54 protein-coding genes and 1 pseudogene (1 of these 55 running past the window's edge) are annotated in these 57671 nt (G+C 35.4%); 43 read left to right on the top strand and 12 right to left on the bottom strand.

Annotation, left to right across the window (positions count from 1 at the left end; genetic code table 11):
- The 5 genes and pseudogenes from ACTJJ9_RS10135 to ACTJJ9_RS10115 all read left to right on the top strand — a co-directional run.
- Positions 1 to 389, top strand: the final stretch of a protein-coding gene (locus ACTJJ9_RS10135) for a glycoside hydrolase family 88 protein (RefSeq protein WP_145581921.1). The gene continues 721 nt to the left of window position 1, outside the view; 389 of the gene's 1110 nt are visible here — the last part of the coding sequence; its start codon lies beyond the left edge, outside the window; it ends in the stop codon at positions 387 to 389.
- Between the two features lie 21 nt (positions 390 to 410).
- Positions 411 to 1781 (top strand): glycoside hydrolase family 28 protein, encoded by a 1371-nt coding sequence (locus tag ACTJJ9_RS10130; RefSeq protein ID WP_145581919.1) that lies wholly within the window; start codon positions 411 to 413, stop codon positions 1779 to 1781.
- A 17-nt stretch (positions 1782 to 1798) separates the two neighbouring features.
- Positions 1799 to 2704, top strand: a complete 906-nt coding sequence (locus tag ACTJJ9_RS10125) for an alpha/beta fold hydrolase (RefSeq protein WP_145581916.1) — start codon at positions 1799 to 1801, stop codon at positions 2702 to 2704.
- A 10-nt stretch (positions 2705 to 2714) separates the two neighbouring features.
- Positions 2715 to 3638 (top strand): annotated as a pseudogene (locus ACTJJ9_RS10120) (pectinesterase family protein); the annotation flags it as partial.
- Positions 3639 to 3659: 21 nt separating this feature from the next.
- Positions 3660 to 4364, top strand: coding sequence for a rhamnogalacturonan acetylesterase (locus tag ACTJJ9_RS10115; protein ID WP_145581935.1), 705 nt, complete (start codon positions 3660 to 3662; stop codon positions 4362 to 4364).
- A 97-nt stretch (positions 4365 to 4461) separates the two neighbouring features.
- On the opposite strand, the gene ACTJJ9_RS10110 is transcribed toward ACTJJ9_RS10115, so the two are convergent.
- The gene (locus ACTJJ9_RS10110; protein WP_095302445.1) at positions 4462 to 4914 is read right to left on the bottom strand and encodes a DUF4064 domain-containing protein; all 453 of its coding nucleotides are present in this window, start codon (positions 4912 to 4914) and stop codon (positions 4462 to 4464) included.
- 173 nt (positions 4915 to 5087) lie between these two features.
- Here ACTJJ9_RS10110 and ACTJJ9_RS10105 point away from each other — a divergent pair, with 173 nt between their 5' ends.
- From ACTJJ9_RS10105 to ACTJJ9_RS10095, 3 genes are read left to right on the top strand one after another with little or no spacing between them, the layout of a single operon-like run.
- Positions 5088 to 5681: a YdcF family protein gene (locus ACTJJ9_RS10105; RefSeq protein WP_095302446.1), complete on the top strand. Its 594-nt coding sequence runs from the start codon at positions 5088 to 5090 to the stop codon at positions 5679 to 5681.
- A gap of 15 nt (positions 5682 to 5696) precedes the next feature.
- Positions 5697 to 6236: a hypothetical protein gene (locus ACTJJ9_RS10100; RefSeq protein ID WP_145581914.1), complete on the top strand. Its 540-nt coding sequence runs from the start codon at positions 5697 to 5699 to the stop codon at positions 6234 to 6236.
- A gap of 2 nt (positions 6237 to 6238) precedes the next feature.
- Positions 6239 to 6805 (top strand): AAA family ATPase, encoded by a 567-nt coding sequence (locus tag ACTJJ9_RS10095; RefSeq protein WP_145581912.1) that lies wholly within the window; start codon positions 6239 to 6241, stop codon positions 6803 to 6805.
- 45 nt (positions 6806 to 6850) lie between these two features.
- Here ACTJJ9_RS10095 and ACTJJ9_RS10090 read toward each other — a convergent pair whose 3' ends face one another.
- Positions 6851 to 7675, bottom strand: a complete 825-nt coding sequence (locus ACTJJ9_RS10090) for a carbon-nitrogen hydrolase family protein (RefSeq protein ID WP_222124776.1) — start codon at positions 7673 to 7675, stop codon at positions 6851 to 6853.
- Positions 7676 to 7835: 160 nt separating this feature from the next.
- Here ACTJJ9_RS10090 and ACTJJ9_RS10085 point away from each other — a divergent pair, with 160 nt between their 5' ends.
- From ACTJJ9_RS10085 to ACTJJ9_RS10065, 5 genes are all read left to right on the top strand, one after another.
- Positions 7836 to 9059 carry an alanyl-tRNA editing protein gene (locus ACTJJ9_RS10085; RefSeq protein ID WP_440768650.1) on the top strand — a complete coding sequence of 408 codons (1224 nt, stop codon included), beginning with the start codon at positions 7836 to 7838 and terminating at the stop codon, positions 9057 to 9059.
- A 399-nt stretch (positions 9060 to 9458) separates the two neighbouring features.
- Complete coding sequence (locus ACTJJ9_RS10080) at positions 9459 to 9923, top strand: NUDIX domain-containing protein (protein ID WP_145581906.1); 465 nt, start codon at positions 9459 to 9461, stop codon at positions 9921 to 9923.
- 892 nt (positions 9924 to 10815) lie between these two features.
- Positions 10816 to 11826, top strand: a complete 1011-nt coding sequence (locus ACTJJ9_RS10075; protein ID WP_145581904.1) for a DUF3231 family protein — start codon at positions 10816 to 10818, stop codon at positions 11824 to 11826.
- 195 nt (positions 11827 to 12021) lie between these two features.
- On the top strand, positions 12022 to 12342 hold the full coding sequence (locus ACTJJ9_RS10070) for a hypothetical protein (RefSeq protein WP_095302453.1): 321 nt from the start codon (positions 12022 to 12024) through the stop codon (positions 12340 to 12342).
- A 351-nt stretch (positions 12343 to 12693) separates the two neighbouring features.
- Entirely contained in the window at positions 12694 to 13764 is a 1071-nt protein-coding gene (locus ACTJJ9_RS10065) for an LLM class flavin-dependent oxidoreductase (RefSeq protein WP_145581902.1), read from the top strand.
- A gap of 36 nt (positions 13765 to 13800) precedes the next feature.
- Here ACTJJ9_RS10065 and ACTJJ9_RS10060 read toward each other — a convergent pair whose 3' ends face one another.
- Entirely contained in the window at positions 13801 to 14238 is a 438-nt protein-coding gene (locus ACTJJ9_RS10060; protein WP_249922060.1) for a hypothetical protein, read from the bottom strand.
- Between the two features lie 240 nt (positions 14239 to 14478).
- Between ACTJJ9_RS10060 and ACTJJ9_RS10055 the strand changes: the two genes are divergently transcribed.
- The gene (locus ACTJJ9_RS10055; RefSeq protein WP_095302455.1) at positions 14479 to 16164 is read left to right on the top strand and encodes a methyl-accepting chemotaxis protein; all 1686 of its coding nucleotides are present in this window, start codon (positions 14479 to 14481) and stop codon (positions 16162 to 16164) included.
- A 310-nt stretch (positions 16165 to 16474) separates the two neighbouring features.
- Positions 16475 to 16867: a hypothetical protein gene (locus ACTJJ9_RS10050; RefSeq protein ID WP_145581900.1), complete on the top strand. Its 393-nt coding sequence runs from the start codon at positions 16475 to 16477 to the stop codon at positions 16865 to 16867.
- Between the two features lie 86 nt (positions 16868 to 16953).
- On the opposite strand, the gene ACTJJ9_RS10045 is transcribed toward ACTJJ9_RS10050, so the two are convergent.
- Both ACTJJ9_RS10045 and ACTJJ9_RS10040 read right to left on the bottom strand, forming a co-directional pair.
- Complete coding sequence (locus ACTJJ9_RS10045; RefSeq protein WP_095302457.1) at positions 16954 to 17781, bottom strand: STAS domain-containing protein; 828 nt, start codon at positions 17779 to 17781, stop codon at positions 16954 to 16956.
- Between the two features lie 503 nt (positions 17782 to 18284).
- On the bottom strand, positions 18285 to 18959 hold the full coding sequence (locus tag ACTJJ9_RS10040) for a class I SAM-dependent methyltransferase (RefSeq protein WP_145581933.1): 675 nt from the start codon (positions 18957 to 18959) through the stop codon (positions 18285 to 18287).
- 427 nt (positions 18960 to 19386) lie between these two features.
- Between ACTJJ9_RS10040 and htpG the strand changes: the two genes are divergently transcribed.
- Positions 19387 to 21267 carry a molecular chaperone HtpG gene (gene htpG / locus ACTJJ9_RS10035; protein WP_145581898.1) on the top strand — a complete coding sequence of 627 codons (1881 nt, stop codon included), beginning with the start codon at positions 19387 to 19389 and terminating at the stop codon, positions 21265 to 21267.
- Positions 21268 to 21323: 56 nt separating this feature from the next.
- Here the strand turns inward: htpG and ACTJJ9_RS10030 are convergent, their stop codons facing one another.
- Positions 21324 to 22730, bottom strand: coding sequence for an aminotransferase-like domain-containing protein (locus ACTJJ9_RS10030; RefSeq protein ID WP_145581896.1), 1407 nt, complete (start codon positions 22728 to 22730; stop codon positions 21324 to 21326).
- A gap of 113 nt (positions 22731 to 22843) precedes the next feature.
- Here ACTJJ9_RS10030 and ACTJJ9_RS10025 point away from each other — a divergent pair, with 113 nt between their 5' ends.
- The 4 genes from ACTJJ9_RS10025 (at position 22844) to ACTJJ9_RS10010 (ending at position 26246) form a co-directional block, all read left to right on the top strand.
- Complete coding sequence (locus ACTJJ9_RS10025; RefSeq protein ID WP_145581894.1) at positions 22844 to 23752, top strand: EamA family transporter; 909 nt, start codon at positions 22844 to 22846, stop codon at positions 23750 to 23752.
- 93 nt (positions 23753 to 23845) lie between these two features.
- Entirely contained in the window at positions 23846 to 24778 is a 933-nt protein-coding gene (locus ACTJJ9_RS10020; protein WP_145581892.1) for an aldo/keto reductase, read from the top strand.
- A 515-nt stretch (positions 24779 to 25293) separates the two neighbouring features.
- Positions 25294 to 25518, top strand: a complete 225-nt coding sequence (locus tag ACTJJ9_RS10015; protein WP_145581890.1) for a PC4/YdbC family ssDNA-binding protein — start codon at positions 25294 to 25296, stop codon at positions 25516 to 25518.
- A 56-nt stretch (positions 25519 to 25574) separates the two neighbouring features.
- Positions 25575 to 26246, top strand: coding sequence for a GNAT family N-acetyltransferase (locus ACTJJ9_RS10010; RefSeq protein WP_145581888.1), 672 nt, complete (start codon positions 25575 to 25577; stop codon positions 26244 to 26246).
- A 109-nt stretch (positions 26247 to 26355) separates the two neighbouring features.
- Here the strand turns inward: ACTJJ9_RS10010 and ACTJJ9_RS10005 are convergent, their stop codons facing one another.
- Entirely contained in the window at positions 26356 to 26628 is a 273-nt protein-coding gene (locus ACTJJ9_RS10005) for a MerR family transcriptional regulator (protein ID WP_095302465.1), read from the bottom strand.
- Positions 26629 to 27003: 375 nt separating this feature from the next.
- On the opposite strand from ACTJJ9_RS10005, the gene ACTJJ9_RS10000 reads away from it, so the two are divergent.
- From ACTJJ9_RS10000 to ACTJJ9_RS09985, 4 genes are all read left to right on the top strand, one after another.
- Positions 27004 to 27396, top strand: a complete 393-nt coding sequence (locus ACTJJ9_RS10000) for a (deoxy)nucleoside triphosphate pyrophosphohydrolase (RefSeq protein ID WP_145581886.1) — start codon at positions 27004 to 27006, stop codon at positions 27394 to 27396.
- Positions 27397 to 27488: 92 nt separating this feature from the next.
- Positions 27489 to 27662: an asparagine synthase gene (locus ACTJJ9_RS09995; RefSeq protein WP_095302463.1), complete on the top strand. Its 174-nt coding sequence runs from the start codon at positions 27489 to 27491 to the stop codon at positions 27660 to 27662.
- Between the two features lie 134 nt (positions 27663 to 27796).
- Positions 27797 to 29278: an aldehyde dehydrogenase family protein gene (locus tag ACTJJ9_RS09990; protein ID WP_440768649.1), complete on the top strand. Its 1482-nt coding sequence runs from the start codon at positions 27797 to 27799 to the stop codon at positions 29276 to 29278.
- A gap of 425 nt (positions 29279 to 29703) precedes the next feature.
- Positions 29704 to 30381 carry an NAD(P)H-dependent oxidoreductase gene (locus tag ACTJJ9_RS09985; protein WP_095302070.1) on the top strand — a complete coding sequence of 226 codons (678 nt, stop codon included), beginning with the start codon at positions 29704 to 29706 and terminating at the stop codon, positions 30379 to 30381.
- 55 nt (positions 30382 to 30436) lie between these two features.
- On the opposite strand, the gene ACTJJ9_RS09980 is transcribed toward ACTJJ9_RS09985, so the two are convergent.
- On the bottom strand, positions 30437 to 31459 hold the full coding sequence (locus tag ACTJJ9_RS09980) for an NADH:flavin oxidoreductase/NADH oxidase (RefSeq protein ID WP_095302071.1): 1023 nt from the start codon (positions 31457 to 31459) through the stop codon (positions 30437 to 30439).
- Positions 31460 to 31906: 447 nt separating this feature from the next.
- Between ACTJJ9_RS09980 and ACTJJ9_RS09975 the strand changes: the two genes are divergently transcribed.
- From ACTJJ9_RS09975 to ACTJJ9_RS09960, 4 genes are all read left to right on the top strand, one after another.
- Positions 31907 to 33736: an assimilatory sulfite reductase (NADPH) flavoprotein subunit gene (locus ACTJJ9_RS09975; protein WP_145581881.1), complete on the top strand. Its 1830-nt coding sequence runs from the start codon at positions 31907 to 31909 to the stop codon at positions 33734 to 33736.
- Positions 33737 to 33764: 28 nt separating this feature from the next.
- On the top strand, positions 33765 to 35480 hold the full coding sequence (gene cysI, locus ACTJJ9_RS09970) for an assimilatory sulfite reductase (NADPH) hemoprotein subunit (RefSeq protein ID WP_145581879.1): 1716 nt from the start codon (positions 33765 to 33767) through the stop codon (positions 35478 to 35480).
- A gap of 384 nt (positions 35481 to 35864) precedes the next feature.
- A complete protein-coding gene (gene licT, locus ACTJJ9_RS09965; protein WP_095302075.1) occupies positions 35865 to 36725 on the top strand; it encodes a BglG family transcription antiterminator LicT in 861 nt (286 codons plus the stop codon).
- A 233-nt stretch (positions 36726 to 36958) separates the two neighbouring features.
- Positions 36959 to 38803, top strand: coding sequence for a beta-glucoside-specific PTS transporter subunit IIABC (locus ACTJJ9_RS09960; protein ID WP_145581877.1), 1845 nt, complete (start codon positions 36959 to 36961; stop codon positions 38801 to 38803).
- 60 nt (positions 38804 to 38863) lie between these two features.
- On the opposite strand, the gene ACTJJ9_RS09955 is transcribed toward ACTJJ9_RS09960, so the two are convergent.
- Positions 38864 to 39733, bottom strand: a complete 870-nt coding sequence (locus tag ACTJJ9_RS09955) for a Cof-type HAD-IIB family hydrolase (protein WP_145581874.1) — start codon at positions 39731 to 39733, stop codon at positions 38864 to 38866.
- A 296-nt stretch (positions 39734 to 40029) separates the two neighbouring features.
- Here ACTJJ9_RS09955 and murB point away from each other — a divergent pair, with 296 nt between their 5' ends.
- Both murB and ACTJJ9_RS09945 read left to right on the top strand, forming a co-directional pair.
- Positions 40030 to 40959: a UDP-N-acetylmuramate dehydrogenase gene (murB, locus tag ACTJJ9_RS09950; protein WP_145581872.1), complete on the top strand. Its 930-nt coding sequence runs from the start codon at positions 40030 to 40032 to the stop codon at positions 40957 to 40959.
- Between the two features lie 73 nt (positions 40960 to 41032).
- The gene (locus tag ACTJJ9_RS09945; protein WP_095302079.1) at positions 41033 to 41281 is read left to right on the top strand and encodes a DUF1450 domain-containing protein; all 249 of its coding nucleotides are present in this window, start codon (positions 41033 to 41035) and stop codon (positions 41279 to 41281) included.
- A gap of 452 nt (positions 41282 to 41733) precedes the next feature.
- Here the strand turns inward: ACTJJ9_RS09945 and ACTJJ9_RS09940 are convergent, their stop codons facing one another.
- Positions 41734 to 42060, bottom strand: coding sequence for an antibiotic biosynthesis monooxygenase family protein (locus tag ACTJJ9_RS09940; protein WP_145581870.1), 327 nt, complete (start codon positions 42058 to 42060; stop codon positions 41734 to 41736).
- Positions 42061 to 42321: 261 nt separating this feature from the next.
- Here ACTJJ9_RS09940 and ACTJJ9_RS09935 point away from each other — a divergent pair, with 261 nt between their 5' ends.
- The 3 genes from ACTJJ9_RS09935 to ACTJJ9_RS09925 all read left to right on the top strand — a co-directional run bounded on the left by ACTJJ9_RS09935 (position 42322) and on the right by ACTJJ9_RS09925 (position 44323).
- Positions 42322 to 42669, top strand: a complete 348-nt coding sequence (locus ACTJJ9_RS09935; protein WP_095302081.1) for a hypothetical protein — start codon at positions 42322 to 42324, stop codon at positions 42667 to 42669.
- A gap of 510 nt (positions 42670 to 43179) precedes the next feature.
- Positions 43180 to 43449: a CD3324 family protein gene (locus tag ACTJJ9_RS09930; RefSeq protein WP_095302123.1), complete on the top strand. Its 270-nt coding sequence runs from the start codon at positions 43180 to 43182 to the stop codon at positions 43447 to 43449.
- A gap of 223 nt (positions 43450 to 43672) precedes the next feature.
- Positions 43673 to 44323, top strand: a complete 651-nt coding sequence (locus tag ACTJJ9_RS09925) for a FusB/FusC family EF-G-binding protein (protein WP_145581868.1) — start codon at positions 43673 to 43675, stop codon at positions 44321 to 44323.
- A gap of 263 nt (positions 44324 to 44586) precedes the next feature.
- Here the strand turns inward: ACTJJ9_RS09925 and ACTJJ9_RS09920 are convergent, their stop codons facing one another.
- A complete protein-coding gene (locus ACTJJ9_RS09920; RefSeq protein ID WP_095302083.1) occupies positions 44587 to 45219 on the bottom strand; it encodes a helix-turn-helix transcriptional regulator in 633 nt (210 codons plus the stop codon).
- A gap of 218 nt (positions 45220 to 45437) precedes the next feature.
- On the opposite strand from ACTJJ9_RS09920, the gene ACTJJ9_RS09915 reads away from it, so the two are divergent.
- The 3 genes from ACTJJ9_RS09915 to ACTJJ9_RS09905 all read left to right on the top strand — a co-directional run bounded on the left by ACTJJ9_RS09915 (position 45438) and on the right by ACTJJ9_RS09905 (position 47298).
- Entirely contained in the window at positions 45438 to 46058 is a 621-nt protein-coding gene (locus tag ACTJJ9_RS09915) for a superoxide dismutase (RefSeq protein ID WP_145581866.1), read from the top strand.
- 80 nt (positions 46059 to 46138) lie between these two features.
- A complete protein-coding gene (locus ACTJJ9_RS09910) occupies positions 46139 to 46678 on the top strand; it encodes an NADPH-dependent FMN reductase (RefSeq protein WP_095302085.1) in 540 nt (179 codons plus the stop codon).
- 167 nt (positions 46679 to 46845) lie between these two features.
- Positions 46846 to 47298 carry a DinB family protein gene (locus tag ACTJJ9_RS09905; protein WP_440768648.1) on the top strand — a complete coding sequence of 151 codons (453 nt, stop codon included), beginning with the start codon at positions 46846 to 46848 and terminating at the stop codon, positions 47296 to 47298.
- A 259-nt stretch (positions 47299 to 47557) separates the two neighbouring features.
- Here ACTJJ9_RS09905 and ACTJJ9_RS09900 read toward each other — a convergent pair whose 3' ends face one another.
- Positions 47558 to 48175 (bottom strand): TetR/AcrR family transcriptional regulator, encoded by a 618-nt coding sequence (locus tag ACTJJ9_RS09900; protein ID WP_095302087.1) that lies wholly within the window; start codon positions 48173 to 48175, stop codon positions 47558 to 47560.
- A gap of 243 nt (positions 48176 to 48418) precedes the next feature.
- Between ACTJJ9_RS09900 and ACTJJ9_RS09895 the strand changes: the two genes are divergently transcribed.
- The 7 genes from ACTJJ9_RS09895 to ACTJJ9_RS09865 all read left to right on the top strand — a co-directional run bounded on the left by ACTJJ9_RS09895 (position 48419) and on the right by ACTJJ9_RS09865 (position 57538).
- Complete coding sequence (locus ACTJJ9_RS09895; protein ID WP_095302088.1) at positions 48419 to 48760, top strand: DUF1801 domain-containing protein; 342 nt, start codon at positions 48419 to 48421, stop codon at positions 48758 to 48760.
- A gap of 383 nt (positions 48761 to 49143) precedes the next feature.
- Positions 49144 to 50892 (top strand): methyl-accepting chemotaxis protein, encoded by a 1749-nt coding sequence (locus ACTJJ9_RS09890; protein ID WP_440768647.1) that lies wholly within the window; start codon positions 49144 to 49146, stop codon positions 50890 to 50892.
- A 459-nt stretch (positions 50893 to 51351) separates the two neighbouring features.
- The gene (locus tag ACTJJ9_RS09885; protein WP_145581862.1) at positions 51352 to 52611 is read left to right on the top strand and encodes an FG-GAP repeat domain-containing protein; all 1260 of its coding nucleotides are present in this window, start codon (positions 51352 to 51354) and stop codon (positions 52609 to 52611) included.
- Positions 52612 to 52624: 13 nt separating this feature from the next.
- Positions 52625 to 53323 (top strand): response regulator transcription factor, encoded by a 699-nt coding sequence (locus ACTJJ9_RS09880; RefSeq protein WP_145581860.1) that lies wholly within the window; start codon positions 52625 to 52627, stop codon positions 53321 to 53323.
- Positions 53320 to 54726, top strand: coding sequence for a sensor histidine kinase (locus ACTJJ9_RS09875; protein ID WP_145581858.1), 1407 nt, complete (start codon positions 53320 to 53322; stop codon positions 54724 to 54726). The genes ACTJJ9_RS09880 and ACTJJ9_RS09875 overlap by 4 nt, the downstream gene beginning before the upstream one ends.
- 5 nt (positions 54727 to 54731) lie before the next feature.
- Positions 54732 to 56627, top strand: coding sequence for an asparagine synthase (glutamine-hydrolyzing) (gene asnB / locus ACTJJ9_RS09870; protein ID WP_145581856.1), 1896 nt, complete (start codon positions 54732 to 54734; stop codon positions 56625 to 56627).
- 41 nt (positions 56628 to 56668) lie between these two features.
- Positions 56669 to 57538 (top strand): lysozyme inhibitor LprI family protein, encoded by an 870-nt coding sequence (locus ACTJJ9_RS09865; protein ID WP_255451871.1) that lies wholly within the window; start codon positions 56669 to 56671, stop codon positions 57536 to 57538.
- The last annotated feature ends 133 nt before the right edge of the window (positions 57539 to 57671 follow it).

The following is a 57671-nucleotide window of genomic DNA, read 5'->3' as shown; positions in this document are numbered from 1 at the left end:
ACATCCTCAAGGCGCTCATGGATGTACAGGATAAGGACACAGGTGTATGGTATCAGGTATTAAATAAAGGGGATCGCAAAGGAAACTATTTAGAGGCGTCTGCTTCCTGTATGATTTTGTATGCGATTGCAAAAGGTGTGCGTTTAGGCTATTTAGCAAGAGAATGGCAGGATGTAGCCAAAACTGTCTATCGTGGAATATTGACTGAATTTATAACCGTAACAAAGGATGGCTATGTCAATCTTAATAAAGTATGCCAGGTCGCAGGACTTGGTGGTCCGGATAATCGTGATGGCACGTTTGAATACTACATTAGCGAGCCGATCATTACAAATGATTTAAAAGGGGTAGGAGCGTTTATTTTAGCTGCTGCAGAAATTGAAAACTAATCGGCGAAAGGGGATTGGAACATGGTTTCAACAGTAACGTCAAGCGTATATGATATTAAACAATTTGGTGCAGTCTGTGATGGTTTGACGGTTAATACAAAAGCTATTGCCCAGGCAATTGAAGCATGCTTTAAAGCTGGTGGAGGTACAGTCTATGTGCCTGCAGGGAGATTTCTAACAGGTGCTGTCATTTTAAAAAGCAATGTGAATTTATATCTTGAAGCAGGAGCAGTTCTTATTTTTTCCGAGGATGTGAATGAGTATCCTGTCGTCCAATCACGCTGGGAAGGAGTTAAAAGAGATGTGTATGCATCTTGTATTTATGCAGAGAATAGTGAAAATATCTCCATTACAGGACATGGAACGTTGGATGGTCAAGGCTCGTTTTGGTGGGAACTGTTCCGGAATAAAGAAAATGAGTATCCAAGACCGAAGCTAGTAAGCTTTGATTCTTGTAAACACGCAACCATTTCTGGAATAAAAATGATTAATTCCCCAAGTTGGACTGTGAATCCGATTTGCTGTGAAGATGTGACGATTCACAATATAACAATTGTCAATCCGAGTGATTCTCCTAATACAGATGGAATTGACCCAGAGTCATGTCGAAATGTTCGCATCTCTGATTGTCATATTGATGTTGGTGATGATTGTATTGCAATTAAAGCGGGAACAGAGGATACGGTTGAACGAGTAGCATGTGAGAATATTACGATTACGAACTGCACGATGATTCATGGACATGGTGGAGTTGTATTAGGGAGTGAGATGAGCGGTGATATCCGCAATGTTACAGTAACAAACTGTGTATTTGAAGGAACAGATCGTGGAATCCGCCTGAAATCAAGAAGGGGACGTGGCGGAATTGTCGAGGATATTCGTGTTAGCAATATTGTGATGAACGGTGTCATTTGTCCTTTTATCGCAAATCTTTATTATTTCTGCGGTCCACGTGGAAAAGAAAAATATGTTTGGGATAAAAATCCGTACCCAATTACAGAGGAAACACCACGTTTCCGGAGAATTCATTTTTCAAACATTACAGCAAGAGAAGTGAGTGCTGCTGCAGGGTTTCTCTATGGCCTAGCTGAAATGTATGTGGAAGATGTCACTTTTGAGCATGTCTCTGTAGCAATGGCAGAGGATGCTGAGCCTGGATTGCCTGCGATGATGTCTGAGCTTGAGCCAATGAAGCAGCGTGGCTTTTACTGTGGAAATGTATCAGATATCGGATTTTACAATGTGACTGTTAGCAATCATGAAGGTCCTGCCTTTTACGTGGAGAATGGCCGTGATATTGAATTTAGTAAGTGTAAATCAAAGCAGCCGAAAACAAAAGACAAAATGATTGTCTTAAAGAACGTTACCGTGTCTGAGCATGAGCTTTCATAAAAAGGGGAGTTGAAAACATGGATAAACAGCTCCGTAGAAAGAAAATAATTGAATTGCTTGGTGATTTACCAGATTCATCGAGAGAGATTTCTGTTGAAAAAGTTCATGAAGAAATAAGAGATTCATTTGTTGTTGAAGAATTAGTCCTTGATTTAAACGGTCTTGAATTGGTGCCGGCTTATTTTGCTCGTCCACTTGAGAGGAAAGGGAAGCTACCGGTCATTTTATTCAATCACTCACACGGTGGTCAATATCATGTAGGCAAAACGGAACTAATAACGAGCAGCCATTATTTACAAAAACCGTCTTATGCGAAGCAACTAACTGAATTAGGTTATGGTGTTTTATGTATTGATGCGTGGGGATTTGGTGAACGTAGAGGCAAGTCTGAGAGTGAAATTTTTAAAGAGATGCTATGGAAAGGACAGGTCATGTGGGGAATGATGGTGTTTGATAGCATCCGTGCAATTGACTACTTACTTACTAGAGATGATGTTGATTCTTCGAGAATTGCAACAGTTGGAATGTCAATGGGTGGACTTATGTCTTGGTGGTTAGCAGCACTTGATGAAAGGGTTACAGTCTGTATCGACATTTGTGGTCAGGTTGATGCTTCGTCATTAATCAAAGTACGCGGCCTTGATCATCACGGTTTCTATTCATATGTTCCAAAGCTCGTCAAATACTTTCAAACAGCAGATATCCAAGAATGCATTTCACCACGTCCTCATTTAAGTGTTGTTGGTACGTATGACAGACTAACTCCTTATGAAGGGCTATGTAAAATTGATGAGGCGTTAACAAAGTGCTATGAACAGGAAGGGTACTCTAAGCATTGGAAAATGGAGCGTTATCATTGTGGGCATATAGAAACAGCAAGCATGCGTAACAAGGTCTGTTCGTTTTTACAAAACTATTTATAGGGTGATAGAGATGATTGTTGCACAGGATGGAACGGGACAATTTACGTCGATACAGGAGGCTATAAACAGTATTCCAAAAGACAATAAAACCGATGTAACGATTCAGATTAAAGACGGAGTGTATAAGGAAAAGCTTGTCATTGATAAGCCTTACATTACGTTAGAAGGAGCATGTTATGAAAACGTTAAAATAACGTACGATGACTATGCATTAAAACAGCTCCCTAATGGAGAAAAAATGGGGACCTTTGCAACCTACACAGCACTGATAACAGGTGATTATTTTACCGCAAAAAACATAACATTTGAAAACTCGGCTGGCTGTGGATCTGTCGTTGGGCAAGCAGTAGCTGTCTATATTGATGCAGATATAATAAGGTTTGAGAATTGTGCCTTACTCGGTCATCAGGATACGCTATTCATCGCCCTATTGCCACCGAAGCCTATCGAAGGGAATCGTTTCGGAGGTCCAAGGGATGGATTGGAACGCAAAGTTGGCAGAAGCTATTTTCATCACTGCTATATAGAAGGTGATATCGATTTTATTTTTGGTTCAGGTAAAGCCTTTTTTGAAGAGTGTGAAATCTTTAGCCTAAATCGTAATGAAGAAGTGAACGGCTATATTACTGCAGCTTCAACACCAATTGATGAGCAGTATGGCTTTGTCTTTCACAACTGCCGATTAAAAAGCGGTGCTAACAGCAGGACGGTTTACCTAGGGAGACCGTGGCGTGATTATGCGAAGACAATCTTTATCAACTGCTGGATGGGAGCTCATATTAAGGAAGAGGGCTGGCATAATTGGGAGAAGCGACATGCTGAGGAAACTATCTTTTATGCGGAATATAATAGTAGTGGGCCAGGAGGGGTTTGTGATAGAAGGGTGAAATGGTCAAAACAGTTAACAGAAAAGGAAGCACGGGAGTTTTCACTTGAAAATGTACTAGGCTTAAACATGTTAAGAAATAGGAATGACCATAGAGTAACGATTTTTTTAGCAGGGGATTCAACTGTAGAGGATGTTGAGCCTAATAAGGGAAATCAACAGGGCTGGGGTCAGCAATTGCCGCATTTTTTTACGAGCGGAGTAAGGATAATAAATAAAGCAAAGGGTGGACGCAGTACAAAAAGCTTTATTAACGAGGGACGCCTTCAGGATATTTCCAAGTCAATTCAGGAGAATGATTATTTGTTTATTCAATTTGGCCATAATGATCAAAAAATTGAAGATGAATCAAGAGGAACAGAGCCGTGGGGCACGTATCAAATGTATCTTACTCTTTTTATAGATGCTGCAAGGGAACGAGGCGCAAAGCCAATACTCATAACACCGGTTCATCGACGGAATTTTGTCGATGGTCATTTTGTCGATGCTATGGGTGAATATCCAGCTGCAATGAAAGAGCTTGCTGCAAATCTCCATGTACCTGTTATTGATTTATGGGAAAAATCGCGAATTTTTTATGAAAAGCTTGGTGAAGAAGAAACGAAGCAGCTATTTGCTTGGTATGAGCTAGATAATCCAGATAAGCCTCAGGATAATACGCATTTTAGCAAGTATGGAGCAAAAAAAATTGCTGAGCTTGTCATCGAGGGAATAAAGGAGCTAGAATTGGATATTTGCCATTTTCTAATTGAACAGCAGGAACAAGTAAAATAATTTGATAATCTATCAAAATTACTGTACTTTACAAAATGAGCTAATATAATAGGTTAAGCCCAAATCATCAAAAAGATTTGGGCTTTTGCTTAATATTTTACATACTGACTGGTTGATTTAATTGTCTTGATCGTTTTACTAAAATCATTATCCCTGCTGTTAGTAATAGAATGGGTAGGATAATGGTAAATAAGGAAAGAACTCCAAGGATAATAAAGAGCGTTGCTGCAACACGTGGGTACTTATTTATTATAAAGACTCCAACAAAATTAACGACAGTCAGAAGAATCGAGCATGTCAGAATGAACCCCATAAACCCTTGGGCAAGATTTATCATTTCGTCCAAAAATTCGTCCATTGTCATTTCTAAATTATTTTTTTCTAGCTCTTCTGCAATGACAGGATCGTTACTATATGCATCGTGTAAAAAGTCCTTTAATGCAGGATTGTCAATTTGAAGAAAGATAATCAATACAACAAGTGCTCCTAGCAAAAAGAGAACACCAGAAATAATTGATAATATTTTTGGAACCTTTAAGTTTAACGTCATTGTTTCACCTCTAATTTAGTCATCGTATATATTATATATTTCATTTAAACTAAAATCTATCATAATATACAGAAAGTGGGTATCTCTATTATTTTACCTTTATTTATGAAAAAAAATATGTTATAACTTTATCCAACTATAAAGGGAAAATATGTAATCAAGGATGAAGACGAATGATAAAAAAGAGGATTTGCAGGATAGTAGCAGTGATGTTTGTTATGCTCGTCCTTTATTTCTTATGGACAGCAATCAGCATTTGGTCGTTTGCAAATAAAATGGAGCTTGAACAATCAGATGCTGCAGCTGTATTAGGAGCTGCTGCCTGGGGAGATAAGCCTTCGCCTGTTTTTCGTGAAAGGATTAATCACGCGATTTGGTTGTACGAAAATGGCTATGTTTCAAAGCTTATTTTTACAGGTGGGAAAGGAAATGGAGCAAAGTATGCTGAATCTGAGGTTGCAAAAATCTATGCGATCAAACAAGGTGTTCGGGAAAATGATATTTTAATAGAAACGAACTCAAAAATGACAGAAGAAAATCTTGAAGAGGTAAAGAAAATTGCTATTAATGAAGAATTTAAGACGCTAACAATAGTTAGTGATCCTTTACATATGAAACGAGCAATGGCGATTGCCCATCATCTTGATTTAAAAGTTAATTCCTCCCCTACACAAACCTCTGTATACAAAACATTAAAAACGAAAGGTCCATTTTTGATTAAGGAGACGTTTTATTACATTGGCTATAAATTATTTACTTTGTATTAAAGAAGGGTGATGCTAATGATACATCTCTACCATTATTATGAAAAAAGAGTTGGTCCTTTCAAAAGTCTAACTCAATTGGAGGATAATGAAGCCGAAGCTATATTAAAGAAGCTTCGGTTGGAAAATAAAACATTTGCTGCTAGAAGAAGTCAGCAATATTTAGAGCATAGAAGAGAGATTGAACGAAAGGTTAAAGAGCTATTTATTCAAAAGGGAGGGAAACCGATAACGTCTACACCACATTATTTTGTTTATGAACCATGTCCCTGGTTGCTTGAATGGTTTGAAGATGGAAAAGAAATTCGAATACCATTGAGTTTCTTTAATCCTACTGCAATTAGTTTTACATATGGTGATTCCTTTCCAGCAATGAATGCACAGGACGAGAAACCATATAGGGGTCATGTTTATACTTTGGCTGAAATAGAGGGATTAATTACAAAATTTGGTTTACCGCAATTATGGAATGCGGATGGGAAATTAGGACCTGAACGCTATATTGAAGTACAAGTATGGGATGACAACCATCTAAATAAATCTATCTGGGAGGAGTAAAGATGAATTTTATTTTACTATTTGGACCTCAAGCAGTTGGGAAAATGACAGTCGGCCAGGAGCTTGAAAAGAGAACAGGCTATAAACTTTTTCACAATCATATGACAATTGAATTGCTTCATCCCTTCTTCGGGTTTGGAGATGAAATGTGGAGAATATCAGATGTCATACGAGAGGAGATTTTTAAATCTGCCTCGAAAATCCAATTAGATGGATTGATTTTTACTTATGTATGGGCATTTAATATGCAAGAGGATTGGGATTTCGTAGAGAAAACAAGTCGGATTTTTGAAGAAAATGGGGATAATGTTTATTTCGTAGAGCTTGAGGCTGATCTAAATGTTAGGCTTGAGCGAAATCAAACACCAAATCGATTAGCACATAAACCGACAAAACGGAATATTTTCCAATCTGAAACAGAGCTGAAAAATTCAATGGAGAACTATCGTTTAAACTCGAGTGTCGGAGAAATAAAAAGAAAAAACTATTTAAGAATCAATAATACACATATGACTTCACAAGAAGTAGCGACACGAATTCAAGAGACATTTCATTTTACTAGCAAATAAAACAGCCATTTTAGAGGATAGCTGTTTTATTTGCGTTATAATATATTATAAGCTTTTAAGTGTATAAAGATCATTCCTTCTTTGTTTAAGTAGCGGAAGTTCTCTCCTCACCTTTTCTACCTGTTGTAGGTTTAATTCAACGATCATGTAACCTTCCTTTTCATCAAGCTGCTGAACAATCTCTCCCCATGGTGAAACAGCAATGGAATGTCCGTAAGAAGTATAGCTTGCTGATAAATCACGTGCTGGGGCGCATCCGATCATAAATACTTGATTATCTAAGGCGCGATTTCGAAATAAAACATTCCAATGAGCTGGTCCTGTAGTCATATTAAAGGCGCCAGGAACGATAATCACTTTTGCTTCTTGATCAACCATTAATCTTGATAGCTCGGGAAATCGAATATCGTAGCAAATACAAAGTCCAATTTTCCCAAACTCAGTATCGAATACAGTTATTTCGTTACCAGCTGTTAATGTATCTGATTCTTTAAATCGCTGACGACCCGCTACATCGATATCAAATAAATGCATTTTTCGATGCTTAGCAATTTTCTCGCCTTTACGATTAAATACATAGGACGTATTAAAAATATGATTATTCTCATCCTTTTCTGGCATTGAGCCAGCAACAAGGTATATCCCGTATTCCTTCGCGAAATTTGCCATTACACGATAGCATTCTCCACCTTCTCGTTCTGCGTAAATAGGGAAGTTTGGCGTTTCATATGGGCAACAAAACATTTCAGGTAATATCGCTATATCAATTCCTTCCTTTACAGCATTTTTAAAATATTCATTTGCTGTGTCGATATTTTTTTGTTTATCCTCGTCAACGCGCATTTGTATAATAGCTGCCTTTATCTTCATCACCTATACTCCTTTCCTTTACTTAGTTTCATAAATTCAATATAGTTTATTTTCATAGTAGTCGCAATTTATTATGGATGGTGTACACTTATCATATTTTTTGACCAGGATAACTTATGCTATAGTTAGGGAAATGAAAAAGCGAAGGCGAGTGAATGTAATGACAACAGAAAAACTTTATTATGAAAATCAATACATTCGTTCATTTTCATCAAAGCTACTTAAACAGGGTAAGGATGAAAATGGACGTATTTACATAGTGTTAGAGAAAACGGCTTTTTATCCAACTGGTGGGGGACAACCTCATGATACTGGGACAATAAACGGGATAAATGTGGTTGATATCGTTGAAGTTGATGGAGAAATCCGTCATTTTATTGAGAAGCCGATTGATGAACAGAATGAATGCAATTGTGAAATCAACTGGGATCGACGCTTTGACCATATGCAGCAGCATGCAGGACAGCATATTTTATCTGCAGCTTTTGAGGAGACTTATGGTTACAAAACGATTAGTTTTCACTTAGGTAAGGAAATTTGTACGATTGATTTGGATATAGCTAATCTTACAGAAGAAGAAGCTGATGTTGTAGAGAAGCTAGCAAATCACATCATCATTGAAAATCGCCCGATTGAAGCGAAGTGGGTAACAGAGAGTGAGCTTGAGCATTACTCCTTACGAAAAGAGCTTTCTGTCTCGGAGAATATTCGCCTTGTAATTATCCCGAGTTTTGATTATTACGGCTGTGGAGGAACACATCCTAGCTCAACAGGGCAGGTCCAATCACTAAAAATTTTACAATGGGAGAAGCAAAAAAAGCATACTCGTGTGCAATTTGTTTGCGGTAATCGAGTGATAACCCAGCTCAGTCAAAAACAGAAGGTTATCCAATCTCTAACAGGGATTTTAAATGCTCCGCAGGACAAAATGGAGGAAGCTGCTAATCGAATCCTGAGGCAATCGAAGGAGTTTGAAAAAAATCTAGATGAGCTGAAAAATAAATTGCTAGATTATGAGGCTAGTACGTTAATAAATGAGCAGCAGATGGTTGTTAATATAAAAATCGTCAAGAAAATCTTTTATAATTACTCTATTCCAGATCTACAGAAATTAGCTAGAACTATTGTGGGAAAAACAAATGATGTTCTTGTTTTCTTTATTAATGAACAGGAGGATAAGCTACAGTTTGTTTGTGCAAAAGGAACTGAGCTCCCTTTCAATATGAATGAGGTAGTAAAGAGGAATATCCCGCTTGTTAACGGAAAAGGTGGTGGAAATGATTCGTTTGCTCAAGGGGGCGGAGAGAAGGTCTTATCAGCAAATCAATTAATGGACGAGTTGGTCAGCTCGGTTCGTACTCTTAATAATGGAAAATACTCTTAACATATAAGAGATGAAAAGGGATTGAATGAAGCAAAATAGAGAGAAAGAAACAAAAGGCTTGAGTCATATATGAATACAAAAAAGAAATTTCCTGATCATTTTTATTATCGGTAATAGGATTAATCTTTTACAATTCATTGCTTAGTCTTGGAGATTGAAATGAAAGCGGCTGTTCAAAGGAGCAGTCGTTTTTTTTGATTACTTGGATCTAGAATTAGATGATGTCATAAGTCGTCATGAAATGGATATATGTAAGTTTGATGAATGATATTATTTTGGATTATTTGAGTCCAGATGAGGTTATTATTAAAGTGAAGTATTATAAAGAATACAACGAATAGAGCTCTGATAGAACCTGGTCATACCATTTAAATTTAAGTGTATTGGGGGGATGAAAAAATGAAAAAAGTACTTACATTTGGTGAAAAACAAAAAGGAAAGCAATACATGCGAAGACCAGCCGTCTATTGCTTAATATTCAATAAATCGAGAGACAAAATAGCGATTATTCAAACAAAGGATCATCATTATTTGCTTCCAGGCGGTGGAATAGAAGCTGGTGAAACACATGAGGAATGTTTAAAAAGAGAAGCGCTTGAAGAGATAGGAATGGAGTTAGAAATAGGTTCTTTTATAGGTTGTGCACAAAACTACTTTTATTCTAAAAACGAAAATATCTATTATCTCAATGAGGGATATTTTTATTTATGTAATCAATTGAAACTAATAGGTGAGCCAGCAGAGGCAGATCATACCTTAAAATGGGTAAATCCACATCATGCGATTGAAACATTAGTCCATGCTCATCAAAGTTGGGCAGTGAAGGAGGCTATTAAACGATATTTTCTTAAGCATGGAGAGTAAATGAATAATGACAGATGATAATAGTGGAGGATTACTGTTGTTTAATTAAAAAAATCACGAGATAAGGCCTGTTACTCCTTTTTACTTGATCAATGATATATTCCATATAATTGAAAATAAATAATATTTTTAAACGAAATACATTTATATCATAGGTAATATCAATATAATAAAACTTAATACTAAAAAAATACAAATGAGGGATATACATTGAACTGTTTAGTAAAGGGGTTTTACAGCTTAGTTACTGTTTTCATATCTATAACCTTGTTTGGGGTTATTTTATATTTCTTGCAGTCAGGTAAACTAGAATATGCTCCTAGTTCTATCCTCTTGTTAATTTCACCTTTAGTTCTAGCATTATCAGGTATCGTTAAATATATGTTCTTTACTAATAAGGCTAGCATAAACACTAGAAAAAAATTTACTCTTCAATTATTGGTTATTAGTTCTTTATTGTTTTTTGTTTCTCTTTATTTTTTTATCACTAATTTTAATAACAGTCACCTATCTATAGCAGGAATTTACTTAGTTTGTACAGTCTCAATAATCTATGACCTCTTAGACTCAAAAAAACGAATGAAAACAAATAATATTTAATGGGAAAGCTCTGATTATTCGTTTTTTAGATCAAACTGTATTATTTTCTGTCATAATCCTTTAGAGAGTAAGCCCAAAAAGTTTGTTTCTTTTACTTATCATCTCAACTTTTGATCAATAGAAGGTAAGTAAATTATTTTTGAACCACATCCCACATCCTTTTACAGCCCCCTAAAAATTCATTTTTTTGTAATGCTTATTATATTGAATAGTAATATGGATAATACATTTAAGAATTAACAAAGAAATGGCTGGACAAACTAACCTATACAAATTTTTAGGAGGGCATTTGATGAATGATCAAAACCATAGGACGAAAAGCTCTGCGTCAGAGCTAGGTCTAATTTGGTCACAATATATGAATGATAGCTTATCATCCTGTGTTCTTAAATATTTTATTAAAAATGTTGAAGATGAGGAGATTGGTGATGTATTGCGTTATGCTTTTGAATTAGCAGAAGCACATCTTGAAAAGGTTAGATATTTCCTAACTCAGGAGAATTACCCGATTCCAAAAGGATTTTCTGATAAAGATGTTAATGTTAATGCACCAGCTCTATTTACAGATACATATAAGCTTGTATATATACAGATAATGGCAATACATGGATTGACGAGGTATGCTGCTGCTGTCAGTAGTTCCTTACGTGAGGACTATATTAATTATTTTATTGACTGTACGAATGAAACTGCGAAATTATATGCTAGTTCTAGCAATGTTTTATTACAAAAAGGAATTGTCAGTAAGCCTCCTACACTAAATAATCAACAAAAGGTTGATTTTGTAACGGATCAATCTTTCTTAACAGGGTTTCTTGGTGAGCGTAGACCATTAAATGCGGTTGAAATAAGTGGAACATATCTCAACATGCAAAAAACAATGGTAAAAATGGTGCTTGAGCTAGGATTTGGTCAGGTGGCTAAATCTAAAAAGGTTCGGGAATATATGGAACGAGGACGACAGGTTTGCCAAAAGCATTTTGATCGTCTTACAACAAAGGTGAAAAAGGACAATTTACATATACCTAGAACCTTTGAGACAGAGGTTACTGATTCAACGGTTGCTCCCTTTTCAGACAAGCTAATGCTTTTTCATATAACGGCACTTCTTTCTTCGGCAATAGGCTATTATGGCGAGGCATTGGCATTATGTCAAAGAAGAGATTTGGCCGCTGCTTATATACGTATGATAACAGAGATAGGGTTGCTAGCAGAGGATGGAATGAATCTATTAATAGAAAATGGCTGGTTTGAACAGCCTCCAATAGCTACTGACCATGAAGGGTTGGCAAAAAGTGATTAAATGAAATTGCTGGTGGCATTTGTCTTAAATAATTGGAATTTCATTGTGCAGATTATATTGAAGCATCTATCAAATGATTTAGATAGGTGCTTTTTTTGTTATGGTTAGTAAATTGTTAATGGATTAACGTTTCAAAGAAGGATAAATGTTATACTATAATTAACAATTTAATCTGTTTAAAAGGAGACGATAGTATTGAAAATCAATATGCTTATTTCTCTCACTTCAATAAAAGAACAACAGGAAAATAATAGATATGAAATAGGGATCAAAACTTTTGAGTCATCGATTCGTCCAATTAAAGGAGATATTATTGATGACCCTGGATTTGATTCACGGTTTCATAATGGGTATGAGGTTGTAAAAGTGACGATTAATTATGAGCAAAATGAATGCTTTGTTTCTCTACATCCACTTGCTATCGAAATAGAGGAAATAAGTATCAATGACTATATAGAAAAGCTTGTAGCAAATGGATGGCGTATTGTTTCAAAAGAAGAGTTAGTCAATAGTTAAAAATATAAAAGTGAGAGTTAATGTTGAGCATTTCTTATCATAAAGAGAAATGCTTTTTTTATTTGTCTATGACTTGGAGACGCTATATAAGGAATATCCATTCAACACTGGTATAGGGTTATGTAACAGAATGTTTTAGAAATGTGGAAATTGGAGTGTGAGATTAAAAAACTATTAGAGGTCGTTTTGAAGCAGTTATTTGCTTTACGACAATCATATTAATAGGTGTTTAAAAAAATTTATTTTATGATAAAGGAAGGACAACCAATAGCAACACGAAATAAAAATTTATAAAGCTCGATTATCTGTATTAGAGATCTAGGTTTACTTACATCTTTGGAGGACATTATCGTGAAGACAGAAGAGAAATTTAAAAATTCAGGTATTGAAATAGGGCTATATACTTTGGGGGATATCAGTAAAGATCCTCTTTCAGGGAGAAAAATTAGTGCAGAGCAACGGATGAAGGAAATCGTTGAAGCAGCAAAACTTGCCGACGAAGCTGGACTTGATTTATTTGGAGTTGGTGAGCATCATCGTTTGGATTATGCTGTTTCAGCTACTCCAGTTATGTTAGCGGCGATTTCACAGCAAACAAAACAAATTAAATTAACAAGTGCGACGACCGTATTAAGTACAGTTGATCCGGTTCGGCTTTATGAGGATTTTGCAACTTTGGATTTACTTTCAGGTGGGCGTGCCGAAATTATTGCTGGTCGGGGAGCGTTTCTAGAATCATTTCCATTGTTTGGTTTTAATACAAAGGATTATGACGCATTATTTTCAGAAAATATCGATCTCTTTTTACAGCTTAATAAACATGAGAAAATAACATGGGAAGGTCGCTTTCGTTCGTCTTTACATAATGCGGAAATTGCCCCTCGACCGCTCCAGCGTGAGATTCCAATTTGGATAGGGGTTGGTGGGACAAAGGAGAGCGCAGTTCGTGCAGGTCATTTAGGAGTTGGTATGGCTGTCGTTATTCTTGACGGTGATCCATATCGCTTTCAACCATTAGTAGATATTTATCGTAAAGCTGGATTAGAGGCAGGTCATGATCTCCAACAATTACAAGTAGCAGTAACAGGACATGGTTATATTGCAAAGACATCAAAGCAGGCTAAGGAAGAGTTTTATCCTTATTATGCTCATTATAAAGAGTCCGTTTATGAGCAAAGAGGTATGGAGTATACGTTATCTAGAGCGGATTATGATCAAATGGTGGGCGCTGATTCCGCTTTGTTTGTTGGAAGTCCTGAAGAGATTGCTGAAAAAATTCTTCGCCAATATGAGCTTTTTCATCATCAACGGTTTATCGCACAGATTGATATAGGTGGTATTCCTTTTGAAAAGGTTGCGAAAGGAATTGAATTACTAGCTACAGAAGTGGCACCAATCGTGCGTAAAGCGACGAGTAGGTAAAAGGATTATAAAAAGGACCATATTTGGTCCTTTTAATTATTTTTCAAATGGGATTATGCCGGTTGCTTCATCTATTAATCCTTCGTCAACTGTCTCATCAATTTCACTTTGGCTTTGAATTGATGATGAAGTAATGCTGCTATTATTAAAGAGACTGTCCCTTACCTTTATCCCTTGTTGTCCTCCAGCTTCATCATTGTTGTTACCAGCAATTCCACTTCGACCATTTCCATTAGCAAATTGTGACTGATTATTTTGGGCAGAGCTATGATCAATCGCATTTTGACCACCTTGATTCGCATTCGTTCCAACATTTCTATTGATCTGACCGCCACCCTCTGCCCGTTGCTCAAGCTGGATATTTTTGTTGCCAAGTATATAAGCATTTTGAATATGGATATTGACGGTTACACCCTCTCCTGCATTACGTTTGTTTTTGTAATGAATCGTGAATTGTTTATCTTCTCTATTCATATCTTTCCCTTTTCCCTCCTTACTAATAGGTTAGGATACACTTTAATATATTGAAGACATTATTCTTTCGGTTGGACAGTTTGGCAGATAATCCTGCATATGAAATTTTGCTTTAAAAAGTTTGAGTAACAACCGATATAAAAGGGTGGATTCATGAGGATTTTTTTTATTCTTATTAATTTTAATAACAATCCTGATTTGAATAAAAAAATTACAGTCATATGAGAGGAGCTCCAATTTATGAAAATAAAAACAAAACTTATTCTAACGATATCAATTTTAATAGTTTCAATTATCGGTTTAGGAACTTTTTCTGTTTCAATTATTCAATCAACTATTAATGAAACGGAAAAATTAAAGGATCAAATGGAAATTCAAAAGCTTGTAAAACATGTCCAATATCGGCTTGCTGGTCTTTCAAATGATGAAAGAGCCTATATTATTACTGGTGATAGTCAATATACAGATGGAATGAAGGAGAAGGCTGACGATATAAGAAAGACGCTTGAAGACATCCAATTACTTATGATTGATGAAACACATTTACGGGCAATAGAAGATTTGCAGAAAAATTTCGCCGACTTTTGGGAAATCAATCAGCAAGTGATGTCGACCTATTTGTCTAATCCTGAACAAGCAAAGGAACTTCATTTTAACGAGGAAAGAACATTAAGAAAAGAAGTGCTAGATCCATCTGTTAATAACGTTGTTACAGAAATAGATGAAGATGTGAGTCATTTAATAGTAAAGAATGATGTGAATGCAAGTAGAAACAATACGATTCTTTTAGTGACAACGATTATTTCTTCGATTATTGGCATTCTTTTAAGCATGATGCTGCTAAAGTCAATTTTGTTACCATTAAGAACGATAAACAATCAATTAATGGATATTGCAAATGGAGAAGGAGATTTAACGAAAACGGTTAAGGTGAAAGGGAATAATGAATTCGGTCAACTTGCCAGCTCTTTTAATGCATTTGTTACTTCATTAAAGGAAATGATTATCCAAATTAGCATGTCCGCTAATCAGGTTGCAGCCTCATCAGAACAGCTTTCAGCAAGTGCTGAGCAATCAGAAGCAAGTGCTAAACAGGTTTCTTCATCGATGCAAATGATTGCAACTAGTAGCGAGCAGCAATATAACTTAACAGAGAACAGCTTACATTCTGTTAATCATTCGCTTGAACACTTAATGAAGGTAGCACAAACTACAAACGATGTAGCAGAAGTCTCAAATATAATGAATAAACGAGCAGAAAATGGTGCAAACCTTGTTTTACGGATGGAAGAGCAAATGCAATCGATTGATCAATCAGTTGATCGAGCAAATCATGGAGTGAGATCGTTTGCCCATCGTGCAGAGGAAATTAAAGGTATCTCAACACTTATTTCTGAAATCTCTGGACAAACAAATCTTTTAGCGTTAAATGCTGCGATTGAAGCCGCAAGAGCAGGGGAGCATGGTCAAGGCTTTGCGGTTGTCGCAGAAGAGGTAAGAAAATTAGCAGATGAAGCAAGTGAATCAGCAAATAAAATTCAAGACCTCGTAGTAACCATTCAAAAGGACTCAAATGAAACGGTAGCTAACATCGAATTAGTAAAAGAAAATGTAACATCAGGTCTATCGTATTCACAGCTTACTGTCCGGGAAATTAAAGATATTATCCTGTCAATTGAGCAAGTCACAGCGCAAATTCAAGAGGTAGCAGCAATGACACAACAAATTTCAACTGGATTTGAAGTTGTTCAGCATTCAATAGATGAGATGGCAAAAGGCTCAAAAGAAACGTTAGCTAGCACAGAGAGCGTTGCGACGGCAACTGAAGAACAATTAGCTTCAATTGAAGAAGTATCAAATGCTACAGCTTCCTTATCAAAGTTAGCTGAAGAGCTTGAAGCAATTGTAAGTCGATTTAAAGTGTAATTGCTAATAATTGAAGAGGTTGCTCAAAAACAAAGGTTCAGACCCCAAAAAGACAATATACAGACTAATGATGAGGTTAGTTTGCTATATATCGGTGTTTGTTGGAGGGGTCAGAACCTTTTTTAATTTTAACAATAAGACACTAATTACTCGCAAGCTATTCGAAAATACATCGTCTGTGTTTTAATCCCGAACAACGGACCACTAAACATTGATGCCATTTTTCCTCTCGTTAACAGTATGGAACCGGAATAATTCTCAACTTTTTCAAATATGATGAACTATCTTTATTGGAAAGAGGGGATTATGTATGAGGATAAATGAAAATCCTGTTACAAGGGAAAAACTTGCACATTATGCTGACTTGATGGTAAGGAAAAAGGAAATAGAAGCAGAATTAGATGAGCTTAAAAAGGACTTTAACGACTACTTTGATTCTTCGGTTGGAAAGCAAGGGAAAGGTGAAATCATTATTGGGGAATATAAATTACAAAGACAAATAAGAAAGACTGAGAAATACGCCCAAGAAGCAACGGTTACTAGACTTGAAGAGCTAAATTTACATGAGCTAATTCAAAAAAAGCCAGATGAGGGAAAAATAAAATCTGCTCTAAATTTAGGTTTATTAAAGAAAGAAGATTTAGATGGCTGTGTCAGCACAGTTTATTCACAGGCCATTTCAGTAAAACAAACTATTTCATAGTCTAAAATATACATAAACTGATAAAGGGGTGTTTTTTACAGGTATAACTGGCACAATTGAGACACCCCGTATTTTTATTCGTTTATTTACCCGATAAAATATTCCTTTAAAGCTTGCTGTAACGTTCCTAATGTTTTTGTTTTTTTATGGAAGGTAACACCTAAATGGACCATTTTACGTACAACTTCAGCACGTAAGCCAGTAATAACAGTATGGCAGCCCATCATTGCAGCACCATCAATCATTTTAGAAAAATAATCTATGACATCTGCTTCCATATCCCCAATTCCAGATAAATCAATAATTAATGTTTGAATTCGTAATTTTCCAATTTCTATTAATACCTTTTCCTCGAGGATTGAGATACGAAAAGAGTCAACAGAACCAATTAAAGGTAAAATACAAATACTCGGAGTAATGGGGATAATTGGAACTGACAAGTTTTCCACTAATTGTCTTTGCTCTAAAATCAATTTATCCTTATATGTAGAATAACTAATAAAAAATCCATTTAAAAACTGATCAATTCGATTGTTAATCAATTGTTCAAGGTGAAAAAAATCATTAATCTTTTTTTTATCTATACATAGCTCGTTAAATTTTTCGATGTAGTTCCAAAGCGTTCTTCGTATTGCTTGAACCCACTCTAATTTAAAGGTTAAGTCGATTGAATGGGTTGCCCATGCAATTCCTTCCTGCTTAGCAAAGGCTTTTACTTCATCTTCCTTTTCGTCGATAACATCAATAACTAGCTTTTGGGCATTATTAATAAGATTAATATTTCCAATTCTTAATATTTCATTGATTTTGTCTTTTACATTCACTGCTTCTAATAAAAGTGATTCTTTAAAATTCTCATTGTTTGCGATAATAAACTCCTTTAATTGATAGCTTTCGTGATACTTGAGCTTCAAACTGATTCCCCCTTTAACATGCCCATAGCTTTTTACCCCTTTTAGAAGGGGAATAAACCATTAATTGCATTGGTTTATGAAAAGAAAGTCATTTTTTGAGTGAAATAAAGCAGTAATGAAACAACATATTTGGTAAATGATTCTGATATTTTATCGGTTGTAGAAATTTTGAATGTAATAAAATAAAATGTTTTTAGGAAAGCCTGATTATGACAGCTCAAACTGAGGTTGTATCTCGAGCAGTTTCACTTATGGAGCAGATGGCATTATATAATTAAGTGTAAGTATTTCTTTGGTGAAGATGGCTAGCGACTGGTATCCTCCTTGCTTGGCAAATTCTTGGAGCATAAGCGGTTTCTACTAGGTTGCTAGTAGCTATGTTTCCATTATGAGCACGATTGATCGTTTTTAAGGATATAAACATTTTGTATTCACTAATGACTTTTTTCACTATTGCGCTTTTCTGGAGGAATAAATAGGTTTAAACCTATTGAAGTTTATGTTTATTCTTTAGTTGAAGAAAGAAATAAGAATAGTGGAATTCTTAAACGTCTATTATAGGTTTCAGGATGTTCAAAGTTTTCTCTCTTTGGTTTGGATTCTCTTAATAATTTTATTGAAAAGCCTGCCTTTTGTAATGAGGTAAAATAGTCTTCAATTGTTCGATGGTATTTGTAGACGGTCGTGCCTAGCCATTGTTGTTCACGAAATCCAGGAGAATAATAATGATCGACGATCCAATTTGTTCTTTGACCACTCTTTTGTAATGTTGAGGTGATAACGGGATGTTCGATTGAAAAAATGAACCTGCCACCTTTTTTAAGGGACTGATACACCTTTTCAAAGACATCATCAATATTCTCAATATAGTGAAGGACAAGCCTTGATACGACAAGATCGTATTGCTCCTTTGGTGGTTGCCAATTTTCAATTGTTGAATGGGTGAACTTTAAATTGTTAAATTCATTTAAATGTTTAAGAGCAGAAAGATACATATTTTCAGAGCCTTCAATACCGGTATAGCTTTTACAGCCACTTCTCAACAAATCTTTTCCAAAATCACCATTTCCACACCCCAAATCTAAAACATGATGCTTGGAACAAATACCTATCATCTCGAGAAAAATTGGTTTTTCAATCGTATCATTTGGATTATCCTTTGATAAACGTTTCTCCATATAATTTATAAAAAATTCATTGTTATCGTAATATCGTGAACCATCCTTCACCAAGTCAACGACCTCCTTAAGTATAAACTGTATTTATTTTACAGTGATTTAAGGTGAAATAATAGAAGAAATTTGGGGACAGTCCCCAAAACATTAATGGGGACAGTCCCCAAAAGACCAGCCACTCGCTGTAAACGAGGGAAAACACTATTTTTACCTAATCAAAGATAGACTTTTAGAGTCAAAATAGGAAAGATTAAAAGAGTGAGGGACAGTCCCCAAAGTATTTTTGGGGACTGTCCCCTCTTTCCTCTCATTGAGTTGACAATCCATATTGGATATGATATTAAAAGAATTAGATTAGCACTCGGTGAGGTCGAGTGCTAATGGTTATGTCCAGCTAATCATCATCTACTATATAAAAGGAGAGGTTATCATGGGGAAAAAGCAGTTTAAAGCTGAATCGAAACGGTTATTAGAAATGATGATTAATTCGATTTACTCACAAAAAGAAGTATTTTTAAGAGAGTTAATTTCTAATGCGAGTGATGCAATTGATAAAATTTATTACAAAGCATTAACAGATGACTCATTAACATTTGAAAAGGATAGTTACTACATAAAAGTGGCTGCAGACAAGGATAATCGTACATTAACGATTACAGATACAGGGATCGGGATGACGAAGGAAGAATTAGAGAACAACCTTGGTGTCATTGCGAAAAGCGGCTCATTATCATTTAAAAAAGAAAATGAAATTAAAGATGGTCATGATATCATTGGGCAATTTGGTGTAGGCTTTTACGCTGCATTTATGGTAGCAGATGTTGTAACTGTCATAAGTAAAGCGTTAGGAAGCGATGAAGCGTATAAATGGGAATCAACTGGTGCAGATGGATATACAATTGAACAAGCTGAAAAAGAAACAGTCGGGACAGAAATCACCTTGAAAATTAAGGAAAATACCGAAGAAGAGCAATATGATGAGTTTTTAGAGGAATACCGTTTAAAATCAATTATTAAAAAGTACTCTGACTTTATTCGCTACCCAATTAAAATGGATGTAAAGGGTCAACGTCCAAAAGAAGGCAGTGAAAATGAGCTTGAGGAATATGAAGAAGAACAAACGATTAATAGCATGGTCCCAATTTGGAGAAAAAATAAAAATGAACTGACAGACGAGGATTATGAGAACTTTTACAAAGAAAAGCATTACGGATTTGATAAACCACTTAAACATATCCATATTAGTGTTGATGGAACAATCCGTTATAATGCAATATTATATATTCCTGAGAAAATGCCTTTTGATTACTACTCTAAAGAATATGAAAAAGGCTTAGAGCTTTATTCAAATGGCGTTCTTATTATGAATAAATGTGCTGACCTCCTACCAGATTACTTTAGCTTTGTAAAAGGAATGGTAGATTCGGAGGATTTATCCCTTAATATTTCCCGTGAAATTCTTCAGCATGACCGTCAATTAAAGCTAATAGCGAAGAACATTAACAAAAAAATTAAAAGTGAATTAAAAAGCTTATTAAAAAATGAACGTGAAAAATATGAGGAATTCTATAAGTCTTTTGGCCGTCAATTAAAATATGGCGTCTACAGTGATTTTGGAACAAATAAAGAAGTGTTACAGGATTTACTAATGTTCTATTCTTCTAAAGAGAAAAAGATGGTTACATTAGATGAGTATGTTTCTAGAATGCCAGAGGACCAAAAATTCATTTACTATGCAGCAGGTGAGTCTATCGAGCGAATTGATAAGCTTCCACAAACAGAGCTTGTTGCAGACAAAGGCTATGAAATTCTCTACTTTACAGAAGATATCGATGAATTTGCGATCAAAATGATTATGAACTATAAAGAGAAGGAATTTAAATCAGTATCAAGTGGAGATTTAGGCATTGAAGCGGATGAAAATCAAGATAAAGCAGATGAAGTGAAAAACGAAAACAAAGAACTTTTTGACTATATGAAAAATGTTTTATCTGATAAGGTAAAGGATGTACGGGTCTCAAAACGCTTGAAAAATCATCCAGTCTGCTTAACTGCTGATGGAGAAGTAACAATTGAGATGGAAAAAATCTTAAATGCTATGCCTGATAATCAAAATGTAAAAGCAGAAAAGGTACTTGAAATTAATGCAAATCACGAAGTTTTCCAATCTTTACAATCTGCATTTGAAAATGATAAGGAAAAATTAGACCTATATACAAAGCTTTTATACAACCAAGCTTTACTAATTGAAGGCTTACCAATTCAAGACCCTGTTGAATTTACAAACGATATGTGTAAAGTTATGGTATAAAATTTTTGGGGACAGTCCCCACTAAACGATTGCATCGTTTTGGTGGGGACTGTCCCCTATTTCGTTGCAAGGTGAACGAAACGTTTCATACCTTCTTCGATTTGTCTTTCGTTCATATACGAATAGCTTAGCCGAATTGAGGAGGTGGATTGGTATGTTGGGTCACAATGCGAACCTGGGACGAAGGAGATGGACTCCTTTAGGCATTGAGAATATAGGTGCTCCGTATTTATATAGCTTGGTAGCTGTACCCACAAATTTAATCCACCTTTAGGACGTATCCACGACCACCCAGTATTAGCAAGCTCCTCTTCCATGATTTCTTTCCTTATTTGGAGGGCAATTCTTATCTTTTCGATATGCTGCTGTAAGCGTAATGATGAAAAATAATGCATAAAGATTTTCTGGTTTAATAATGGTGAGCCATTATCAGCCAACGATTTTGTTGTAAGAAGTGCTTGGAGTAAAGCAGCTGGGCAGATCATTGTCGCAATTCTTAATCCTGGAGAAATATATTTACAAAAGCTACGGATATAAAGGACAGTATTACCAGAATCATATGTATAAAGCGGTGGAGGAGGCTCTTCATCAAAATAAATATCATGGTAGGCATCATCCTCAACTAATAAACATCGGTAAGTCTCGGCCAACTCTACTAACTTTTTCCGCTGCCATGGAGGAATAGTATAGCCTGTTGGATTGTGAAACGTAGGATTGAGATAAAAAATCCGTGGCTTATATTGTTTCATGAACTGTTCGACTTGTTGTAAATGATATCCTTCTGGAGTAATGTCAATTGGGATGAGCTTTGCTCCATGTGCACGGAAGCAATCGATCGCTGCACTATAGCTCGGCCTTTCAATTAACACATAGTCTCTCGGCTTAATAAAGGTTTGGGCAACTAGCTGAATTCCTTGCTGTGAGCCAGAAATAATAAGTAACTGATCTGCTTCAACATATGTTTTATATTGCCCTACAAAATAGTCTGTTAACAGTTGTCTGAGCTCCTCATCACCTTGAACAGTAGAATAAGTAGAGAGAACCTTCGGATATAAATCAAAAACTTTTTTTACATAGTCTGATAGAAAATGATTTGGTAGCAGATTTGGATCTATTAGTGCCTGAGAAAAATTATAGATTACTTTTTCTTGATGAATAGCAGATAAGCGATTTTGTTGCTGAGGCAGTGATAGAATCGGTTTATGAATAGATGCTTTTTCATGTTCTTGTATGTCCCCTAATACATAGTAACCAGACTTATCCTTTACATATACGATTCCTTCCTTCTTAAGGAGCTGATATGCCTTTAATACTGTTAGTCGATTGACATTTAATTCAATTGCTAACTGCCGTACGGATGGAAGTTTTTCATCCTTTTTCCATTCTTTCCGCTCGATACGATGCACAACATAATCATAAATTTGTTTGAACAGAAAATCCCTACTTTGATGTAGTTTACTCATATATATGCCTCCAGTTCTAAGTAGATTGTAGCATGAATAAGTGAAATCTGGTCTGCTTATCTTCATCTGTTCTAGTTCCAATTCTTTATGATGGTTGAAAAGGAGGAGGAACAATGAACTTTGTTTACTATATTTTCATGTGTTTTATTTTTGGAACTACTTTTTTAGCGATTAAAATTGGTGTCGATGCAGGGATGCCCCCGTTTTTATCAGCTGGGCTTCGCTTTTTTTTAGCAGGACTTATCATTGCTAGCTTTCTAGTTTTGCAAAAGAAAGCATCAATTCGTATGTTGTTCGCAAAGGAAATGGTCATTACAGGGGTCTGTTTGACGTTTGGAACGTTTTCGACTTTATATTGGGCAGAACAGTATGTAAGCTCAGGGATTGCGGCTGTGTTGTCGGCAACAGGTCCAATGATGATTATCCTTATTCAAATGATATTTTTAAAGGAACAATCAGCAAAATATTCATTTATCGGCTGCTTTATTGGTTTAGCTGGAGTGATGTTATTAGTCTTTCCAACATTTTCTGTGGAGGCTAATATTACTTGGTGTATTGGGTGTTTAGCAATTATTTTCGGTGAAGTCTTTTACGCATCAGGAACAATTTATACGAAGCGTGTTGTTCAAAAGTATGAAGCAACATCACCGCTTGCCTTGAATGCTGCACAAATGATGAACGGAGGAATATTGTTACTACTTTTATCTATATTTACCGAGGAGATAAAGCTCGATTATGTTCAACCAGCTGCAGTTGGTTCGCTTCTCTATTTAATATTCGTCGGTTCAATGCTTGGACATAGCTTTTATTATGTTCTCGTCTCGCGAACGAATCCAATTTTCCCATCGACGTGGTTATATATTTCCCCGCTAATTGCACTAGGAGTTGGGGCATTGCTTTATGGCGAAGAGATATCGATTGTATCGATAATTGGTGCGTTTCTAATCTTGGCGGGAACCGTATTAGCAAATAAAAAAATGCTGTTAAAATTAATCAACAAAAAGATGGGAGTAACAGGTTAATAGCATTTCTTTCTAAGCATGAAAGAGGAAAAGGATTTCCTAAATGTGGTAGGATAAATAGGTGGAATATCATTTATAAAGGAGCTGGGATAAATGACGAAGCAAGTAAGAATTGGTAAAACAGATTTATATGTTAACCCGATTGGACTTGGCACAAATGCTGTTGGTGGACATAATCTTTATCCAAATCTTGATGAAGAAGTAGGTAAGGAGTTAGTTCGCACTGCTATTAACCATGGTGTGAACTTTTTGGATACAGCATTTATTTATGGACCTGGCAGATCTGAAGAGCTTGTTGGTGAGGTTATTAAAGAAACTGGGAAGCGAAATGAGTTAGTTATTGCAACAAAAGGGGCACATAAGCTTGATGGAGAAAATGTTATGTTTGATAATTCACCTGCATTTTTAAAGCAGTCAGTAGAGGAGAGCTTAAGAAGGCTGCAAACAGATTATCTTGATTTGTTCTATATCCATTTTCCTGATGAAAATACACCAAAGGCTGAAGCTGTAGGTGCATTAAAGCAATTAAAGGACGAAGGGAAAATTCGCGCAATCGGTGTATCGAACTTTTCTATTGAGCAGTTAAAAGAAGCAAATAAAGATGGCTATGTCGATGTTATTCAAGGGAATTACAATTTGATCCAGCGTGAAGCGGAGAAGGAGTTTCTTCCATACACGAAAGAGCATAACATATCCTTCATCCCTTATTTCCCATTAGCATCAGGCTTGCTAGCTGGAAAATATACAAAAGATACAACATTTAACGATTTACGTGCTAATATGCCTCATTTAAAAGGAGAAGAATTTGTCCTTAATTTAGAAAAGGTAGACAAGCTTCGTACACTCGCAGTTAAGAAAAACGCAGAGGTAGCTCATGTTGTTTTAGCCTGGTACTTAACGAGAGATTCAATCGATGTTCTAATTCCAGGAGCAAAGCGTGCTGAACAAGTAATTGATAATTTAAAAACATTACATATCCAATTAACGGAGGAAGAGATAAACAAAATCGATCAAATCTTTCGTTAAAAACGAGGGTGACTCATAAGGGTCTGATCCCTTCAACAAACACTTGCATATAGTATACTAACCTTTTCATTAGTCTATATATTGTGTTTGGAGGGGTCTGCTCCTTAGGTTTTGAGCCATCCTCGTTTTTTGTTTTTGTCGAAGCAACAATGCTTGTTGCTACTAATAATACATTTAGTAGGGATATGCTTTAGATGATGATGCTACAAGGTAATGTCTTATCTTTGCCAATTTCTTAGCTTTTTTAAATCCATCATTTTTTAAGAGATGATGGTGTGTTTAGAAGACATTCTTTTTATTTTTATGCCTTTTTTTAACTTTATAGCTGCTTATTTCTATATTTTATTCTTTTTACTTTGAACAAATAATTATGTATTGTACAGATAACAAAGAGTTAACTGTTTTTTTGAAATTTGATAAATGGGATTCATACTGAAAATTACTAGCTCAATAAACTCTATCATCGTAAAATGGTGGTAGAAACGTAAGCATGAGTTTAAAAGGAGTTGATGTTTATGGCAAATATAAAATTTGAAATAATTGAAAAGATAGGAACCGTCTCTGAAGGTGCAAAGGGCTGGAAGAAGGAATTGAATTTAATCAGTTGGAATGAGCGTGAACCAAAATATGATTTGCGAGATTGGGACGAAGCAAATGAAAAAATGGGCAAAGGCGTGACGTTAACGAAGGAAGAGCTGATTCGTTTAAAGGAAATTCTTGATGGACTTGACTTAGCTTAATGATTTAATAAAGGTTAATACGAATTAGGCAAATTATATATAAGGGAGGTTTGTGTATGGAATATAGTAGAATCACTAGCATACAAGATCCATTGTTTACCCAGATGCATCAACTAATGCAAGAGATTTTTCCGCCTGAAGAAGTATTAGAGTTCGAGTTATGGAAGGATCCGTTGGAGGATCCTGGAATTCATGTTTATGTGGCGGTTAACAATGACAAGGTTGTCGGTGCTACTGAATATCGCTATTATGAGGATTTTAATGTTGCGATGACAGATTTTACGATTATTGGAGTAGCAGGTCTTGGCGTGGGACCTTTTCTAGCGAATAAAAGATTAGAGGATTTACATAAGATGGCATCGTTGAATGGAAAGAAACTTGAAGGAATGTTTGCTGAAATCTATGATCCGTATCGTGTAGAGCATTACGAATTTGGTGGTATAAAGCCAATGGATCCTTATGTTCGTAGAGAGGTACTCGCACATCTTGGGTATAAACGTATTGATATACCATATGTTCATCCATCATGGAATAATGATGGTGAGCCCGTATCAGGTCTAGATTTATGCTATCTCCCATTTGATGAGAATAAGTCTAGCATTCAATCGAGTTTAGTTGTTGAGTTTTTAAAACGCTATTATTCAGTATTATCGAATAAGCCAGTATCGTGGTATCAGATGATTGAACAATTAGAGGCAAAGGATAAGGTTGCTCTAATACGTTTTTAAACAGGTTAAAAGAGAAGAGATGAAGCTTGTTTTTTCAAAACAGTTCAGCTTTTTGCGTTTAAATATAATGGAGAAAATACAATTAGGAGCTATATACGATCATTAGCGATTAATCGTAGGATTCGGATGAATGCATATTACTATCAATGCTTTCTAGCAGCTCTTTCCGTACGATATCTGTTTGTGAGCCTTTGCGAATTTTTTCAGCAATTTCTATTAACAATTTTATATCTGAAAAGGAGTATTTTCTTGTCCCAGAAGGTGAACGGTCTGGAAAAACTAATTTTTTTTGCTCATAATATCTAATTTGTCTTTCTGATAGCCCAGTCATTTCTTTGACAGTGCCCATCGTCATAATTTTTTTATGAATTAAATTGTTCATTTCCAAATTTTCCACCCCGCTTTTTATCGTTTGGCTTTGTTAGATTTTGTTTTGATCTTAGCTGGCTGTCTTGGAGCCTCGGCAAGATCTTGTAGGGTCTCCCTTTTCCACGCTTTTCTAAGCAGGAGTCCTATATATACGCTCCAATAACAAAATGCTTAATAATCAACTATAATCTTTAACATATCCAACAAAATGAGTTGTTCCTTCCTTATTTATCATAACAAAATAATATTGTTTTCTTTTATTTTGCCATTAAATAACTTTGAAATATATTAGATTGTTAGCAAAGTTAACGGATTTTTTTATTAACGATTTGTGTTGCTTTTTACAAACAATTATTGAGAAAAAATATAAATGAAAAGAGATGGGACGATGATAAAAACAATTCATGTTGTAGGTGCGGTAATCATTGATAATGGAAAAATACTATGCGCACAGCGTGGCCACGGTAAGATTTTACCGTTAAAGTGGGAGTTTCCAGGAGGGAAAATTGAAGAAGGAGAGTCGGTGGAAACAGCAATAAAGCGTGAAATTATGGAAGAAATGAAATGTAAAATCGATATAATTGAACAGATTGACTTTACTATTTATGAATATGATTTTGGGACGGTTCATTTGACAACCTTTCTCTGCAGCCTTGAAGAAGGAGCTCCTCTATTAACTGAACATAATGAAATAAAGTGGTTATTACCTAAGGAATTGAAAACATTAGATTGGGCACCGGCCGATTTACCAACTGTCGAGAAAATCGCGGCAATGGAATGATAATTAGATTTTTTGTATAAGTAAGCTGTTAAGGGAAAGATAGTAAGGTGTTTTTTAACACAGACTAACTACGATGTGGAGGGGTTGTTGTGATGAATATTCGTGAAGGAATGATTCCAACAGCTTTAGGTGCGGCTGTTACAGCGACTGGCTATACTTTAAAGCAAAGACGTGGTTCTAATAAAATGGTTGCAAATACAATATTCGGCTTCGGTTTAGCCCATATTGTACTGGGAGCTATAGACCTAGTCCAGCATCGTCGTTAGATTAAAAGAGTGAGTACTAATTGTACTCGCTCTTTTTGTTAATGTAAGTACCGTGCGAGTGTATGTTTCAATTGATGCAGCAAATACTAAAAGAAAGTGAAGTTAAAATTAAATTAGAAGGGAAGGAGCTCAAATTGACAGTAAAGGATCCTATTGTAATTGATGCAATTATTAATGGTGAAAAGATTAAAACAGAAAAACAAGCACCTCGTGAAAATCCCACATATCCAGATGAGGTTGTTGGGTACGCTCCGTTAAACACCCGAGAGGAAACAATTCGTGCAATTGATGCGGCATATGATGCATTCCCTGCTTGGGCAAAAACGTCTATTGATGAGCGGATTGAGCGAATGAAAAAGGCGATCCAAAAAGTAAAAGATGCTACCCCTGAAATTGCTGAATTGCTAACAAGAGAACATGGGAAGCCACTTTATGATTCAAAAGGAGAAATCGGCGTATCATTAATGTGGATGGAGTTTGCTTGTGAAAATGCAAAGGAAGTATTGAAAAGCGAAATTCATGAAAGTGAACTAGGAAAGACAATCATTGCTCGTGATGCGATAGGTGTTGTCGCTGCCATCACTCCATGGAATTATCCAATTTCTCTCTCTACGATAAAAATTGCCCCTGCTCTATTAGCTGGGAATACGATGGTTCTTAAACCTAGCCCATTAGCACCACTGGCTGTAAGTAAAATTGTTGAAATCGTTGCTAATGAATTCCCGAAAGGAGTTCTTAATCTCGTTCATGGGGAAGCAGATGTCGGAGTCGAGCTAACATCAAATCCAAAGATCGCTAAAATCGCCTTTACTGGTGGAACGAATACGGCAAAGCATATTATAAAAGCAGCTGCAGATACGATTAAGCATATGACGTTAGAATTAGGGGGAAATGATGCAGCGATCGTACTAGAGGATTTTAATGTAAATGATGAAAGAGCAATGCGTCGACTCGTCATTTCGAATTTCCTAACTGCAGGGCAAATATGTATGATTGCAAAAAGAGTTTATGTTCACCGCTCTATATATGATGAGTTTGTTGAAAAATATATTGAAGCAGCAAATAAGTGGATCCGTGTCGGGGATCCGTTTAGCGATGATGTGACAATTGGACCGGTTAATAATATGAAACAGGTTGAATTTGTCCAAAGCTTAATTGATGATGCAGAAAGAAAAGGAGCTAAGGTTATCAAATTAGGAAAAGTTTTAGATAAGGAGCTATATGAGAAGGGATATTTCATGCAGCCAACAGTTGTTTTAGGTGCAGACTATAAAGATCCGATTGTCGTTGAGGAGCAGTTTGGTCCGACTGTACCGATTTTACCGTTTGAGGATGACAAGCATGCGATTGAGTTAGCAAATGACAGCATTTATGGTCTAACAAGCTCTGTATGGGGAGATGAAGAGCATGCGTTAAAAGTAGCGAAGCATATTCAAGCAGGAACAACGATGATCAATACTGCAGCAGTTCAAGGACTTGATGTTAGATTCCCGTTTGGCGGGGTAAAACAATCTGGTATGGGTCGCGAATATGGAAAAGATGGACTGCTCATTTATACAGATACACATGTAATAAATATGCCGAAAAATCTGGATTTACCGTATATTCCAGAGTGATCCTTATTTAACTGTCTTCTGGTTATGAAAATGATGCCTGAGACAGTTATTAATTTTAAAAGTTCATTTCCAAAGTTTTATGTAGGGCTAACCTTTGAAAAGGTTGTTTGGGGTGAGCCTCCTACTTTGATGCGGCGGATAGGTTACTGTTGAGAGTAGATGCATTTACCGAGGAGTTTGAAAGCGGAGAGGGTTTGCTCATCAGCAACCACGCGGAAAGCGAATACTTGTGCTGAAATCAACAACGACTATTAATAAAATGCAACAAGTACATTTTTCTGTTTGTTGATTAAAAAGTGAGTAGCTTCCGGGACAAAATATTTTACAAAAATACAAAGAAGTTGCAGAATAGATTTGAGCTTCAAAGCTAGGAAATACATACAAAGATATTTCTAAGAAGAACAACATGATAGGAGATGAATTGCATGGAAAACAATGAAAAGAAAAAGCGAGAAATTCTTGAAGCATTTCAATTTAGACATGCAACAAAGACATTTGACCCAACGAAGAAAATATCTGATGAGGATTTTCAATTCATTCTAGAAGCGGGTAGACTTTCACCTAGCTCTGTCGGTTATGAGCCATGGAAATTTGTCGTTGTTCAAAATAAGCAATTGCGTGAAAAGCTCCGTGAGGTATCCTGGGGAGCACAGGGCCAGCTTCCAACTGCAAGTCATTTCGTTCTTATTTTAGCGAGAACGATGAAGGACACAAAGTACGACTCAGCATATGTTGAAAACTTAATGTTGAATGAGAAAAAAATACCTGCGGAAATATTTGATAAAATGAAAGTGCGATATAAAAGCTTCCAGGAAGATGATTTACACTTGCTTGATAATGAACGAACAATGCTGGATTGGGCTGGAAAGCAAACATATATTGCATTAGCTAATATGATGACTGTTGCTGCACAAATTGGCATTGACTCGTGTCCGATCGAAGGATTTGATTTTGATAAGGTACAAAAGATTTTAGATGAGGAAGGGTTACTTGAGGATGGCCATTTAGCTATTTCAGTTATGGTAGCATTTGGTTATCGTGCAAAGGAACCACGTCCAAAGACAAGACGTAAGCTAGAAGCTATCGTCCAGTGGATCAATTAATCGAAAAAAACCAAGTAGTCTATTTGTTTGACTACTTGGTTTTTTATCGTTGAAATTAGCGAATACTATAGGCAGCAGCAACTGGTTCTGGAGTTAGTGGTTTTCCACCTAATACGATTGAAGCTTCATTTGCCCAATATGGGTTTCGAAGCATGCCTCTACCAACAGCAACTAAATCAGCTTTTCCTTCACGGATCGCTTCTTCGCAAAGTTTAGGATCCTCCATTCTACCGACAGCAATTGTTGGGATATGTAAGGCTTCCTTCATTTCCTTAGCAAGGTTCAATTGATACCCTGGTCCGGAATTGCTTGGTCCTGAGTTGCTTTCTCCACCAGATGATACATGAATAATATCGACCCCGGCTTCATTGTAACGTTTTGCTAATTCAATGGCATAATCGACTCCATAACCATCCTCGGCATATTCAACAGCAGAAATTCTCATAATAAGTGGCATTGATTCAGGCATTACTCGACGTGCAGCTTGAATGATTTCAACACCAAAAAGCGCTTTATCTTCACCATATTTATCAGTACGTTTATTCGTTAGTGGTGATTGAAATTGATGGATTAGATAACCGTGTGCTCCATGAATTTCGATTGTATCGACCCCAGCTTTAACTGCACGTTCAAATGCTGCTTCAAACTTTTTCACCATCTCCTCGACTTCTTCAGTTGAGAGCTCGCGTGGCTTTTTGTACTGGTCAGAGAATTGAATTGCAGACGAAGAGACGGGTACTTCAGCATCCTCTGCTTTTCTGCCTGCATGGGCAATTTGGATGCCAACCTTTGCTCCATAGCTTTGACAAGATTCAATAATACGTTTAAATGCCGGAATTTGCTCGTCAGACCATAAACCTAAATCATAATCGGAAATTCTTCCAGCTGGTTCAACGTCTGTCATTTCCATAATAATAAGTCCAGCACCACCAACAGCACGACTAGTGTAATGGGTAAAATGCCAATCGTTTGGTATTCCATCCTTTGCTTTAACTGAATATTGGCACATAGGCGGCATAACTATGCGATTCTTAAGCTTTAGCCCTTTTAATTCAAATTCATCTAATAATGAAGGCAAGATAATCTTCCTTTCCAATTGGTTTTTTATTAATGTACAGTGAAGTTTTACACCCAGAAAGGATGTTAAGTCAAATGATTCGACTTCCACCTTTTAGTATGTCCTGTTGTTTGCCTATTGATTTGGTCAAATGGAAACTTAATTTCGTGATTTGTTTTTAAATTGAAAAGAGGCTTCACTTGCATTTTTGAGATTCAAAATCTAATCGATAGTTTCCTTTTTTGATGATATAATATTTTGATAAATCTTAAAAATTTCTAGAATAATAAATTTTTTGATTATTCCCATATATTAATAGTTTAAATGACTAAAACCTACTTGACTTATAGGAATAATATAGTACGATAAAACTAACTATTTTTTCACTTTATGTGAAATGACGAAATTTGTAGGATGAGCCATTTTTATGGCTTACATAGTCTTATATTCCTTGTGAGGTGGATATCGTTGCAACTTCAGGTATTAAACAGTCCTTTTAATCAGGAGCAGGCAGAGCTTCTAAATCGTCTTCTGCCAACCTTAACAGAATCCCAAAAGGTTTGGCTAAGTGGATATTTGGCAGCTTCTCAATCTGTTTCTGCTACAGCTACATCAGATGTTCAAGCATCTGCAACAGGGACAGTACAAACTGCGGCACAACCAGTATCAAAAGAAGTAACTATTTTATTTGGTTCTCAAACAGGTAATGCACAAAATATCGCGAAAAATGCTGGGAAGACGCTTGAAGGTCAAGGTTTTCAAGTAACTGTCTCATCAATGAGTGATTTTAAACCAAATAGTTTGAAAAAAGTGAAAAATTTACTTATCGTTGTAAGTACACATGGTGAGGGTGATCCTCCAGATAACGCTATTTCCTTCCATGAGTTTATACACGGTAAACGTGCACCAAAGCTTGATGACTTACGTTATTCTGTTTTATCACTTGGCGATAGCTCTTATGAGTTTTTCTGTCAAACGGGTAAGGATTTTGATAAGCGTTTGGAAGAGCTTGGCGGAAAGCGCCTTTATGACCGTGTTGATTGTGACCTTGACTTTGATGAGCCAGCAGCAGAGTGGCTTAATGGAGTTCTTAGTAGCTTAAATCAGTCAACAGGAGAAAATGCACAGCCACAAGCTACAGCCCAAGCAGCTCCTCAAGCGGGAGAATCTGTTTATTCACGTTCTAATCCATTTAAAGCAGAGGTACTTGAAAACATAAATTTAAATGGCAAAGGGTCAAATAAAGAAACGCGTCATCTTGAAATTTCTCTTGAAGGCTCAGGATTAACGTATCAGCCAGGAGATAGTTTAGGTATTTATCCAGAAAATGATCCGGAATTGGTTGATGCGCTTCTTAAAGAATTAAAGTGGAATCCAGATGAAAATGTAATAGTTAATAAACAAGGTGAAACTCGTTCCCTTTATGAAGCACTTCGCACATATTTTGAAGTGACAGTCTTAACAAAACCACTTCTTCAACAGGCAGCAGAGCTTTCAAAGAATAATGAATTACAAACATTAGTATCTAAAGGAAACGAAGATAAATTAAAAGAATATATTGATGGTCGGGATTTATTAGATTTAGTTCGCGATTTTGGTCCATGGGACGTTACACCGCAAGTATTTATCTCAATTTTACGAAAAATGCCGTCTCGTCTCTACTCAATTTCTAGCAGTCTATTAGCAAATCCCGATGAAGTGCATTTAACGATAGGTACTGTTAGGTATGAGTCACATGGTCGGAAGCGTAAAGGTGTATGCTCAATACAAGCAGCTGAACGTCTTGAACCAGGTGATACGATTCCTGTTTATATTCAGCATAATGATAACTTTAAGCTACCTGAAAATCCTGATACACCAATTATTATGGTTGGACCAGGTACTGGTGTAGCGCCTTTCCGTTCATTTATGCAGGAAAGGGAAGAAACCGGTGCTGAAGGGAAGTCATGGTTGTTCTTCGGAGACCAGCATTTTGTCACGGATTTCCTTTATCAGACAGAGTGGCAAAGATGGGTGAAGGATGGCGTTCTTACGAAGATGGATGTAGCGTTTTCTCGTGACACAGAGGCAAAGGTTTATGTTCAGCATCGTATGCAGGAACATAGTAAGGAATTATTTGAATGGCTTCAAGAGGGTGCTGTTGTGTATATTTGCGGTGATGAGAAAAACATGGCACACGATGTTCACAATACACTTATTGATATTATTGAAAAAGAAGGTAAGATGAGTCGCGAAAAAGCGGAAGCGTACCTTGCGGATATGCAGCAGCAAAAACGTTATCAACGTGACGTATATTGATTTTAGACCTGAAAGGAGTTTAATCAACATGGGGAATCAAATCTTAAAAGCGCCAGAAGGCAAGCCGAGTGATGTTGAGCGCATAAAAGAAGAAAGTAATTATTTGCGCGGCACCCTTAAAGAATCAATGCTTGAACCTCTAAGCGCAGGAATTTCAGATGATGATAACCGTTTAATGAAATTCCACGGGAGTTATTTGCAAGATGACCGGGACCTTCGTAACGAACGTCAAAAACAAAAATTAGAGCCAGCTTATCAGTTCATGCTTCGGGTTCGGATGCCAGGTGGTGTTGCAACACCTGATCAATGGCTAGTGATGGATGAACTTGCAGATAAGTACGGGAATGGTACGTTAAAGCTTACAACTCGTCAAACGTTCCAAATGCATGGGATATTAAAATGGAATATGAAAAAGACGATTCAGGCGATTCATGCATCATTATTGGATACGATTGCTGCTTGTGGTGACGTAAACAGAAACGTTATGTGTAACCCAAATCCTTATAAATCTGATGTTCATTTAGAAGTATACGAATGGGCAAAGAAATTGAGTAACGATCTGTTACCACGAACTAGAGCATATCATGAGCTTTGGCTTGACGAAGAAAAAGTGGCGAGTACTCCAGATGTAGAAGTAGAGCCAATGTATGGACCACTTTATTTACCACGTAAATTTAAAATTGGTATCGCTGTGCCACCATCTAATGATATTGATGTTTATTCCCAAGATCTTGGCTTAATTGCAATAGTTGAAGATGGAAAATTAATCGGCTTCAACGTAGCAATCGGTGGCGGTATGGGGATGACACACGGAGATAAAGCAACATATCCACAGCTTGCGAAAGTAATTGGTTTCTGTAAACCTGAGCAAATCTATGATGTTGCAGAAAAAACGATTACGATTCAGCGTGATTATGGAAATCGTTCGGTTCGTAAAAATGCTCGTTTCAAATATACAGTTGATCGACTTGGTCTAGAAACAGTGAAAGAAGAGTTAGAAAACCGCCTTGGCTGGAAGCTTGAAGAAGCAAAGCCATTCCATTTTGATAGCAATGGCGATCGTTATGGCTGGGAAAAAGGGCTTAATGGAAAATGGCATTTTACATTATTTGTTCAAGGTGGGCGTGTTGCTGACTATGACGGATATAAGTTAAAAACAGGCTTGCGTGAAATTGCTAAAATCCATAAAGGGGATATTCGATTAACTGCTAACCAAAACCTTATTATTGCCAATGTTTCAGCTCAGAAAAAGAAAAAAATTATTGAATTAATTGAGCAGTATGGTTTAACAGATGGTGCACATTATTCTGCTCTTCGCCGTAGCTCAATGTCATGTGTAGCACTTCCGACATGTGGGTTAGCAATGGCAGAAGCAGAACGTTATTTACCTCAGCTTATCGAAAAGGTAGAAGAAATTATTGATGAAAATGGTTTACGTGAAGAGGAAATTACAATTCGGATGACAGGCTGTCCTAACGGGTGTGCACGTCCTGCCCTTGGTGAAATTGCCTTTATTGGTAAATCAGTCGGAAAATATAATATGTACCTTGGAGCAGCATTTGACGGAAGCCGTCTAAATAAAATCTACCGTGAAAATATCGGTGAAGAAGATATTTTAAGTGAATTACGTGTTCTCCTTTCTCGTTATGCAAAAGAACGTGAAGATGGTGAGCATTTCGGTGACTTTGTTATTCGTGCTGGAATCATTAAAGCAACAACAGATGGAACAAATTACCACGATTAATAATAAATTGTAGAAGTAACTTAACCTGCTATAGCTCCTTTTCCCTTAGGGAGATTTGGGGCTATAGCTAGATATTAAAGAACAATGACAAAATACTTAGATTTTACTTTGTAAACCATAATGAATGGTGTCGTGAAAGCTATTTCATCATACCTCATTTTTGGGTTGACATTTCCCGTATACATGTTATAAATAAAATAAACCGTTTTATAAAAATAATGGATTGTTACTGTTCGGCAGGCAAAACCTAAATTTGTGATAGAATATTGATATTGTCAGTATTCTATTTCAAGTTTAGGTTTTTATTTTTATTATATAATTAGTCTTATCCTAATGGGTGTAAATCCCCAAACAATTAAAATAATGGTACAAGGGCTGAGTGAAATGAAAATTAGTAAAGTGTTCAATAATAATGTTGTTTTAACTGAAAATGAACATAATCAGGAATTAGTTGTTATGGGAAGAGGGCTTGCTTTTCAAAAAAAGATTGGAGACGAGATTGAGCCTGATAAAATTGAGAAAAAATTTGTACTTGAAAATCAAGGCATATCTGACAAGCTTGCGGAATTACTTGTTGATACTCCGGAATTGTACTTAGAAATTTCATATAAGATTTTAAATTATGCCAAATCGCAATTATCTTATAAAATTGATGATTACTTGTATGTAGCATTAACAGATCATTTAAGCTTTGCAATAAGTCGACATAAGCAAGGGATTGATTTAAAAAATGCATTGCTTTGGGAAATCCGCAAATATTATAAGGAAGAATATCAAGTTGCATTAAAAGCCCTCGACATCATTGAAGAAGAAACAGGAGTAAGACTTGGTGAGGATGAAGCGGGTTCCATTGCCTTACACTTAGTCAATAGCCAGTTAACTGGTGAAAATATGGAAGCTGCTGTTCAAGTAACGAAAATGGTTGATAGTATTTTAAGTATTGTAAAGTATCATTTTCAAATGGACTTGGATGAGGATTCAATTAACTATGAACGATTTCTAACACATCTTCGTTTCTTTGCTTTACGATTTATCCGAAAGGAAAGGTTTCAAGATAATTCCGATGATTTTTTATATGAACAGGTGAAGCGGAAATATTTGCAAGCGTTTCAATGTAGTCAAAAAATTGCCATGTTTGTTGAAAAGAAATATAATTGGAAAATTACTACTGATGAGATCATTTATTTAACATTGCATATTCATCGTGTTACGCAAAGACATGAGTGGAATCAACAAAATTCATAAGTACTTATTATGTTTAAAAATAATTAGGAAAAGCCTAAATATCTCAAGGACTTAAAGAGTTGTTAAATCGTAAAATCTTTTTGCAATTCCGCTTTTATGTCCTGGGAAATTTAGGCTTTTATTTGGCTTAGAAGTGTAAATGAATTGACTATTATTCTATACACTTCCACTTTCCTTTTTTTCATTGTATTCTAATTATAAGGGACTATTAACCCAATTAGGGGGATCGCCAAATGGATCATTCCAAATTAGCAAAGGAAATTTTAACTCTTGTTGGTGGTGAACAAAATGTAACCGCTCTAGTTCACTGTACAACAAGGCTACGTTTTAAACTTAAAAATAGAGAAAAAGCAAATAAAGCTATGCTTAAGAAACTTCCAAATGTTATTCAAGTCATGGAAATGGCTGGACAATTTCAAATTGTCATCGGACCAGATGTTAATGAGGTCTATCGTGAAATAATGATGGCAACAAACCTTGATGATGTAAAAGAAGAGGAAGCACAAGATGAAGATAAGGAGAGTTTTTTTAATCGTGCAATAGATGTTATTTCAAGCATTTTTACCCCTTTATTAGGGGCAATGGCAGGTGTCGGTATATTAAAGGGCTTGCTTATTTTAGCAGTTGACTTTGGTTGGATAGTGAAAGAGGAAGGTACGTATCAAATATTGCACGCTGCAGCAGATAGTTTGTTTTATTTTATGCCAATCTTGCTTGCGATTACATCGGCACGAAAATTTCGAACGGATCCATATATATCTGTCGTAATTGCTGGTGCCTTATTGTATCCGGATTTAATTGAAATTTATAATGAAGGATTGGATATTACATTTTTGGGGCTACCGATTTTTTTAACAAACTATTCAACCTCTGTGATTCCGATAATCATAGCTGTTTATGTTATGTCAAAAATTCAGCCAATTATTAATAAATGGTTTCATTCTTCAATTAGAACGTTTTTCACACCATTATTTTTAATCGCGACAATGGTACCGTTAACTTTATTAGTTTTTGGACCTTTTGGCACGATTGTTAGCAAATGGCTAGGAATTGGTTATTCATTTTTGTATGAAGGCAGTCCATTTATAGCAGGTGCAATCGTCGGCTTTTTCTGGCAAATTCTTGTTATTTTTGGTCTTCATTGGGGTCTTGTACCAATTGCAGTAAATAATCTATCTCAATTTGGTTTAGACACATTTGCTGCGATGCTTACACCTGCAATTTTTGCTCAGGCTGGATCAACCTTAGGAGTTTGGCTGAAAACGCGGAATAAGCAAGTGAAGGCTATTTCAGGTCCAGCTACATTTGCAGGGGTTCTAGGCATTACAGAACCAGCTATATATGGGATTACGTTACGTTTTAAAAAGCCGTTTATAATCGGGTGTATCGGTGGAGCAGTCGGTGGGGCAATCGTCGGAGTTTCTGGTGCTGCAGCTAATTCAGTAGCAGTTCCTGGACTTACGACCTTACCAGTTTATTTCGGACAAGGCTTTCCATTATTTATTATTGCGATTATCATTGCTGTTTGCATGGCAGCTATAGGAACATTTTTATTTGGTTATAGGGATGAAGAAGAAGATGATGAGATAGTACCTTCATCTAAAGCAGAGCATCCAGCAATCGAGGATTCAATCATATATAGTCCTTTAGCAGGAGCAGTTATTCCTTTAGAACAAGTTGAAGATGAAGTGTTTTCTTCTGGTGCGATTGGAGGTGGTGTGGCAATTATTCCGACTGAAGGGAAGTTGTTTTCTCCAGTAAACGGCGTCGTTACATCCATTTTTCCGTCTAATCACGCGTTTGGAATTACCTCTGATGCAGGGATTGAAATTCTTATTCATATTGGGATGAATACTGTACAACTAGGTGGAAAGGATTTTGATGTACAAATAAATAAAGGTGATAAAATTACAAAGGGCCAATTACTGGCTACCTTTGATATTATGGGCATTGTCCATGCCGGATGTTCGATTACAACACCAATTGTGATCACCAATTCAATGGAATATCTTGATGTGATAAGTAGTGAAGCAGAAAATGTTGAAGTAGGGGAGCGTTTGATTACGATAGTAAAATAGTAAAAGACCAATTTAGTGACAATCTTCATTGTGATAACGAGATTGTCACTAATAATATGTCTATTTTACTTTTAATTCGTCAAGCATTTCCTCTACTGCATGTGCAAAGCCATGTTCTCTATTTGTTTTTGTTGTGAAGTTGCACAACTGCTTGATTTCATTATCGGCATTTCCCATTGCAACACCGCGTCCAGCCATCGTTAGCATTGAAACATCGTTATAACTATCTCCAATCGCCATTACATCTTTCATAGCGATATTGAGCGTTTTTGCAAAGTGTTCAAGAGCAGGTCCTTTTTGTGCATCTTTATGATTAAATTCTAGATTTGAAAAGCCTGATGAGGTAATAGCTAAGTCTTCCTTGTCTTTTAATTGAAGATAAATAGGGTTTAAATTTTCATTTTTCATAGAAAATGCAAGAATTTTATAGACGATTATGTCTTCACGCTCGAATAGTTCATTCATATCTGGAGTAATTTTTATTTCTTCATCCTGAAAACGCTGCAATGCCATCTCGCGAATTTCTTCTCGTGAAGTAGTTGGATGGAAAGACATCATAATATCAATCATGACCTGTAAAAAACCTTCACGGCTTTTTGTAAATCCGCCCTGGTTTGTAAATACTTCAAAATATAAGCCTTCTTTTTCACAAATTGCCTGAATTCTTTTACAGTCTTGTTCTTCTAATGGAGTACTTTTTAGTAATTGGCCAGCATTGTTATAAATTTTTGCGCCATTTAAACAAATTATAGGAAGATTAAGACCAGCTGCCTCTAGAGGTTTTTTCGCAGCATGGTAAGTGCGCCCTGTAGCGACAACAACTTGTATGCCATGCTTCTCAGCTTTTTTAATCGCTTGAACATTTTCTGCACTAATCTCATGATTTTCGTTTAGTAATGTTCCGTCTAAATCAGTCGCTAAGAGTTTCACAATGTATCCTCCTTTAAGATAATAAAAATAAATATCTAGAATAGTAAGCAAAAAAATTATATACTGATTAAATATATAAAACAATTAATCTTATTTTTAGTATACACTTCATTGGTTTTTTACGATAGTGAAGTATGTATAGCTTCCTTTAATTTTATGTAAATTTTTTCTGTATTAGAAGACAACTTGAATATTTGCAAAAACAATGACATTATGGTGTAATGGGTCATATACTTTTTATACCTTACTATATAAAATATAAAGGGCAATAAAATTTATTGAACAGGAAGATTCAGATGAAAATTGATTTAACATATAAAGAAAAGCTGCTTAAGATATTAACAGAAGATCAGATTAAATTTTTTGAACCATTAAAAAAGCATACGTACACAAGATTAGGGGGAGAAACTGATGTGTTTGCTACCCCAACAACGTATGATCAATTAGAAAAGATTATCAAACTTTCAAAGGAATACGGAGTTCCTGTTACATTGATTGGTAACGGTTCTAATTTAATTGTAAAAGATAAGGGGATTCGCGGATTAACAATAAGTCTTGTGGCAATGCAAGAAATAAGAGCTGAGTCCAACACAATATATGCACAATCAGGTGCTGCAATTATTGATGTGTCAAGATATGCGTTAGCAAAAAATTTATCTGGCCTAGAGTTTGCCTGCGGGATTCCTGGAACTGTTGGCGGAGCACTGTATATGAATGCTGGAGCGTATGGCGGACAGATTTCAGATGTTTTAAAAAGTGCGTTGCTTATGAATGATGAAGGTGAGAGATTTACTTTATCAAATGAGGAACTTTCGTTAGAATACAGAAAAAGTATTATTTCAAAAAAGAATTATATTGTACTAGAGGCAGAATTTAGTCTCGAGGAAGCAAGCTATGAGAAAATAAAAGCGAAGATGGATGAGAATACTTTCCTTAGAGAAAGTAAACAGCCATTGGAGTATCCGTCATGTGGTAGTGTATTTAAACGACCTCCTGGCTATTTTGCTGGCAAGCTTATCCAGGATTGTGGTCTACAAGGATTAAGAATTGGTGGTGCCGAGGTTTCTACGAAGCATGCTGGATTCATCGTGAATGTTGATAATGCGACTGCAAAGGATTATACCGATTTGATTAATATTATCCAAAGAACGGTAAAAGAGAAATTTGCGGTAGATTTAGAAACAGAGGTAATGATCATTGGCCGAGATGAAAGCGATGCTGATTGATCGTTTTCATTAATTTGAGTTATTGAAGTAAATTGCTTTATAAAAAATTCCATGAAGTAAGGAGGTAAGGCAGATGGGAATCGTTGTCGTTGAAATATGTGATGGTAGCTTAATTAATGAGCTTGATATCGAAAGCATTTTGGAAGCACAATATCCAGAAGTGGCAGTGATTGAAAGTAGCTGCCTTTCCTTTTGTGGAATGTGTGCAAAGAGACCATATGCAATTGTAAACGGAAAACGAATTTTTGCCAAAACATCAGAAGAATGCTTGGCATTAATTAAAGAACAAATCGAAGCTGAGTTGGCGGAGTATTCATTGTAATAATATTTGACCTATTAGGTGAGAAATCGCACTAAGTTTTTAAGGAAGGCATACTCCTTAGCTAGAAGATGTGTAAGGTATGAATGCTATTTGGGAGCGGGTCATTCTAGAAAGCGTAGAGTTCGGTATACTACAAATTATATATAGATGAAGAATAGTTAATGTAATTTCAGTTAGAAATCGGACGAGAGTAAGTGAATGTTGAAAAAAGATGTTGTTGCGATAGTATGCTTCAATGAAACTGTCTATATGCCAAAAATAATCGAGATGAATTAATCAGTCCGAATGTTATTTCACTATAACGTATTTAGCTGTATTGTTTTTATAAGGATTTCGAATTGTTCATAAGAAAAAACGCATGGAGTGGGTGGTTACCACCAAAAGTAAGAGCGAAAGAACTAACTTTTTGGGGTCTGACTTGTTCCATGCGCTTTTCTTTTGCCATTGGTGAATTATCCTTCAAATAAATAATCCCTCTCAACTTTACAAATTCGAACTTGGTATCTTTTATACCATTCTCGTTTGCCCTTATCCTGTGCAATTTTATGGGCGGAGTTTTCCTTCCAATTTTTAATGTCTTCTAACGATCTCCAATAAGATACTGTAATACCTAGCTTGTTATCCCTTGCACTTTCCATACCTAAAAATCCCTGTTGCTCAGAAGCTAGCTTTTCCATAGCTTCTGACATTTTTCCATACCCATTATCCCCTTCTGTTCTCTGGGAAGAAAAGATTACTGCATAATAGGGTGGGTGCGGTTTATTGATTTTTTTGTCCATTATTAATTCCTCCAATATTAATTCCTTTATTTAGAATAGCTTTCGATTTAGATTAATAAAGTAAATGTATAATACTATGATAATAACTGATTTTTTTTAGAGGGTATATCAATTTAATGAATTGCTAATTAACTTTTTGAAAATACAGAAAAATTTATACATAGAATTACTGGGTATATTAAGATATAATTTATGGGACTAAGGAAAGGTTAAATGAATGCATTTAACTAAACTAAATTAAAAAAGATTTGAGGGAAATGTATGGCATTTACTAGTTTTATTATGTTGTTTGTTGTATGTTTGGCTTTTCTTTTCTTTGTGGTAGGTGTTACTTTATATAAGAAAAAGAAAACAACAAATAAACCAAGCATTCTCGGAGTTTGTTCGCTATTACTACAACTAATTCTGTTTGTTTTATTCTTTAGTGGAATCTTAGAAAAATTTAATGAAACAGTAGCTAATATTTATTGGTTAGGTACGATTATATTTGGTCTCGTTGTTGGAGTAAAAGAAATAAAAAGGAATATCATTATATCTTTAGCAAGTATTTTTTTGAGCATATTATTAGCGATTCTAATGTTTCTAATGCTACTAATTACCTCAATGTAGATTAAGCTCAATATTGATAACCTTACTACCTTCACAGTAGATCGTGCTTTTACCTTAGATTGACGTCGAGTAGCTTTAGAGTGATAAGTTGATTGAATAGCATATGAGTGAAATATTGTAAAAAACAGCAAGTTGACCAGCGAATAAAAATCGTTGACGTTTTCTCCTATTCAATAGAGGAATAGAAGCTTGGAAACATTCTATTTTGAGGTTCGAACGTGTAGCAAATATATATTTTTAACAAGTGAAGCCTCTCCGAAACACATGAAAAACAAGTAGAAATCGGTTCAATTGAATAGAGGATTTCGCTATAATGGGTAATTAAAGGGGGTGCTTACAGATGGAGAATCATTTAAGATTGTCTAGGTCTTCTTCCACTCATGCAAAGCCTATTATTGGAAAGGCGATACTTTGCATGGGGCGAAACATTTAATCTTATCGCTGAACAAGCTTTTCTAATATTTTGGCTTTGCACCTTATTTAAAAAAATCAAATAAGGGGCGGGCAAAATTGAAATATATTAATGCAACGAAAGTTTTACCCGAAAAGCTAATTGTGGAAATCCAAAAATATGTTCAGGGGGAAACCCTTTACATTCCTAAGCAAGAGACGGAGTATCGGAAGTGGGGAACTTCAAGTGGCGGGAGACAACTGCTTGATCATCGGAATGCTGCGATAAAAAAATCCTTTTGTAGTGGTACTAGTATTCAGCAGCTTGCTAAGGAATATTATCTTTCAACGGAAACTATTAAGAAAATTGTTTATTCACATAAAAAGTAGAACAACGAGGGTGGCTCAAAACGAGAGGTTCAGACCCGTCAAACACAATATATAGAACTAAGATGTGGTCAGTCTATATATTGGTGATTGAGGGGTCAGACCCTTTTGAGTCACCCTTCGTTTATGTAAAAAACGTTTCTAAGTCATTTTCTCCATTTTAGAAGCTTGCTGCATTCATTAAAATAAGCGTAAAGAGATGTTAGCATGATAGGAGAGTTATGTTATGACAGATAAATTTATTAAAAATGAACAGTTCAATTTTATTAAAAAACAAATTGCTATTATTAAAGATACTGCCAAGAAAAATGTACCACCTAGTATTTTGGCAGCTGAAATCGATTTAGCTAATGCTAAGATTATGGATCTTATTCCAAATGCATCATTGGAGCAGCAAGAAATATTAGATCTTTCTAGATTAAAGACAGATGAAGAGTATGAGCAATATATTGATCGGATTGCATCTTTTTTGCTACCCTTTCCTAAAATCACCGAGCAGCAACTGAAAAAAATGTTTCCGAAAAATAAGAAATTAAAGCTGCCTGATTTAGCAAACATAGATCATAACAAGCTAACGTATTTAAGCTGGAATGATCTAAGATCCAACAAAAAGTTTATCGTGTACGAAGTAGATGGAAGAATGGTCGGCATTGAATGTAAATTTACACCGACAAATAAAAAAAATATTTGTTCTATCTGCAATTCTTTGAGTGAGATTGCTTATTTTTCCACCATAGTAAAAACAAAAAAAACGAAAAACCCGGATTATTACAAGTCCATTGGAAATCTTATTTGCTCAGACAGTGGTGAATGCAATAAAAACATAACAAATGGTGAATATTTAACAGCTGTTATAAAGGAGTCATTAGGAATGTGAATTCTTCACATCATATTTTGAGTACAAAAAGCTAAACAAAAAGGGCCAGTCCATTCAGACAGAGAAAATAAGATTTAATAACATAATGTTAAATCCTTAATTTCTATGCTTGAAAGAGGACCGCCCTTTTTTTTACGAAAGCTTTGATATTTGAACAATTTTACGCTACATTAGGTGATTTTCTAATTCAGGAACTAATACATGTGAGTCTCCTTCATGATAAGATACTCTCCTTCTGAGGAGACTCACGTTTATACAAACAATTAACCGAACTTTAATAAAAATTTACAATGATTATCCCCTTCTGTTCGACAGCATGTTCGATTAATCTGCTCGATACCGAGTACTTGTTTGAACATATCTGTCTCACATTTGCATGCAATCTTGAAATCTTTAGCAACAGATAAGATTGGACAATTGTATTCTGTGATTTCGTACGTGTCATCATCAATTTTTGCTAGGTCAGCCATATAGCCTTTTTCGTTTTGGATACTGACGATTTCCTGAAGTTTCTCTGTTGCTGAATCCTTTCGTTGAACTCTTTGTGAATATTCATCTATAAGACGTGCTTCTCTTTTTTTAAATAATTGCTGAACAACTTCTTCCCCATGTATTTCTTTAATATCATGAAGAAACTCTAAGCTAATTCCTTCATAGTTTTTAGGGAAATATTCCTCTGCTTTATCTGATAAGGAGTATGTTTGTAATGGTCTCCCCATCGGTTGCTTTACTTCCTTTGTTTTGATGAGACCATCTTTTTCAAGACCTATTAGATGTTTTCTAACAGCCATATGTGTGATATCTAAATGATCTGTTAATTCATTAACAGTTAACGAAACTTCTTTTTTCAGTAATTGAAGAATACGGTCCTTCGTGCTTGATTGTGAATGATTCATATGTTCACCTCCAAAATAAGAATGTGGAGAAAGTATTTTAAGTAATAAATAATTATACCATAAAGTATAAAATGTTTGGAGAGAGAAGAGTTGGATAAATTTTTCAAAATAATTTTTTTTTTTTTAAGCAATTGCATTGATTTTCCAGTTAGAATCGGATATTCTTTATATATACTATTTATACTATAAAGTATAAAAAGAATTGGAGGATTTTTATTATGTCAACTTATTCTTTACCAGCTTTACCTTATGATTTTAACGCATTGGAGCCACATATTGACCAAAAAACGATGGAAATTCATTATGGAAAACATCATCAAACATATGTAAATAATTTAAATGCTGCACTTGAAGGAGCAGTTGAATTACAAGAAAAATCGTTAGAAGATCTATTAGCGAATTTAGATGCAGCTCCAGAACAAATTAGAACAGCCGTTAGAAACAATGGAGGCGGTCATTTAAACCATTCATTATTTTGGGAAGTGATTGCCCCTGGTTCAAATAATAAAGCACCAACTGGTAAGCTAGATTCAGCTATTAATGAAGCATTTGGAAGCTTTGACGAGTTTAAGCAACAATTCTCTACAGCTGCAACTACACGCTTCGGTTCAGGTTGGGCATGGTTGATTGTTGATGGTGAGGGGAAACTTCAAGTTTCTAGCACGGCAAATCAAGATAATCCAATTATGGAAGGAAAGCAAGCAATCCTTGGCTTAGACGTTTGGGAGCATGCATACTACTTAAATTACCAAAATAGACGACCTGATTATATTGCAAGCTTCTTTAATATCATCAACTGGGATGTAGTAGCAGAAAAATTCGAAAACCTTGTAAAATAAGCGAGGTTCATAAGGGTCTGACACCAAATGATGGGGTCTGGCCCTTTTTACAAATTGATAAACGTTTAGGAGGAAATGTTATGAAACTCGTTGGTGTTTCAGGGTCACTAATTGGCTCAAAAACGTCAAAGGCGGTCTATGAAGTATTGACTGCTGCGAAAAATATCGCTTCAGATATACAAGTTGAGCTTGTTGACCTAAAGGAGTATGATGTTGAATTTGTGAAAGGGACACCGTTAAGCTATTATAATGATGATACGATAAAGGTAGTAAATACGATTTTAGCTGCAGATGTTCTCCTTTTTGGTACCCCAATTTATCAAGCCTCAATAACTGGTGCTTTAAAAAATCTGTTAGATCATTTACCGATTGATGCATTTAAATCTAAAGTAACAGGAATGATCACTACTGGTGGAACCGAAAAGCACTTTCTAGTACCAGAATATCAATTAAAGCCGATTCTTACTTATCTAAAAGGGACTGTTCCTACTGGTAATGTATTTATCCATAATGATCAATTTGATGAGGATAATGAAATAATCGATGTTGATGTTAAGCAGAGAATCAAGAAATTAGCTGAAGAGTTGGTTTTATTGAAGAGAAGTTTAGAAGTTGAATAGAATACGTTTTTCTAAATAAGTGTCCTAAATAGCAAAGATAGTTACTTGGGACATTCAATCTATTTAAATATAAGGAATGTATTGAAAATTTAACTTCTAAAAAAAGGAAACTACCTATCTAATAGAGAAATGTATATTCATCATGGTCTAATAGGAGGTAGTAAAAAATGAGTCAGGCAATACAAATGATGAATGAATGGCTTCAGCATCGCACAGTACTTGAAGGATTATTAGCGAAGATCGATGATAAACATATCGATTTTAAACCATGGGATGATGCTATGACACTTGGTGAACTTGCTTTGCATATTGCAGGCTGGAATGACGTTTTTGTTTCGATGGTGAAAACAGAAGAATTCACTTCACCTGATATCCCTCCATGTAGAACGATGAAGGATGTTCGTGATGTTGTAAGCCGATTTACTGAAAAAACAAAAACTACTTTTGAATCTATAACAGATGAGGAATTACATAAAGAGAACAATGCTTCACATCCTAGGCTTCAAGGACCAAAGCGAAATTATTTGCTGGCAATGTATGATCATGAAATTCATCATAAAGGTCAGCTATTTCTTTATGCGCGTTTAGTGGAGGTTGCGGAAGTTCCTTTTTTTCGTTAAAATTAGGATAAGCGATTGAACATGCTTCAATCGCTTATCGTACACAATTTTGCAAAGACTTATTGAAGGAAAAATCGTAAATGTCCTAAAGGAGGACTTGGATATGCCATTGTTACGCATTTTTAATAAAAAATGTAGTATATGTAAAAGGAAGAATAGCCCATTACGTACGTACATCGATGATAATGGTAAAAAGCTTCTAGTATGTTTACCTTGTTCAGAGTATGCTGAAAGAAGAGCATATAAGAGAAAAGGATAATTACTCCAAAGTATTGGAGGAGGATTTTGTATGAAAGATTCGTTCGCTAATTTCACGAAGGAATTTCGTCCATTTTTCCTGAAACATCGGATCGTCGGGATGTAGTCCTGTAATCATCCGTGTAACTTCTCCATACAATAGAGGATAAATTGTTAAGCTAGACATCATCAAAGTAATAAGAGTTGGATCTAAATCCTTTGGTACTAATCCCATCTCCTGTTTTGATTTCATATCCTCATTATAGGAATCTAGAATCTTTTTCCTTTGCTTTTCTCCCTTTATGCTATCAGGTAATTTTTCGACAGCTTCCCATGCAGTAAATTTCAAAAAATCCATTAAGTGTTCCTGATTTATTTTATAGCGGAATTCTGCGATATGAGCAGGATTTGCCGGTAATGTGAAATTTTCTGAGGGTAATTGTGTAATAAAATGCTTGATTGTCTCATCAATTAGTTCATTTTTTCCTTTAAAGTAATGGTAGATTAACTGTTTATTTACACCTGCGCGTTTTGCTATCGATTCGATTCTCGTCCCAGTATAGCCCTTTTCAAAAAATTCTTCTCTTGCTGCCTGTAAAATATTTTTTCGTGTTCGCTCGGCATTTCGAATTTCACCCATGTGATTCACCATCTCCTCGATAGAGAATATGTTAGAGATTCCTAATATGAAAGTCAAGTTTAACTGAATATGATGTAAAATATAACTTGACTTTAGGTAAGTTGTATTTTACATTCATTATATAATTTACCTTTTCTAAAGTAAAAGCGACAAAGGGCTTGGAGAGGTTAACGACAAAAATGGGTAACATGGCAAGTTAATAATCAGTGAGCCTCTTCTTAAATAAGAAAGGAGTTTTTAGCTATGAATCCAGATGTAACCGAATTCATTGAAACAGTGAAATTATCATGGCAGGCTAAAATTTGTACTCACCTTCGAGATGTTGTTCATAAAGCAATCCCAGATGTTGTCGAACGGATCCAATATAAGAAACCGCATTTCTTGAAAAATGGTAAATATGCTGCTGTTATCTCAACTTCGAAGGATGCTGTAAGCTTTACAATCTTTAACACTCAAGGGCTGGCATTACCAGAAGATATGTTTGATGGTCCACCTGAAAGAAAAACGGTTAAGCTTAAAAAGGATCAAGTTGTTGATTTTGACCAGCTTTTTTCATGGGTAACGTTAGCTTCGCACTCATTGTAAATGGTAAAGATAATAATAACATTACGATCCGCACTTTTTAGTGGTGAGGATAACTACTTTGCAGTAATGGAGAAGAAGTAAGTTTTAAAAATTTACTAAATGAGGAATAGCTAATTATTTTTACTGAGAAATTAATTATGATAATGAAGCAATGGATTTGCGATTGTTAAATCTTTTTACAAAAAAAGCATCTATTAAGGAGCGTGCCTTAATAGATGCTTTTTTTGTTTAGAGGTAAATAATAGGAAAAATAATGTAAAAAGTGGAATTTCGTAAAGGTAATGTAAATAATTGTCGAATGTAGTCGATATAGTAACTATATAGATTTTTTTGATTTAACCGTTATTTTTATTTTCTAAACAATAAAAGAAGGGGGTAAAACTATGAAACAACGAAAACTAAATTGGAACAGCGTATCAACAAAATTACTATTTTTAGTTAGTATCATTATTCTTATTACATCATCAATTATTGGTTTTACAAGCTATTCAATCGCAAAAAAACTATTAATTGATGAAGGGAAGGCAGAGCTAAAGTATATTGTAGAAGGAGCATCTGTTACTTTATCGGTATTAAATGAACAAGTTGAAAATGAGAAACTAACTCTTGAGGATGCAAAGGAAAAGGCAAGGGTATTATTAAATGGACCAAAGCTAACAGGAGACGGGGGATATGATTTTAAGAAATCTGCATTTTTATATAAGGATAGCGGCTATATTCTTGGCTATGGGCCAGACTATTCAGCACAAATCCATCCATCGAATGAAGTGGGTTCCATCCCAACTGATACAAAGAATCGGGAGAAAATGGTCGAAGGAGCAAAAGCAAAATCTCCAGATCAACATTATGTTGTATACGCTGATAAAAATGATGAGACTGGGGAAGTGAAAAATAAAATTGCATATATGACACACTTTAAGCCATGGGATCTTTCAATTGGAATTGCTGTTTACGAGGATGAGTTTTATAGTAAACTTCAGGAACTAAAGATCTTGATTATTGTCATTACTGCAATGATAGCGGTTATTAGTCTTGCTAGCTTTTATTTTTTAACAAAAAGGAAAGTGAATTTACTTGTTGATGCGACAAATGAAGCTATTAATATATCGCAAGGTCGAATTGAAAAAGTAACATTACCTGAATCAAAAGATGAAATTGGTCAATTAGGCTATGCATTTAATCGAATGACATCGCAACTGAGTGAGTTACTACAAAATCTGCATCAAACGAGCAATCATTTGCTTGATTCCGCAACTGAGTTATCAGCAGTATCTGAGGAAACATCTGCAAGTAGTGAAGAAATCGGTCGTGCAATATCGGAAATCTCTAACGGAACCATTTCCCAAGCAACAGATTTAGATGATACAAATCAAAGGGTTGAGCAATTAAATCAATTAATTGAAACAATGAATGTACAAGGAAATGCAATTAAGGAAAAATCATTAGATTCTGTTAAAGCAGCCGGGCAAGGAAAGAAAATCGTACAAAAGTTACTCCAAACAAACGATGATTCTATAAAGGCTTTTGAGCAAATTAGTATTGGGATAAAGGGATTATCCACTAAAATAGGCGACATTTTTAAAATTACAGCTACAATAGAAAGTATTGCAGCAGAAACAAATCTTTTAGCATTGAATGCTAGTATTGAAGCTGCACGAGCGGGTGAGCATGGGAAAGGTTTTGCTGTTGTTGCTAGTGAGGTTCGAAAGCTAGCAGAGCAATCTAATTTTGCGACTAAACAAATTCAGGATATGATAGCTGGGATTGAAAAAGAAACTGTAAAGACAGTAGAAACGATGGAGAATACGACTGTCCATTCACAGCAATTAAATCAAGCCGTAAAAGAAACCGAGATGGAATTTAATCATATTAACACTGCAATTAGTCAAACAATTAGTGAAATTGAAGCATTAAATGAAGAACTATTACAAATCACAAATGAAAATCAAAACATCACAATCGCTATTCAAAATGCATCAAGTGTTTCCCAACAAACAGCAGCATCGATTGAAGAAATTACAGCATCAGTAGAAGAGCAAGTCGGTGCCATCTCAAATGTAGCAAAATCCGCAGAACATCTTACAGAATTAAACAAGCAATTAGATGAATTGCTTAAGAAGTATTCATTTTAACAGAACTAAATTTCTAAATGATGAGGATCTCCTTTGGATGGGGGATCCTTATTTTTTCTAAAATTATAAATCAAATTCGGTAAAAATGATTTAGGAGCCTAAAAAAGCTTTAGGTTTCCCAAATGAGTAAGTCAAATCTCTCAACCTTTCTTGAGAAATTGTCAACCTTGTGAAAAAATCAACCAATTCTCAAGTGAAATCTGTCATCAATAAAAAAACCTCATCATCTCCTCGTTTGATATTCTAAATGTTTTTAACTCTACGTTATTTAATCTTCTAATTTTCTTAGCGTTGCTTCACAATATCTATTTCGAATGTAATACTAAGGTTAAATGATTACATATATCGATAAAAAATTCACATTGTAACTTTTTTGTAACTCTTTTATAGAGACGGACTTATATAATGAAGTTATTCCAATTTGCGCAGTAATTGGTATAAATGAATGGAGTGTACACCATGAGAAAGAAAAGCAAATCAACATTAATGTTCGGTTTCGTTATGAGTAGTATGTTGTTATCCGGATGCCAGCTTGTTGAATCTCCTAATGCTTTAATTGAAGCACCACAACCGGAGAAAAAACAGAAAATACAATTAAGTGAAAAAGCGTTTGAACTTCTACCTTCTAATAGTGAATTATTGGTCCCAGAAAATGCTAATAAAAAACAATCGATTTATATTGCTGATGTTAATGGTGATGGGAACCAGGAAGCGTTTCTATTATATAGAGGATTAGGGGAAAAGCGTGAAGTTCATCTTCTTTCTTTGCAAGAAACTGAAAATGACTGGAAAGAAATCTCGGACATTGAATTTGATTACTTTAAGCTTGATTATTTCAATTTTCATGATTTAGACAATGATGGACTATTAGAAATCGTCATTGGACTTGGAATGTCTGACTTTGAGTCGGAGAACGAGCTTATAATTTATCAATGGGATGCAGAAGGGCTTACACAGCTAGCAAATAAAGGCTATGAAATCATCGATATTGCGGATTATGATCGTGATAAAAATTTAGATATTCTTTTAGTTCACGGGAAGAGAAGAGAATTTATGGAGGCAGAGCATCTTCGGTTTAGGAATGGTCAACTAGAGGTAAGTTCAAGTGTAAATATAGATGAATATGCATTTCATGAGAATGTATTGAGTGGAAAATTACATGATGGTTCTCTGGCATTGTTTATTGATGGAGGAGTCGGAGCTCATTCAATGGTGACAGAAATCATAGCTATTGATGGGGGAAAGTTGATAAAGGTTGATGAAAGAACTACCGGCATGTTTATTAAAGATTACCCTCTGTATAGTAAAGATATTAATAATGATGGAGTCATTGAAGTAGGTCAGATGTATATCCCAAAAGGCTGGGAAGAAGAGGCGTCTGCAAATATTCCATATATTGAATACTATTCATCCTATTCAATAAATGGTGAAGAAAAAAAGATTGAGGAGAGATTTACGAACAGAGAACATAAATTTTACATCACAATTCCAGAAGAATGGTATGGAAAGGTTACAGTTAAAGAGCTTGAAAATGGTATTCAATTAATCTCTGTTTCAGATGATGAATTGCTTTTTGATGTCAAATGGGGAAAACGTGAATCAGTTGAACCTTCTGGCCATGTCTTAAAGGAAACACAAAATACTATTTTTTATACAGAAATGAAAGAAAACGATTCGTTTCCATTTAAACAGTTCCATTTGCTAGAAGATGAATTTTAAGAGAGGGAAGTCCATGAATAAAATCCTTGTTGTTGAAGATGAGTTATCAATACGTAGCTTCGTCAGCTTAAATCTTAAAAAGAAAGGATATCTTGTAACGGAGGCAGAAACTGGAGAGGAAGCATTAAGACTATACCATAGAGAGCACTTTGATATTATTTTGCTTGATTTAATGCTCCCAGGTATCGACGGATTTGAAGTATGTCAAGAAATTAGAAAGACCAATCAAACAGTCGGCATTATTATGTTAACGGCTCGAACTCAGGAGAAGGATAAGGTCGAGGGATTAATTATTGGTGCAGATGACTACTTATATAAACCTTTTAGTTTAGTCGAGCTTGAGGCTAGAATTTTTTCTCTGCTTCGTAGACTAACAATCGAGCATTCAATTTCAAAGGAAAACGATGGGAGGCTCATTTCCGGTCCTTTTCAATTAGAAATGAATATGAAACGATTAATCTGTTCTGGACGAGAAATAAAATTGACTCCAACTGAATTTTCGATTCTTCATTATCTAATGAGCCATCCAAATCGTGTCTATACAAGAGATGAATTATTGGATGAGGTATGGGGGAAAAACTATGTAGGTGATATAAAGGTAGTGGATGTAAACATTAGACGGATTCGTCAAAAAATCGAGGCTGATCCTTCTTTACCAGTCTATTTATGTACGGAGTGGGGGCTAGGATATATTTGGATGGGTGATGTATGAAGCGCAAAGTCATCCTTTATTTCATGATTATTATCCTATTGACTTTAAGCTTAGTCATGACGGTGTTTGGCTTTGCCCTAACAAATTATTATTATCAAGGAATTGCTGGTACGTTTCGTAATCATGTTGAAGCGATTAATCCGATTTGGGAAAAGGGAAATGAGTTCAATTATGGTAGCTTAGAAGATTATAGTGACCTCATTATTAAAAGCTATCAATATAATCGAGCAGAACTGCAACTATTATCAAATGATGGAGAACTTATTCAATCTTCATCTGGTTTTTATGAAGAGAAAACGTATTCGATTGATCCAAAAGTATTTTCCTATGAAACAATTTATAAAAAGGAAGTCATTCAACAAACAGGAGAGAAAGTGCTTGCTGTCTATATACCACTAATGTTAGATGGCCAGGTAGTTGGGGTGCTCCGCTATGTATCGACGTTAGCAAACGTTGATGAAGTGATTCAACATTTCCTTAAATTTGGAATGATGATTTGTGTAGGTGTTGCAATCGTTGTCTTTCTTATAAGTCTTCGTCTCGCAGATTCAATTGTAAGACCATTTAAAGAAATTATTCAGCATACACGTGAATTGTCAAAGGGACGATTTGAAAAACGAATAAAAGAAACATACCCTCATGAGCTTGGTGAAATGTCAAACACACTAAATTATATGGCTGATGAAATTGTGAAGATGGATCGGTTAAAGACCGATTTCATTTCCTCGATTTCTCATGAGCTAAGAACGCCACTTACAGGAATTAAAGGTTGGGTTGAAACGATTGAGTCGCCAGAAGACTTAACGGAACAAGAGGTAAAATTTGGTTTGAGAATGATCCGGAGTGAATCTGAGCGGCTGATGAAATTAGTTGAAGATTTATTAGATTTTTCTAGGTATGAGTCAAATCGAATTACTCTGAACCAGGTTGAATTAAACTTTGATAGGCTTGTTTATGAAGTCACATTACAGCTTCAAAAAAGGGCAAAAGATAAAAATGTTTCAATTGTTCTAGAAAGTGTACCAGTTAGGCTTTTTGCTGATGGAGATAAAATGAGACAAGTAATTTTAAATTTATTGGATAACGCAATTAAGTTCTCAAAAAAGAATAGTGAGATACTAATAAATCTATATGAAAGAAATCATTTTGCTGTGCTTGAAATCAGTGATAAAGGAATTGGGATGAAGCAGGAAGAGCTAACGTATATTATGGATTCCTTTTATAAAGTAGATTCAAAATCAATCGGCGCAGGACTTGGATTAGCTATCACTCGAAATATTATCACAAAGCATGGTGGAATGATTGATGTTCTTAGTCAATTTGGAGAAGGAACAACCGTTGTCGTTCAGTTACCTTTGGTTAAGAATTTAGTAGAAGAAATAGATAACGATGGAAAGAGGTAAAGCACATGTGTGGGTTTATTGGATATATGAGTGCGAATCTTAAAGAACATGCACTTGAAAAAAGGTTAACAACGGTTGATATGACGGCAATGATTACCCATCGTGGACCAGATGATGTGGGCTATTATTTTGATGATCATATTCACTTAGGCTTCAGAAGATTAAGTATTATTGATGTTGAGAGTGGTAGACAGCCTTTATCATATGATGATCGTTATTGGATTACCTTTAATGGAGAAATTTATAACTATTTAGAGCTAAAACAAGAATTAGAGAAAAAGGGCTATACGTTTCATACTGATTCAGATACAGAGGTTATTTTAGCCTTATACAGCCATATTGGAAAACGAGTTGTTAATGAATTGCGCGGTATGTTTAGCTTTATAATTTGGGATCAGGAGAAAAAAGAATTATTCGGTGCTAGAGACCATTTTGGGATAAAGCCATTTTATTATTTTGAAACTGACGATGAATTTTATTGCAGTTCGGAAAAGAAAAGTATAGTTAATGCTATAAAAGGTAACGGTAATATGGATTTGGAATCTTTACATCATTATTTGACTTATCAATATGTTCCAGAGCCTCAAACTTTATCAAAAGAGATTAAGAGACTAGAACCAGGATGCTTTTTCACAAAAAAACTGGAAGGACCAATGGTTATTCAATCTTTTTATAAGCCTACCTTTTGCCCGATAAATCAACCATTTGCACAAGAAGTAAAAAAGATTCAAGATGTATTAAGAGATTCAGTTGCAATGCATTTACGAAGTGATGTACCAGTTGGTGCTTTTTTATCCGGAGGAATTGACTCATCGAGTATTGTCGCTTTGGCGCGTGAGATTCATCCACGTATAAAAACGTTTACAGTTGGATTTAAAAGAAAGGGATATAGTGAAATTGAATTGGCTCAGGAAACAGCTGCCGAATTGGGTGTAGATAATCTTCATTATGTCGTAACACCCGAAGAGTTTATTAAAGAACTCCCTAAAATAGTTTGGCATCTAGATGAACCTGTAGCGGATCCTGCTTTAGTCCCGTTGTATTTTATTGCTCGTGAAGCTAAGAAGCATGTAACAGTTGTTCTCTCTGGAGAAGGAGCAGATGAATTATTTGGAGGGTACAATATTTACAAAGAACCGCATTCGCTAAGATATTTTAAGCATTTCCCAAATGGTATGAAGAAAGGCTGGCTTGCATTAGCAAGTAAATTACCTAATGGAGCTAAAGGAAAAAGCTTTATTGAAAGAGGTACAACAAACCTCTCAAAAAGATATATAGGAAATGCAAAGATATTCACTGAACTTGATAAAAGTCAGCTCTTACGAAACTATCAAGGAGAATGGACATATACAAATGTAACAAAGGAATATTATCAATCGATCAACCACCTTCATGATATTCAAAAAATGCAATACATTGACATCCATACATGGTTGCGTGGAGATATCCTTGTTAAGGCAGACAGAATGACGATGGCGCATTCTTTAGAGCTACGGGTTCCATTCCTTGATAAAGAGGTGTATAAAGTAGCGTCACAGCTTAGTCATGATAAAACAGTTACAAATCAACAAACAAAATATATTTTAAGAAAAGCAATGGAAGGAATAATTCCTGATTCTGTGCTAAATCGCAAAAAATTAGGATTTCCGGTTCCGATTAGACATTGGCTACAAAACGAGCTATTTGATTGGGCTTATCAATTAATTATTGACAGTCAAACTGATCATTTATTTGAAAAGAATTATTTGTTATTTTTGCTATCAGAGCATCAAAGAGGAGTACATGATAACAGCCGGAAAATCTGGACAGTTTTAATTTTTATGATATGGCATCAAGTTTATATAGAAAAGAAATACGACTTTCATCACCTTTCTATGGAGAGAGAAACATTTGTCGTATAAAAAGCATTTAGGATAATGTAATAGAAAGAAGAGAAGGATCAGTGAAAAAGTTAATTAGATTAATTGGATTTGTCTGCTTATTTTTAGTTGGATGTAATACTGAAACGAAGAATGTATCAACAAATGAAGCGTTCGATCAAATTATGAAAGAAGCGGAATTAGCATTAGAAACTGGCGAAATAGAAAAAGCTAAAACATCACTTGAACTAGCATTGGATGAAAAGCCGCATGATAAGCAAGCCAAAACATTATATGAGAATTTAGTTGCCTTCAATCTAGTTACTGAAGCAATGGAAAATGGGGATTGGGAAGATGCTTTAATGAAGGCAAATAACCTTCTAAAAGAAAAGTCACTTACGAGTAGTATAAAAGAAAAAGTGGAGAAATACATTGAAGAAGGTAAAGCTCAATTAGCTAAAAAAGAACAGGTAGCAACTGAAAGTAAAACAAATGAAGATGATGTAATAGAAAAGGAAGAGAAAACAGCAAAAAATGCTGAGATTGTTAAAGAAAGCGGGGATGATGAGAAAGAAGAGAACGCAAATAGCGAGAGTAAACGAGAGAAGTATTTAAAGAAGTTAGCTGAAATTGAATTAAGTCTTGTTGAATTTGAACAGCCATTAGAAAACGGAACGACTGTTGAAATGAAACAGGCTCAAGGTGAAATTTTTACAAGATGGGATAATATGTTAAATGAAATTTACCAAGTATTAGAAGAGCAGCTTTCTCCGAGTGATATGGACAAATTAAGGGAAGAACAACGAAATTGGATTAAATACCGAGACGAAACAGCAAAAGAAGCTGCATCTAAATATGAAGGTGGGACAATGGAATCACTTGAATATATAAGCACACAAGCAGGGCTAACAAAAGAAAGATGCTATGAACTAGTGGAAGGGTATATGGAGTAGAAGCTGTAAATAACGGGCTTGTCAAGAAAAGTGTGTAAGTTATTCTAGATATTTCTTCACACGTTCCTTTAGGTGGTCATGAACTAATAGTTGATTCATGACCATAGCCCATTGCTGGATGCGTCCACCATCC

The organism is Metabacillus sp. 22489, assembly GCF_052044855.1.
GTDB lineage: Bacteria > Bacillota > Bacilli > Bacillales > Bacillaceae > Metabacillus > Metabacillus niabensis.
This window is presented reverse-complemented; position numbering and strand designations above follow the sequence as displayed.

Coding starts and splice junctions, on each gene's coding strand:
- ACTJJ9_RS10020 (WP_145581892.1), top strand. CDS start 23,846: ATGACGAAGCAAGTAAGAATTGGTAAAACAGATTTATATGTTAACCCG.
- ACTJJ9_RS10050 (WP_145581900.1), top strand. CDS start 16,475: ATGAGGATAAATGAAAATCCTGTTACAAGGGAAAAACTTGCACATTAT.
- ACTJJ9_RS09905 (WP_440768648.1), top strand. CDS start 46,846: ATGAGTCAGGCAATACAAATGATGAATGAATGGCTTCAGCATCGCACA.
- ACTJJ9_RS10080 (WP_145581906.1), top strand. CDS start 9,459: ATGAAAAAAGTACTTACATTTGGTGAAAAACAAAAAGGAAAGCAATAC.
- ACTJJ9_RS10100 (WP_145581914.1), top strand. CDS start 5,697: ATGATACATCTCTACCATTATTATGAAAAAAGAGTTGGTCCTTTCAAA.
- ACTJJ9_RS09945 (WP_095302079.1), top strand. CDS start 41,033: ATGGGAATCGTTGTCGTTGAAATATGTGATGGTAGCTTAATTAATGAG.
- ACTJJ9_RS09940 (WP_145581870.1), bottom strand. CDS start 42,060: ATGGACAAAAAAATCAATAAACCGCACCCACCCTATTATGCAGTAATC.
- ACTJJ9_RS09885 (WP_145581862.1), top strand. CDS start 51,352: ATGAGAAAGAAAAGCAAATCAACATTAATGTTCGGTTTCGTTATGAGT.
- ACTJJ9_RS09890 (WP_440768647.1), top strand. CDS start 49,144: ATGAAACAACGAAAACTAAATTGGAACAGCGTATCAACAAAATTACTA.
- ACTJJ9_RS10025 (WP_145581894.1), top strand. CDS start 22,844: ATGAACTTTGTTTACTATATTTTCATGTGTTTTATTTTTGGAACTACT.
- ACTJJ9_RS10005 (WP_095302465.1), bottom strand. CDS start 26,628: ATGAACAATTTAATTCATAAAAAAATTATGACGATGGGCACTGTCAAA.
- ACTJJ9_RS10060 (WP_249922060.1), bottom strand. CDS start 14,238: ATGAATAGAGAAGATAAACAATTCACGATTCATTACAAAAACAAACGT.
- htpG (WP_145581898.1), top strand. CDS start 19,387: ATGGGGAAAAAGCAGTTTAAAGCTGAATCGAAACGGTTATTAGAAATG.
- ACTJJ9_RS09880 (WP_145581860.1), top strand. CDS start 52,625: ATGAATAAAATCCTTGTTGTTGAAGATGAGTTATCAATACGTAGCTTC.
- ACTJJ9_RS09910 (WP_095302085.1), top strand. CDS start 46,139: ATGAAACTCGTTGGTGTTTCAGGGTCACTAATTGGCTCAAAAACGTCA.
- ACTJJ9_RS09995 (WP_095302463.1), top strand. CDS start 27,489: ATGAATATTCGTGAAGGAATGATTCCAACAGCTTTAGGTGCGGCTGTT.
- ACTJJ9_RS10055 (WP_095302455.1), top strand. CDS start 14,479: ATGAAAATAAAAACAAAACTTATTCTAACGATATCAATTTTAATAGTT.
- ACTJJ9_RS10000 (WP_145581886.1), top strand. CDS start 27,004: ATGATAAAAACAATTCATGTTGTAGGTGCGGTAATCATTGATAATGGA.
- ACTJJ9_RS09900 (WP_095302087.1), bottom strand. CDS start 48,175: ATGGGTGAAATTCGAAATGCCGAGCGAACACGAAAAAATATTTTACAG.
- ACTJJ9_RS10095 (WP_145581912.1), top strand. CDS start 6,239: ATGAATTTTATTTTACTATTTGGACCTCAAGCAGTTGGGAAAATGACA.
- ACTJJ9_RS10090 (WP_222124776.1), bottom strand. CDS start 7,675: ATGAAGATAAAGGCAGCTATTATACAAATGCGCGTTGACGAGGATAAA.
- ACTJJ9_RS09960 (WP_145581877.1), top strand. CDS start 36,959: ATGGATCATTCCAAATTAGCAAAGGAAATTTTAACTCTTGTTGGTGGT.
- ACTJJ9_RS09915 (WP_145581866.1), top strand. CDS start 45,438: ATGTCAACTTATTCTTTACCAGCTTTACCTTATGATTTTAACGCATTG.
- ACTJJ9_RS10130 (WP_145581919.1), top strand. CDS start 411: ATGGTTTCAACAGTAACGTCAAGCGTATATGATATTAAACAATTTGGT.
- ACTJJ9_RS10010 (WP_145581888.1), top strand. CDS start 25,575: ATGGAATATAGTAGAATCACTAGCATACAAGATCCATTGTTTACCCAG.
- licT (WP_095302075.1), top strand. CDS start 35,865: ATGAAAATTAGTAAAGTGTTCAATAATAATGTTGTTTTAACTGAAAAT.
- ACTJJ9_RS10015 (WP_145581890.1), top strand. CDS start 25,294: ATGGCAAATATAAAATTTGAAATAATTGAAAAGATAGGAACCGTCTCT.
- ACTJJ9_RS10115 (WP_145581935.1), top strand. CDS start 3,660: ATGTTAAGAAATAGGAATGACCATAGAGTAACGATTTTTTTAGCAGGG.
- asnB (WP_145581856.1), top strand. CDS start 54,732: ATGTGTGGGTTTATTGGATATATGAGTGCGAATCTTAAAGAACATGCA.
- ACTJJ9_RS09985 (WP_095302070.1), top strand. CDS start 29,704: ATGGAAAACAATGAAAAGAAAAAGCGAGAAATTCTTGAAGCATTTCAA.
- ACTJJ9_RS10085 (WP_440768650.1), top strand. CDS start 7,836: ATGACAACAGAAAAACTTTATTATGAAAATCAATACATTCGTTCATTT.
- ACTJJ9_RS10110 (WP_095302445.1), bottom strand. CDS start 4,914: ATGACGTTAAACTTAAAGGTTCCAAAAATATTATCAATTATTTCTGGT.
- ACTJJ9_RS10030 (WP_145581896.1), bottom strand. CDS start 22,730: ATGAGTAAACTACATCAAAGTAGGGATTTTCTGTTCAAACAAATTTAT.
- ACTJJ9_RS09895 (WP_095302088.1), top strand. CDS start 48,419: ATGAATCCAGATGTAACCGAATTCATTGAAACAGTGAAATTATCATGG.
- ACTJJ9_RS09935 (WP_095302081.1), top strand. CDS start 42,322: ATGGCATTTACTAGTTTTATTATGTTGTTTGTTGTATGTTTGGCTTTT.
- ACTJJ9_RS10125 (WP_145581916.1), top strand. CDS start 1,799: ATGGATAAACAGCTCCGTAGAAAGAAAATAATTGAATTGCTTGGTGAT.
- murB (WP_145581872.1), top strand. CDS start 40,030: ATGAAAATTGATTTAACATATAAAGAAAAGCTGCTTAAGATATTAACA.
- ACTJJ9_RS10040 (WP_145581933.1), bottom strand. CDS start 18,959: ATGGAGAAACGTTTATCAAAGGATAATCCAAATGATACGATTGAAAAA.
- ACTJJ9_RS09875 (WP_145581858.1), top strand. CDS start 53,320: ATGAAGCGCAAAGTCATCCTTTATTTCATGATTATTATCCTATTGACT.
- ACTJJ9_RS10105 (WP_095302446.1), top strand. CDS start 5,088: ATGATAAAAAAGAGGATTTGCAGGATAGTAGCAGTGATGTTTGTTATG.
- ACTJJ9_RS09920 (WP_095302083.1), bottom strand. CDS start 45,219: ATGAATCATTCACAATCAAGCACGAAGGACCGTATTCTTCAATTACTG.
- cysI (WP_145581879.1), top strand. CDS start 33,765: ATGGGGAATCAAATCTTAAAAGCGCCAGAAGGCAAGCCGAGTGATGTT.
- ACTJJ9_RS09925 (WP_145581868.1), top strand. CDS start 43,673: ATGACAGATAAATTTATTAAAAATGAACAGTTCAATTTTATTAAAAAA.
- ACTJJ9_RS10075 (WP_145581904.1), top strand. CDS start 10,816: ATGAATGATCAAAACCATAGGACGAAAAGCTCTGCGTCAGAGCTAGGT.